The following is a 53,555-nucleotide window of genomic DNA, read 5'->3' as shown; positions in this document are numbered from 1 at the left end:
GCCAAGGCCACCGACGAGATCGCCGCCAAGGTCGCCGAGATCGCCGCCTCCACCGACAGCTCCGTCGCCTCGATCAACGGCATCACCGGCCTGATCCAGCGCCTCTCGCGCATCGGCGGCGACATCGCCGCAGCGGTGGAGGAGCAGGGCGCGGCGACCACCGAGATCGCCCGCACCACCGCGCAGAGCTCGCAGAACAGCCGCACCGTCTCGAGCCACATCGCGGGCGTCAGCGAGACCGCGGCCACGGCGAGCGCCGGCTCGGCCCAGGTCCTCGCCGCGGCGGGCGACCTCTCCCGCCAAGCCGCCGTGCTGCGGCAGACGGTGAGCGGATTCCTGGCGACCGTGCGGGCCGCCTGAGGCCGGCATCGAGGCACGGGAACCCCGACAGGGTCCCCTCTCCCGAACGGGAGAGGGGACCCGCATTTGATCCGGCACCGCCGCTGGCCGCTCCCAACCCATTGTCCGGAAGAGGCTCCTTCCCCGCCCCCTTGCGGGGAGGGGTCAGGGGTGGGGGTGGCCCAGAAGGCACCGCCCCGCTCCATCCTGAACCACCCCCACCTCCGGCTCCTCCCCGCAAGGGAGAGGAGAGCGGGCCCAGCTTATGACAATAAGCTTGACATGCGAGAACAAAACACGTACGCAGCTCCCCACGCGCTGTCCCGCAGCGCGACGGGTCCTGCAACCCGGCGCGCCGTGAGCAGGGAGCCCGAGCCGGATGACCGCCGGCAAGGACCAGGACAGCGCGGCGGTTCCCGCGTCGCCGGCCGGTCAGCCGGTGCCCCGGGCGCCTCTGCGCGACACAGGGCCGTTCTCGGCGCCAGCCCGGACGAACACGGGACAGCGCCGACAGTCCGGCCTGCAGGTCGAGGAACCGATGCCGGGCCCAATACGAGGCCGGGTGCAGGACACGTTACGTCTGCCGAGGACGAGGCTGGGATGGGGGACGCACCGCGTTGCGGGACCAACCCCGATACCAGGCCATCCGAGGTCGGGGTCGATGCAGGCGGGTATCCAAGAAACCGCGACGCTCAAATCGGATGAGACCGGGCAGCCTGCCTCTCTCATCCGCGGGACGCCGGGGAGCCGGTGTTTGCGCATATCGTTCAGGGTTCCGCGGCGTCCCGCGTCTCCCTCTCCGGCCATACCTCCGGCGTCACACGACGCGCGGAGCCGAAGACGCTTGGATCCGGCTCCGGCCACGCGCGTCGGGCGAATCACCCGCCCGCCGGCTCACTTGCCGGTGCAGAGCCCCTGCCGCGTGAGGTGCCCGTGGTCGCGCGGATCGCAATCGGTCGAGAGGAAGGAGGCCCATTCGGAGGGCGTGCCGTAGAAGGCGTTGCGGTCCACGTCGCCACGCACGCCGGGCACGCGGCCCGTCGAGGTGAACTGCCAGAGCATCCAGCGACGGTTGGAGAAGCGCTGCTCGGGCTCGGCCGCGGTGGAGCGCAGCCAGTGCGGATAGTCCGGCAGCTCGCCCTCGAGCACGTCCTTATGGAAGGTGATGTCGGTGTAGATGATCGGCCGCTTGCCCGTGTAGCGCTCCATCTCCTCCAGCATGTACTGGGTCATGGCCAGGGCCTGGGCCTTGGGCAGCTTCTTCGGGCAGGTCTGCGAGTGGCCGTTCCACTCCACGTCGAGCACCGGAGGGAGGGCGGTCGGATCGTTCGGGACGTTGCGCTTGAACCAGTCCATCTGCTCCTTGGCGGAGCGGCACCAGAACACGAAATGGTACGCCCCCCGCGGCACGCCGGCCCGGCCCGCGCCGTCCCAGTTCTCGCGGAAGCGCTCGTCCACATGGTCGCCGCCCTCGGTCGCCTTGATGAAGGCGAACTGCGTGCCCGCGCCCTTCACCGAGGCCCAGTCGATCGGGCCTTGCCACTTCGAGATGTCGATGCCCTGGATCGGGTGCTGCTTGGCGCGCGCCACGCCCGGATGGGGCTTCACGTCGCCCTTGGTCGGGTAGAAGTCGTTGCCGCCGGCGCAGGCCGCCAGCGAGGCGACGAGGGCGCCTGCCAGGATCCGCTTCGCGAGGCCGCGCAGCCGGCCGGACATGCGGACGGGGGACGGCGTCAGGGAAAGCTCGTTCCTCAGCGACATCGTTGCCCGCCACCTGCGAAATGCGCCACACAGAGGGGTATTCGATGCCCGCTGCGCGGTTAACGGACCTTTGCGAGCTTTGCGGCGGAATTCCGGAACCCGTTGCAGGACGGGCACATAAACCCTCCGCGGAGCCGCCGCGCCCGGATATCGGGCCGGCTAAGTCGCCTCCCTGCAACGCATCTTCGGACGGAACCCGTGCGTAAGACCTTGTTCACCATAGGCTACGAAGGGCTGGAGCCCCGGCAGCTCACCGACGCGCTCAAGGATGCGGGGGTGGGGCTGCTCGCCGACGTGCGGGCGGTGGCGAACTCGCGCAAGCGCGGCTTCTCGAAGGGCGCGCTGAAGGCCGGGATCGAGGAGTCGGGGCTCGCCTACGCCCATCTGCGCGCGCTCGGCACGCCGAAGGCCGGGCGCGAGGCGGCGCGCGGCCACGACGCCGCGCTGATGCGCCGGATCTATTGCGAGGAAGTGCTCGACACCGCCGACGGGGGCCTCGCCCTCGACGAACTCGCCGCCATGGCGGAAGCCGCGCCGACCTGCCTGCTCTGCTTCGAGCGCGATCCCGAGCGCTGCCACCGGCGTGTGCTCGCCGAGCGCTTGGCGGCGCGCGGCTTCACCACGGTGGACCTGTTCGGCTGAACCCGGGCCTCGAGCCGGAAGACGCCGGGGCTCCGCCCCGGCACCCCGCCAAAGGGATGATCCCTTGGGAAACCCGGATCAGGCGTTCGGCTCGAAGCCCAGGCGGAAGCGCGCTCCGGGCTCGCGGCGCCGAAGCAGGGCGACGAATCGGGCCGCGCCCGCGAGGAGGTCGGCGGATTGCGCCAGGATCTCGGTCCGGAGCGGCGCCAGGGCGGCGCGCAGCCGCGCGAGGCGGGCCCGCGGTCGGATCGCCTCGGCCCGGCGCAGGGGCAGAGCCTCGGCCTCCGGTGGGGCGACGGGCACGTAGAGCGCCTCGAAGAAGGAGAGGTCGAAGAGGGGCGCACCGCCCTCCACGGTCACCGCCAGCTCGGCGTTGAGCAGGCGCTGCTCGCTGCCATGCGCCGCCACCAGCCGGCGCACCACCGTGCGCGCCAGATCGCGGGCCTCGGCCTCGTCCTGGACCCACTGGCCCGTGCGCTCCGGGAGGAATGTCTCGTCGAGTCGGATGTTGAAGAAGACGCGGATCATGATCAGGCTCTCCCTGTTCATGCCGGCGGGACGGAGGACCGCTCCCGCCCTGCGGAGGGGATGCGCGGCGCCAGGGCGCCGCCGCGTTCACTCAGGCCGCGCGCGGCGCGGACAGGTCCGTCTCGGCGGCATCGGCATCCGCCTCGGGCGCCTCGGGCGTGCGGGGATGGAAGGCATCGGCGAGCAGGGTGAGGCGGCGGCCCATGTCACGCACCTCGTTGAGGGCGATGGACTTCTGCCCTTCCTTCACCGCCCGGGTGATGTCGCTGATCTGCGACGTGGCGATGCGCTTCAGCTCGGCGGCGAGCTGGTCCTTGGTCATCATCGGCTCGGGTTCCGGCTGTCCTCTCAGGCCGCCACCCTCGCGCGATCACCGTTACCAGACGGTTTAAGGGCGGCCCCCCCTCACGGAGGCGCCGCCCTAACGTCTTGGTCACGCTCTCTCTTTTTTCGAGGCGCGTCAGCCGGCGCGCTCGGCGAGCTGGTCCGCGACGCGTCGCAGGAGGTCCTCCAGCATGGCGCGCATCTCCGGCGATCCCTCGCGCTCGACGATGCCGTGCGCCTCGATGCAGATCTCGGCGAGGCGCTGCAGCCCGCGCTCGGCCTCCTCCGCCTCCGAGGCGGTCAGCGGCGCGTCGGGCCAGGGGCGTGGCGATCCCATGGCGACCCCCTCAGCTCGCGAGGCGGCGGCGGGCGACGGGACGAGCGGACAGGACGCTGGCCGCGTCGCCCCGCGTCTCGCGCAGGCGCTTGAGGGTGCGGTGATCGAAGGCGGCACTCACGGCGACCGTGTCCTCGCCCGAGATCGGCTGCGGCAGGCCGAGCGGCGTGACGCGGAAATGCAGCTGCACGAGGCGCAGCAGCCAGAGCGGGTTCATCTCGATGACGATGGCCTCCACCCCCGATTCGAGACCCCACTCGACGATCGCGGTCAGCAGCGCGCTCCCCACCGGGCTGAGGATGCGGCCGCGGTCGCGGTGGTTCCGGTCGACGGCGTAGCGGGTCCATTCCCAGACATGCGGGCTGCACGGCGGCTCGACCTCGCAGAGGCCCGGCAGCACCGCGGTCAGCAGGTAGGGCCGGGTGGTGGGCAGCATGCGCTGGTAGCCGACCACGCGCCCCTCGTGCAGGGCGAGCATGTGCAGAGCGTGGTCGTCGTCGAAGGTGTCGATTTCGCGTCCATCCGGCCGAGCCAAGTCCGTCCAGCGCTTTTCCTCGACGAAGACCTGATGGCGAAGGCGATAGGCCTGCTCCATGGCTTCCGAATACTGAGCAGCATTCTCCGGTGTAACGATATGGATCACGGCGATCTCCATCTGATGGATGATCGCCAATATCGACAACCTCACGGATACGGCACAGTCCGCGATCGCGTACCATGCGTGAGATTGAATGCCTGTCGTGAAACGGATTTTGCCGATGGCGCGCCGGCCGGCAGGCCGTTCGACGAGATTATAACAACCTCAGGTTATCAGACCGCGCCGCATCGCCTCGGCTACGGCATGAGCGCGGCTGCCCGCCCCGAGCTTGCGGTGGACCGAGCGCAGATGCTTCTCGGCCCCGTGCTCGGAGATCGACATCATCTCGCCGATCTCCCACTCGGACTTGCCGGCCGCAGCCCATTGCAGGGCCTCGCGCTCCCGTGGCGTCAGCTCGACCGGGTTCTGCACCGGTCCCTCACTCAGCAGCACCGAGCGGCCGAAGGCGTAGGCCGCCACGAGATGGAGCATGCCGCGCAGCTCGGGCGAGAGGTCGAGGCGCTCGGCCCCGAAGCTGAACCCCGCCACCCGTCCGTCGAGGGTGACGAGGGGCACGGTGAAGCCCTGGCGCAGGCGGAAGCTGCTCGCCTCGTCCATCACCCGCGTCGCCGCCGGGTCGCGGCGGTAGAGCGGCTCGATCTCCGACCACAGGAACGGCGTCGGGTCGGTGGTGAGCCGGCGAATCGTCGGGTCGCGCTCCAGATGGCCCGCCTTGAAGTAGTGCTCGGTCCAGCCTCGGGGGGTTGCGTCGATCAGCACATGGGCGGCCTGGCGGACGCGAGGCGTGCCGGGCATCGGGATCACACCCGCGAAGGTGCTCTCGACACCGAGGCGCGCCACGGCGCGCAGCAGGCAGGCGTTCAGCGCTTCGGCGGTGGGCGCCCGGTCGAAGGAGCGGAACAGGTCGTAGGTCAGGTCGACGAGTTTTGGCAGCATGCAGGCGCCGAATACGGAGAGGACACGCCCCGCGTTTCCCATTATTCTCGTTGCGGGCGACTCTAGATTGGGCCGGCTTAGCCCGCAACGGCCGAGGCCGTCCCGCGTGGCGTTCGGAGGAGTTTTACAGGTGGAAGACGGCCCGGACCTCGATCTCGATCTCGGGCAGACACTTCCCCGAACAGCCGATCTCTTGGACAGGATCGCCACGATCCTGAAGGTCGAGCCGTCCTTCTTCCTCGGGAAACCGGACTGCCCGGCGCCGCAGGCCGCACCGGCCCTCGCCGCGGAGCTTCGCGAGCTCATGCAGCTGTTCCATGCGATCGAGGACGCGGATACCCGGCGCGCGGCCCTCAACCTCGTCCGCCTCCTCCAGGGCCGCGACGGCGAGGCCTGATCCGCGGGCTCGCGCGCGACCAATCTGCGCAGGCCGGATGGCATGCCTTCCGTCGCGGGCGCCGAGTGCCTATATGACGTGGGATAAAATCCCACGATTTTGCGACACGGATAGATGGCGCGCTATTTCATCGACCTGCACGACGGCGCGACCTTCGTGCGCGATACGGTCGGCTTCGATCTCGCCGACGAGGCCGAGGCGCGCGAGCGGCTCGTGCGCATCATGGCGAAGATCGCACAGGGGCTCACCCCCGCCGCGGATCGGCAGGACTTCCTGGCGGTGGTGCGCGACGACCAGCGGCAGGTGATCCTGCGCGCGCACCTATCGCTCGACATCGAGCGTGTCGCGGTACCCTGAGGCTACCAACAGACCCGTGGCAGGCGCCGTTTCCAGCGCTCGCCGAGACGCAGGTCCTCGCTCTCGCGCCGCGGACGCCGCGGTGCGCGATCCGCAGCCTCTGCCGTGCGCAGGGGCAGCATCGCGGGCTGGACGCTGGCGGCCGCTGGCGCGGATGGGACCTTGGCCGCCGCCACGGGCAGCGCCTTGGCGGCCCGAGGCTGCGCCTTGGGCTCGGCTTCGAGCTTCGGCTTGGACTGGCGGACCGCGACGCGGCGGACCCGCGGCAGGGGCGCCTCGACCTCGCGGACGGGCTCCGGCTCGGGCTCGGCGACCGGCGGCGAAATCAGGCTCGGCAGGATGCGCCGCGGCTCAGGCCGCTCGGCGCAGGGCGCGGTTGCCGCCTCGAACAGGCGGGACGCCGACCGCTCGGACTTGTTCTCGAGGAGCGCGGCGCGAACGGGAAGAAAGGCGGGTGCTTGGCGCCCGCGGGCCTTGGTCTCGACGGTGAACGACCGCCGCACGCGATTGCGTGACATCGTCGGGTCAGATCTCTCGATTGGGAAGACGCGCTTGCGCGCCGCAATCTACATGGATCGCGGCGGACAGAATGTCGAGGACTTCTTGACGGATCATCTACGAAAATATGGTTTCGCGGCCGAGAAACGGCCTTTTCCGCGCATGCGGGCGCATCAATGCAAGGTCGTGTCCTTCCGCGGCGGCAGCGTCACGACCTCCGAGAAGGGAAATTCAAGCACGATCTCACCGGCCTCGTCGGTGACGACGAGACACGCGCTCATCAGCCGCGCCTGGCTCGCCCTGTCACGGGCCATGACAGACAGGGCGGTGGCACGCGCCTTCTCCCAGGCGGCGTCGGCATCGGGCAGCTCGATGCCCTCGGGATCGGTCACCCGATCCTGACCGATCTCGGTGTGGAAGTAGTAGCGCGGCATTCTCGTCACCCTGCGGATCCCGCCCGGATGTGGGGGTGGCCCCTGCACGACGCGAGGCATCGGCGGCCCCGCCTCTCAACGCAGCCTGTCGAGGAGGGGGCCGATCGTGCCGGCCCAGAGCCCGCGCATGGCCGAAGCGCGCGTGCCGGGCAACTCCTCACGCGCCACGTCGATGGCGGTGATGCGGAATCCGAGCAGGCGTGCATCGCCGCCGTTCCGCGACGAGATCGGGCTGAACAGGGCGCTGGAGCGGAAGTAGATCTCGGTCATGTCGTCGGCGTCGCGGTCGATCTCGTCGATCCGGATCGCCATCGCTCGCTTGCGGTCCTTCCCGCCGAAGCTGTGCGTCGCCTGCAGGCCGTTCGGCGTGAAGATCTCGATCTCCACGCTGCGCTTGTGCGGATTGAAGACCTCGACATGCGCGCGCAGATGGATCGGCCCGGGGCCCGCCCCGGGAAAGCGCAGGCGCAGCACCGCGACCCGCTCGCGGCTCCAGGCGCCCCCGGGCTCGAACTCGTGCCAGCCGCGGGCGAGGAGGGGTCGCAGCCGGTGCTGCGACCAGGTCTCCATCGCGGCAGCCGGCTGCGCGCTCGTTTTCGGGGCCGGCAGGCTCCGGGTTCGGGCCTGCGCGGCGAGCGCGTCCAGGAAGGGGGCGACCGCGCAGAGGGTCGCCGGCCAGAGCAGGGTCTCGAGCTCACGCTCCTGCTCCGGCATATAGGTCAGGGCGGGCCGGTCGCGCTCGGCGAGGAGCGCCTTCAGCGCGGCCTGGAACGCTTGCGGCTCGTCCCGCACCGTGACGCCGGGAAAATCGGCGAAGCGCTCGAAGCCGCGCATGGCGGCGGAGGTCGCGACGATCGGCCGGCGGTTGTAGAGGGCCTCGGCGGTCTTCAGGTTGGTGCCGCCGCCCTCGGTGATCGGAAGGATCACGCCGCCCGCGAGGTCGAGCAGCGTGGCGAGGCCGCCCTCGTCCAGCACGCCGGCATCGAGGATGCGCGAGAGGTTGAAACCGCGGTGCTCGCGCCAGTAGCCCGGCGCTTCGAGCAGGCGCATCACGCTGCCGACGACGACGATGCGCTCGTCGGGCGCCAGATAGGCGAGGCTGTTGCCGAGCATCGTCACGAAGCCGGTGGCGTTCGGCGGGTGGCCCGAGGCCACGAAGAGCGCGGTGCCGAAGCGCGCCGTCCGCCGGGCCCAGAGTTCAGTGTCGCTGCGCTGTGCCTTCGGCCAGACGCCGTTCGCGGCGAGCACGCTCGGCTTGCCGTAGCTCTGGAAGTGCAGGAGGTCGCCAGGGCTGCAGGCCACGATGCCGTCGCAGGCGCCCGCCAGTTCGTCCTCCATGGCACGCACGCGCTCGCGGATGCGCTCGCGCGCGCCCTTCGAGAGCCCGCGCGTCACCGCCTCGACGAGCTGCGTCTCGACATTGGCCGAGCCGTACACGATGCGGGCCCGGCTGCCGGGGTGCGCCGCGCGGTAGGCCTTCACGAAGGGCCAGAGCCAGGGATGCTCCAGCCAGATCACGTCCGGATCGTAGCCGTCGATCACGGCGCAGGCCGCCTCGAACCGGCCGGCATCCCGCACCAGGAAGTCGGCGGCATCGATGTCGGTGCGGCCCTCGATGCGCTCCAGGTGCCGGTGATAGGCGGCGTCCAGGGGGAAGAGGTGGTCCGCGCCGTCGACGGGGTCGCCCTCGGCCGGCACGTGGACCGCCATGTGCCGGGTCGTCCAGCCCTGCGCACGCAGCACCCGGTGGAGGGCGTTGACCCGGATCTGGCCGCCGTGGCGGGGCAGGTCGATCCGGTAGGTGGTGAGGGTCAGAAGCTTCATCGCAGGGCCTGGTCGGAGGGCCGCTCGCAGGACGGGCGCTCAGCGGGGGAGGGCGGCGAAGAGGTCGTCCTGGAAGCGGCGCATGCAGGCGCCCCAGGAGGCCGGCTCGAAACCCTCCCGGATCTCCGCCTCGCGCGCGGCGAGCGCCTCCCCATCGGTGAGGAAGTGGCGGATGCGGTCGCGCCAGCCAACATGGTCGAGGGGATCGAGGAGGTCGCTCAAGGGTCCGCCGACCTCGGGGATCGATGAGGCGTTCGAGGCGATGCAGACCTTGCCGCGAGCGAGGCTCTCGGCCACCGGCAGGCCCCAGCCCTCGTAGAGCGACGGGTAGAGCGTGAAGCGGGCGTTCCGGTAGAGCCAGTCGAGCTCGGCGTCGGCGACATCGCTCATCACCCGGTCGTAATCCGGATGGAGCGCCTCGCTCGCCTTGATGAAATGCATCAGGTCGGCGGTGTTCCAGCCGACATTGCCGACGAAGATCAGCGGCACCAGGCTCTCGCGCGCCGTCTCATGCAGCTCGCGCCAGATGTTGAACAGCATCTGGTGGTTCTTCCGCGGCTCGATCGTGCTCACGTAGAGGACGAATTCGCCGGGCACCAGGCCGAGCTTGCCCGCGGGGTCAGCCAGGCTCGCGGTCGGGATGTCAGAGCCGAGCAGCGCCCGCGCCATGACGGGCGCCTTCAGCCCGACCCGGGCGTAGTAGCTCTCCAGATCGCGCCGGGTCGATTCGGAGATGCAGAAGATCAGGTCTGCGGTCCAAGCGGCATCGACGATGAATTGCGGGAACTTCCGCTCCATGCCCGGTACGCAGTATTCGGGCATGACGATCGGAACGATGTCGTAGACCATCTGCACGACGAACATGCCGCGGCGCTTCTTCTCCGCGTAGAGACGCACCATGTAGGCGATGTCCCATTGCAGCCCGACGCTCACCACCACGTCGTCGGAGCGGAAGCGCAGCAGCACCTTCTCGTCGAGGCGGCCGTGGCTCGGCGTCGTCGCGGAGACGGTGGGTGCGGCAGGGAAGAGCGCGGCGACCTCCTCCCGGGGCACGAGCCAGAACGCGTCGTCGGCGCTGTCGTAGCTGAAGAAGGCGGCCTGCGGACAGTGGTTGAGGAAGTGCTGGACGAGTTCGCGCTCGGTGCGAACGATGCCGACCGGGTTGTGGCCCTTCCAGCGCAGGCTCGTCGAGACGTCGATCAGGATCCGTCGTTCGGGTCCCGCAGCGCTCGCCATCCGCAACCTCTCCCGACCGTTGGCCCCCGGCCGGGAGGCGGACAGGCGCCGAAGGCGGTGGCGGCGCGGCGGCTCTCTAACAGGCGGATAGCTGTGCGGCAAAGCCAGCTCGCCGGACGGTCCAGGCGGAGGCCGAACTGCAACCTGCGGCGAGAGCCGTGCCAAGCTTCGGGGAAGAGCCTTGCACGCAACTCATCACTGTCATGCCGACTCTGGCATACCAGATATTTCGCTGCAGTGCGATATATGCCGCACCGCAATCGAGACACCTCCGAGCCGCAGGACGACAGACAATGAGCCTCGTGATCGCCGCCACCTTCGTCGCCGCCGCTGCCGCCGTCCTCAACGTCACCCTGGTGATCACCCTCGCCGAGCGCTTCGGCACCGAGGGCCAGGAGGCCGGCATCATCGGCGCCGTCCCTACCGCCGCCTGAGGCCGTCCCCGAGGCCAGAGCCGCGAAGGCAATCTGCCGCATGGCACCGGCTCCGGCCTCGACCGATTGACCTCCTGTCACGGGCTGATCGCCTGTGACAGGAGGTCCGTGCCATGTCCCTGGCCCTCATCGTCATGCTTTCCGGCGCACTCGGCGCCGTCCTGATCACCCTGGCCGCCCGCCCAGCCGCGGACCGCTTCCTGCACTGGTGAGGCCGCGCGGATCCGCCACCCTGCAACCTTGCCGCACCCTCCGGGTTGGACCTTCGACTCGTCAGAGGATTTCACCATGGAAGCAGCGGTGATGATCGCCGGCGCCGCGGGCGCCGCGATGACCCTGGTCTACCTGATGCCCGGGCTCGATTCGTATTTCGATTGGGAATGACCGAGCCGCCGGCCTGACGCGGCCGGGCGGACATCAGGCCATGCGCGCCGCCGCCAGGGCGCGTCCGGCGACCGCCTGCAGGTTGCCGATCCCTTCAAGACCGATCCCATCCTCGATCGCTTCCTCCAGCGCCGCGCAATAGGCGGAGAGTTCGAGGACCCGAGCATACCCGCCATGGCGACGAGGCCGTGCGCCTCGCGGGCAAGGCGCACGCCGTCCCCGGAGACGGTTGGACCAGGGCGAGCCCAGCCCGGAGATGGATCTCGAACAGGTCGAGGGCCGCGCTCGGTCGCACCGGCCCGAGCAGGTCGGCAATCTCGCCATAGACCGACTGGTCCCAGACGGTATCCGTCCTGTCAGTGTCTCCCCGCATGTCAGCCTTCCGCTGCGCCTGAGGATCGGATCGAGTCGCCCGCGCCCTCGATGGCTCATCCCAGAACATGCACGCAGGCGATCCTTAACGGATCGTTAATCAATCTAGCCGGGATGAATGAAAATGAACCCGTCCGTCTGCAGGCTCCGGAACGTGTGAATCCGTGTCGACTATTGCCAGGATGATGCGGCAATACACCTATTACAAGCTGCAGCCATAATCTGGACGAGTGCGATGCACGGCGTCCAGTCAGCCGGGGAGCTGAGCGAGATAGGCGGTGCGACCTTGCAGTGCCATTGCGTGGCGCACGAGCCTGCGCGCCGAGCCGGGCCCGAGATCCGTCATCAGGCGATGCGAGGCGACGAGGGTGTCGAGAGGGATCGCATCGCGGAAGCGGGCGTTCAGGAGAGCCTTGAGGGTCGACCAGGGATAGTCGAGGCCGCGCAGCACCACCGACAGGGCGGCCACGTCCTCCGCGTCGAAGGTGGCCACGAGCGGGGTGATCTCCAGTCCAGCCCCTTGGGCGAGGGCGGCGAGCACGTCCTCCACACGCCTCAGTTCGAGCCAGCGCTCCAGGCGCGCGGGCGTGACGGTGGCGGCGAGCAGGTCCCCGGCGCCCGCCATCGACGCGTCGAACCGGGCGCGGCGGACGTCCGGGACCGACGCGGCGAGGAGGGCGGCGATCCGGCCGGGCAGGGCGGCAGCGAGCGCCGAATCGATGTCGACATCGCCCGCGAGCGCGGCCTCGGCCCGCTGCAGGGCCAGGGCGGCCAGCTCCACGCGGGCGGAATCGGGCAGGTCGCCGCGGGCGCCGAGACGCACCGCGACCTCCTCCGAGGCACGGGCGTGGCGCATCAGCAGCGGCAGGCTCTCGAGCGAGATGGAGGCGGACCGGTTGGCGAGCAGCACGGCGACGACGCCGGCATCCCCGAGCCGGATGAGCGCCTCGCAGAGCGGGGCGCCGAGGCCGGCGCGGCGGGCGATCGCCGCGCGGTGCAGGTCGCCGCAAGCGGTGGCCACCGCCTGGAACCAGCCGTCGCCGAAGCTGCGGCTCTGCGTCAGCACTGGCTCGGCGACGCGAATCGAGCGGTCCTGCGCCAGCAGGGCGGAGGTGCGCGGCGGCGCCCGCCGCAGCTCGGCGACGCGCACCGCGAAGGCACGGCGGGCCGGTTCGTCCACCTGGGACAGGAGCCCGGCGAGCAGGATGTCGTAATCGGCCTTGTCTTCCACGGGCAGGCGCGACCAGCGCTTGGTCAGGAGATCGGCCGAGCGGCGCACGAGCTGCGACTGCCGAGCCCGGTCGCCGCTCTCGATCGCCTCCTGGATATCGCGTACCAGCGCGTCGACACGCGGCTCCTGCACGGTTTGGCGCAGCGCGCTCATGCGCCCAGGGCCAGCGTGCCGGCCTCCTCGGCCTGCAGCGCCTTCACCAAATAGGGGTGCCACAGCCCGAAAGCGTCGTGGATCGTCCGGTCGATATCCGCGAAGGAGAACGGCTTGCGCAGGTAGGCGCAGGCTCCGAAGGTGTCGAGCTGGCGCGCGGGGATCGCCGCGTTCGAGAAGCCCATCAGCAAGATCTTAGCATGTCGGTGACGGTCGCTGACTTGGCAGGCGACCTCGAGTGCCGGCAGGTCGGGCAGCTCCGCCTCGATCATCGCCACGTCGAAGCTGCCGAGGCGCGCGGCCCGCAACGCGACGCCGCCGCGCTCGGCATCGACGATCTCGAAGCTGAAGTGGCTGTCGCGCAGGAGCCGCCGGATCAGGTTGCGGGTGGCCGCGCGGGGCTCGACCACGAGGAGACGCAGCTCCCGGCGGATCACGCCACTTGCCGCGAGCACGCGGGCGACATGGCGCTCGTTCAGCGGCTTCAGGAGGACGTCGTAGGCGCCGACGAGGCGCGCGACCGCGGGCCAGCGCGGGGCGAGCAGGTCCGAGAGCAGGACGATCATGGCGCCGCGCCCGCGGCGCTCGCGCCAGGCGAGGAGGGAGCCGGCATCGGTCCCGGGCAGGATCACGTCCACGAAGACGAGGTCGACCCCCTCGCCGGCGAGCGCCGCCGCAAGCTCCCGGCCGTTGCACGCCTCGATGATCCGGGCGCTCGGGTCGCTGGCTGCGATCGCCTCGACGAGGTCGAGCCGGGTCTCCTCGTCGGCATCCGCGACCAGGACAGTGAGGCCGGTCTCCATCGCCACAGAATTCCCGCGCCGTCGGTGCTCGATCGGCCGACGAATACCGGCGCAGGCTTAATGCGGCGTAACCCGTGCGGCGGTCCCGGTAACCAAAACCTCCGGGACCGCCACGCATCGGGCAGGGGAGGAGCGGGCCCGCGTCGCAGGGTGCCTGTTGCGCGAGTGCCGCGCCTGCTGGCACAACTTCCGCATCCGGGCGCCGGCCCCGATCGCGGGCGCCACCACGATGCAGAGGCGGTGTGACGCTGTGACGAGTTCCCTGAAGAATGCCCTGCTCGCCCTCGGCCTGACGCTCGGCCTCGGCGCCGCCCCGGCAGAGGCGCAGAACGTCTTCCGCTTCGCCTTCCAGGGGGACATCAAGTCCCTCGATCCCTACTCGCTGAAGGAGAGCTTCACGATCGGGATGCACGGCGCCGTCTACGAGTCGCTGATCACCCGCGACAAGAACCTGAAATACGCGCCCCAGCTCGCCGAATCCTGGGAGACGCCCGAGCCGACCCGCTGGCGCTTCCACCTGCGCAAGGGCGTGAAGTTCCACGACGGCTCGCCCTTCACCGCCGACGACGTGATCTTCTCGGCCAACCGCGTGCGGGCGCCGGGCTCGAACTTCCAGACGAACGTGCCCGGCGACGCCGAGTTCGTGAAGGTCGACGACTACACCGTCGACATGAAGCTGAAGACCCCGAACCCGATCGCGATCGCCCAGTTCTCGACCTGGTACATCATGTCGAAGGCCTGGGCGGAGAAGAACAACGCCGTCCAGCCCTCGCCGCCGACCGCGACCTCGCCGAGCTACGCCGCGCTCCACGAGAACGGCACCGGGCCCTTCGTCGTGGCCGAGCACCAGCCCGGCGTGCGCACGGTGTTCAAGAAGTTCCCCGGCTACTGGGGCAAGGTCGAGTCGAACATCGACGAGGCGGTCTTCACCACCATCGGCAACTCGGCGACGCGCGTGGCCGCGCTGCTCTCCGGCGAGGTCGACTGGATCGATCCGGTGCCCCTGCAGGACCAGCCGCGCGTGGAATCGAGCGGCAACGCCGTCGTCATGGCCGGCCCCGAGCTGCGCACGATCTTCCTCGGCATGGACCAGTGGCGCGACGAGCTGAAGGATTCGAGCGTCAAGGGCAAGAACCCGTTCAAGGACAAGCGCGTGCGCGAGGCCTTCTACCTCGCCATCGACGAGGACACGATCGCCAAGCGTGTGATGCGCGGCCAGGCGACGCCGTCGGCGATCCTGATCGCGCCCTCGCTCTACGACCGCTCGGCCGAGATCAAGCGCCCCGCCTACGACCCGAAGAAGGCCAAGGCGCTGCTGACGGAAGCGGGCTACCCCGACGGCTTCACGCTCACCATGGATTGCCCGAACGACCGCTACGTCAACGACGAGGCGATCTGCCAGGCGGTGGTCTCGATGCTCGCCCGCGTCGGCGTGAAGGTGAACCTCAACGCCCAACCCAAGGCCAAGTACTTCGCCAAGGTCCTGGCACCGGGCTACGACACCTCGTTCTACCTCGTCGGCTGGACGCCCTCTTCGCAGGACAGCCACAACATCCTCTACGAGATCGCCGGCTGCCGGAACGACCCGAAATCGGGCCGCGGCGGCTGGAACCTCGGCAATTACTGCAACCCGAAGATCGACGAGATCGCCGACAAGGTCGAGCAGGAGACCGACGCCAAGACGCGCGACGCCCAGATCAAGGAGGGCTTCGATACGATTTCAGCGGATTGGGGCTACATCCCGCTCCACCAGCAGGCGCTCGCCTGGGGCGTCTCGAAGAAGGTCACGCTGGTGCAGCGGCCCGACAACATGCTGATGCTTTACTGGGTGTCGAAGCAGCCCTGAGGCCGCGCGCGTGCTCGCGTTCCTGATCCGGCGGCTCGCCCAGGCCGCCGTGGTGCTGGCGGTGGTCGGGCTCATCGCCTTCGCGATGTTCCGGTTCGCGGGCGATCCCGTGAACCAGATCGTGGGGCCGGACACGCCGGTCTCCGAGCGGGCCGAGATCCGCAAGAGCCTCGGCCTCGACGATCCGGTGCTGCTGCAGTTCGGCCGCTACGCGGGCAACGTCCTGCGCGGCGATTTCGGCATCTCCTACCAGTTCCGGCAACCGGTGACGGCGCTGCTGGCCGAGCGCATGCCGGCGACGCTGGAACTGGCCTTCTGCGCCACGCTGTTCGCCCTCACGGTCGGCATCCTGATGGGGGTGTACTGCGCGCTCAGGCGGGAGACCGTCCTCGCCAAGCTGTTCCAGGCGATCTCCCTCGTCGGCGTCTCGCTGCCGACCTTCCTGATCGGCATCCTGCTGATCTTCCTGTTCTCGGTGACGCTCGGCTGGCTGCCGTCCTACGGGCGCGGCGACACGGTGCGGATCGGCGGCTGGACCACGGGCTTCCTCACCGTCTCGGGGCTCAAGGCCCTGATCCTGCCCTCGATCACGCTCGGCCTGTTCCAGATGACGCTGATCATGCGCCTCGTCCGCGCCGAGATGCTGGAGGTGCTGCGCACCGACTACATCCGCTTCGCCCGCGCCCGGGGCCTGACCACCCGGGCGATCCATTTCGGCCACGCTCTGAAGAACACCCTCGTGCCCGTCATCACCATCGCCGGGCTCCAGCTCGGCTCGGTCATCGCCTTCTCGATCATCACCGAGACGGTGTTCCAGTGGCCGGGCATGGGCCTCCTCTTCGTCCAGGCGGTGCAGAACGTCGACATCCCGATCATGTCCGCCTACCTGCTGCTCGTCGCGGCGATCTTCGTGACCATCAACCTCGTGGTCGACCTGCTCTACACCGTGGTCGACCCGCGCTTGCGCACCAGCGTAGGGCGCACGGCATGAGCGCGCGGATGGACGATGCCGCCGAGGCGCCGGACGCGCAGAGGGCCACCCCGTCGCGGCTGGCGCGCTTCCTCGGCTCGGATCTCTGGCTGAGCTTCCGCCGCTCGAAGCTCGCGATGGGCGCCTTCGCGGTGACCCTGCTGATGTTCGGCCTCGCCTTCGCCGCGCCGTGGATCTCGCCGCAGAACCCCTACGACCCGGCCCAGCTCGAGCTGCTCAACTCGAACCTGCCGCCGCTGTGGAACCCGGACGGCCAGTCGCCCTTCCTGCTCGGCACCGACGACCAGGGCCGCGACGTGCTCTCGGCGGTGCTCTACGGGCTTCGCCTCTCGCTGATCGTGGGCATGCTCGGCGTCGTGGTCTCCGGCTTCCTCGGCATCGGGCTCGGGCTGGTGGCCGGCTATTTCGGCGGCGCGCTCGACACGCTGATCATGCGGGTCGCCGACGTGCAGCTCACCTTCCCGGCGATCCTGATCGCCCTGGTGGTCGACGGCGTCGCCAAGGCCTCCTTCGGCAGCGCGCTCGACACCAACGCCACGATCCTCCTCATCGTGGTCTCGATCGGGCTCTCGTTCTGGGTGCAGTACGCCCGCACCGTGCGCTCCTCGGTGATGGTGGAGCGCGGCAAGGACTACGTGCAGGCGGCGCGCCTCATCGGGCTCTCCTCGCCCGTCATCATGGTCCGCCACGTCCTGCCGAACGTGACCGGGCCGGTCTTCGTCATCGCCACCATCAACCTCGCGCTCGCGATCATCACCGAGGCGACCCTGTCCTTCCTGGGCACGGGGCTCCCTGAGACCATGCCCTCGCTCGGCACCCTGATCCGCACCGGCAACCGCTTCCTGTTCTCGGGCGAGTGGTGGGTGGTGGCCTTCCCCGGCATCGCGCTCGCGGGACTGGTGCTCGCGATCAACCTGCTCGGCGACTGGCTGCGCGACGCGCTGAACCCGAAGCTGCAATGACAGATCCAGTCCTCTCCGTGCGCGACCTGCGCGTCGCCTTCGAGACGCGCCGCGGCACGCTCACCGCCATCGACGGGGTCTCCCTGGAGATCGGCCGCGGCGAGATCCTCGGCGTGGTCGGCGAATCCGGAGCCGGCAAGTCGGTGACGGGCTCGGCCGTGATCGGGCTGATCGACCCGCCCGGCCGCATCGTCGGCGGCGAGATCCGCCTCGGCTCCGAGCGCATCGACGACCTGCCGCCGGAGAAGATGCGCCGCGTCCGGGGCCGCCGCATCGGCATGATCTTCCAGGACCCGCTCACCTCCCTCGACCCGCTCTACCGGGTCGGCGAGCAGATCGTGGAGACGATCCGCACCCATACCGACCTGTCGGCCAGGGCCGCGCGGGCGCGGGCGATCGACCTCCTCACCGAGGTCGGCATCCCGGCGCCCGAGCGGCGCATCGACGGCTACCCGCACGAATTCTCCGGCGGCATGCGCCAGCGCGTGGTGATCGCGCTGGCGCTCGCGGCCGAGCCGGAGCTGATCATCGCCGACGAGCCGACCACGGCGCTCGACGTCTCGGTCCAGGCGCAGGTGATCACCCTCCTGAAGCGCCTCTGCCGCGAGCACGGCACCGCCGTGATGCTGGTGACCCACGACATGGGCGTGATCGCCGAGGCCGCCGACCGGGTGGCGGTGATGTATTCCGGCCGGATCGCCGAGATCGGCCCGGTCGCCGAGGTGGTGCGCGCGCCGCGCCACCCCTATGCCCGCGGCCTGATGTGCGCGATCCCGACGCTCTCCGACACCGCCGAGCGCCTGACCCAGATCCCGGGCGCCATGCCGCGGCTCACCGCGATCCCGCCGGGCTGCGCCTTCCATCCGCGCTGCCCGAGCGTGTTCGGGCGCTGCCAGGTCGAGCGGCCGGAGCCGATCCCCGTCGGCGGCGCCCGCGTGGCCTGCCACCTCTACGACGCGCGCGGAGAGGCCGCATGAGCGCCGCCGGCACCGACGCCATTCCGAAGAGCGCCTATGTCGAGGTCGAGGGCCTCCGCCGCGTCTTCGACGTGTCGAAGCCCTGGCTCAACCGGGTGATCGAGCGCGAGCCCCGCCAGAGCCTGAAGGCGGTGGACGGGGTCGCCTTCGCGATCCCGCGCGGAGAGACCTTCGCGCTGGTGGGCGAATCGGGCTCGGGCAAGTCCACCGTGGCGCGCATGGTGGTGGGCCTGCTGCCGCCCTCCGCGGGCGAGGTGCGCATCTCGGGCGTCTCGATGACGGATCCGCGCCAGGAGGCGGCCCGGCGGCGCCTGCGCGCCCGGATCCAGATGATCTTCCAGGATCCCTACGCCTCGATGAACCCGCGCTGGCGGGTGGGCTCGATCATCGCGGAGCCGATCCGGGCCTTCAACCTGATCCAGGGCGAGGCGGCGATCCGCGCCCGCGTCGGCGAATTGCTGCGCCTCGTCGGCCTGCACCCGGACGATGCCCGCAAATACCCGCATGAATTCTCCGGCGGCCAGCGCCAGCGCATCGCCATCGCCCGGGCGCTGGCGAGCCAGGCCGAGTTCCTCGTCGGCGACGAGCCGACCTCGGCGCTGGACGTCTCGGTCCAGGCCCAGATCCTCAACCTGATGCGCGACCTGCAGGACCGCTTCGGGCTGACCTACCTGTTCATCAGCCACAACCTCGCCGTGGTGCGCCACATGGCGACGCGGATCGGCGTGATGTATCTCGGCCGCCTCGTGGAAGTGGGCCCGAAGGCCGGGATCTTCGCGAGCCCCCGCCACCCCTATACCCGCATGCTGCTCGATGCGGTGCCGGACCTCGCCCATATCGGCCGCGCCCGCACCCCCGTCTCGGGCGAGATCCCGAACCCGATCGACCCGCCGCCGGGCTGCACCTTCAACCCGCGCTGCCCGCACGCGAACGATCGCTGCCGCAGCGAGGTGCCGCGCCTGATCGACGGCGTGGCCTGCCACGCGGTGGAGGAGGGGCGCCTGCCGGCCTGAGCCAAGTTCGGATCCGCCCTCCGGAAGGGATCGCGCGGATCGAATAGCAGGCGTGAAAAAAGGGCCGCCCGCGAAGGCGACCCGAGTCCTGGGAGGAAACGCACAGAGCGTACGGCACGCGGGGTGCCGCACCGGGTGAACCGGGCGGCCCGGCCTCCGTTCCCCGAAAGTTTGACGTCGAAGCTTCGGGGCCCGCTCCCCGCTGCATCCATCCGCCGATGGCAGGCCGTCCCGTGCCGCCGCGGCGAGCGAAGATCCGCTTTCCGGCCGGCCGATCGCAACCGATGGCGGGAATCCGCGTTGACGCCACATTGGAGTTCTTCTAATTAAGAACTGCACGGCGCCGCCCCGGGATGGTTCGGGGATGGCGGGACAACGACAAGCTTCACGGAGAGTTCGAGATGGCCGGTACCACCAGCGCTGCCTGCGAGAGCTGCCGCTTCTTCGACGACCACAAGCTCAACGGCGCCGCCGCGGCGGGCGACGAGGGCCTCTGCCGCTTCAACCCGCCGGTGAGCCAGCCGGCTCCCGAGTCGAAGGGCCTCTGGCCGGTCGTCGCCTCCAAGGATTGGTGCGGCCACTTCACGGCCCAGATGACCGCGGCCGAGTAAGCGGCGCAGCAGGACGAGGTCCGGAAGAGGGCCGGCGCGGACGCGCCGGCCCTCTTTCGTGCGGTCGATTGCGTGGCCGCGGCGGCGCGGGTGTGAGCCGGTCCTTCAGCGCAGCAGGTAGTTCTCGGGCTCCACCGGCTCCGGCAGCGGCTCACCGAGGGCGTCGCAGACGATGCGCTCGACGGTGCGCAGCATCGCGTCGAGGGGCAAATCGTTCGGCTCCAGGCCGAAGGGCTCCTCCAGCTCGTCGCCGAGCGCGTCGAGGCCGAAGAAGGTGTAGGCGACGAGTGCCACCGCCGGGGGGGTCGCCCAGCCGAGGGAGCCGGACAGGCCGATCGGCAGGAACAGGCAGTAGAGCCAGGCGGTGCGGTAGAGGAGCAGCGTGTAGGCGAAGGGGAGCGGCGTCGACTGGATGCGCTCGCAGGTGGTGTGGATCGCCGACAGGTCCGCGATCTTCCGCTCCAGGAGGGCGAAGGTCACGTCGCTGAGCCGGCCCGCCCGCATCGCCCCGGCGAGATCCGCGGTCAGGGCGGCGAGCACGCCGTCGGTCGGGCTGAAGGGCCGCGGCGCCTCGCCCGGGGGCTGCCAGGGTCCGATCGCCGCCGCCTCGTCGCCGCCGCGCAGCCGGGCGTGCAGGCCGTTGGCGAAGCCCGCCACCCGGCGCAGGGATCGCCGGCGCAGGGCGGCGTCCTGCTCCTCGGGCAGAAGGGCGCCGAGCGTGCGGGCGAGACCCCGCGCCTCGACGACGAGCGCACCCCAGGCCTTGCGGCCCTCCCACCAGCGCTCGTAGCAGGAATTGTTGCGGAAGCTCAGGAAGATCGACAGCGCGAGCCCGATCAGCGTGAAGGGTCCGATCCCCGCCGAGACGGGAAAGGCATGCGGCCAGCGCTGCTCTGCGGCGACCACGAGGCAGGCGAAGGCGGCGAGCCCCGCCACCGTCGGCGCCACCTGCGGCAGGATCGAGCCGCGTAAGGTGAACAGGATCGCGAGGAGGTTCGTGCGGGGGCGGACGATCATGCGGGCGGGATGCGGCGGATATCGGCGCACCGCCATAGCGGATGAAGCCCGCGCCGTCAGGCTCACGATGCCGTGGCCGTCATGATGCGGTCAATATCGGAGAGGATTGCGGGGCCGAGAGACAGCCGAGGCGCCGGGCGCGAGTCCGGCGCATGGGAGTGAAGGCATGACGTTTCGACTGATCGCGGCCGGTGCGCGGGTACGGTCCGTTGCCGCCCGCATGGCCCTGCCGCTGGCCGCCCTCGCGGGGCTCGCCGGCGCGGCGCAGGCCGCGACGCCGGCCGATCCGAGCGGCACCTACCTGACCGAGGACGGGCGCGCCCGCATCCGCCTCGAGAAGTGCGGCCCCGCCGAGAAGAACCTCTGCGGCTACGTGGTCTGGCTGAAGGTGCCGCTGAACGACAAGAACCAGCCCCGGGTCGACTTCAAGAACCCGGATCCGAAGAAGCAGGCCCGGGCTTCCCTCGGCCACCAGCTCATCCTCGGCCTCAAGCCGAACGCCGATGCCCGCTACGAGGGCAAGATCTACAATTCCGAGGACGGCAAGTCCTACGACGTGACGGTCTGGACCGAGGAGCCGGGCGAGCTGACCGTGCGCGGCTGCCTGATCGCCTTCCTCTGCAAGTCGCAGACCTGGAACAAGGTCACCGACGTGCTGCCGGGCCAGCTCACCGCCGCCACCAACACGCCCGGCGGTCCGCGCTCGGATGCGGAATGGCTGCCGCAGAAGCCCGCCGCCACCGGCTCGACCGCGCCGACCGCCGCGGCGCCGAAGCCCGCCGCCGCCCCGGCCAAGCCCGCCGCGCCGAAGCCGGCGGCCCAGTAAGGGAACCCGGACGATCCCGAAGGGACGCGCCCCTTCGGGATCCCGTGACGCTCAGTCCACCAGCGCCGCGTAGGTCATTACCCGCAGCTCCTTGCGGATCGGCAGGGCGGAGGAGGGGATGAGCTGCGTCAGCAGCACGACCGAGAGATCCTCGGCGGGGTCGATCCAGAAGGCGGTGGAGGCGAGCCCGCCCCAGGCCACCTCGCCCGGCGACCCGATGATCTGGGCGCGCGTCGGGTCGAGCATCACCGAGAAGCCGAGGCCGAAGCCGATCCCGTCATAGGAGGTCTCGGCGAAGCGCGGCGTGCCCATCGCCGCGAGGTCCCCGCGCAGGTGGTTGGCGAGCATCAGCGCCACCGTCTTGCGCCCGAGAAGCCGCACCCCGTCGAGCGCGCCCCCGTTCAGGATGAAGCGGCAGAAGCGCTGGTAGTCGCGCGCCGTCGAAACGAGGCCGCCGCCGCCGGACGCGATGGCGGGCGGGCGCGCGAAGGCGGTCTCGGCCGAGTCGTCGTAGAGCTTCAGCCGTCGCTCGGCATCGTAGACGTAGCAGGCGGCGAAGCGGTCCAGGTTCTCGGGACGCACGTGGAAGTCGGTATCCACCATGCCGAGCGGCCGGATCACCCGCTCGCGGAGATAATCGGCGAAGTCCATGCCGGAGACCGCCTCGACCAGGCGCCCGAGCACGTCGGTGGCGACGCTGTAGTTCCAGGCCGTGCCGGGCTGGGCGAGGAGCGGCAGGCCGGCCACCGTGCGCGTCAGCTCGGCAAGCGTCGAATCGGGCCGGAGATAGTCGGCGCCCTTGAGCCGGTAGAGCGCGTCGACGAGCGTCGCCTCCATGAAGCCGTAGGTAAGCCCCGCCGTGTGGGTGAGCAGGTCGCGCCAGGTGATGGCGCGCCGCGCCGGCTCGGTCTCGATCTTCGCCCGGTTGCCCCCGGTCGCCACCCGCATCTCGGCGAATTCCGGCAGGACGTGCGCGATCGGGTCGTCGAGCTGGAAGCGGCCCTCCTCGTAGAGCTGCATCACCGCCACCGAGGTCAGCGGCTTCGTCATCGAGTAGATCCGGGTCACGGTCTCGGGCGTGAAGGGCTTGCCGCGCGCGAGGTCGGCGAGGCCGTGGGCGCGGGAGAAGGCCGTGCGCCCGCGCCGCGCCACCGTCACAGAGAGGCCGGCGAGCCGCCCCGTCTCCACGAGCCGCCGCATCCAGCCATCGATGCGCTCCAGCCGCTCCGGGCAGAAGCCCAAGCTCGCCGCATCCGCGTGATCCTGCATCCCGTCCATCCCCATGTCGTGGCCCGCCCCGCCTATAGCGGAGGCGCGCCTCCGCGCCGAGGGCGCCGCGGCCGCAGGCGTTTGCCGCCCTCCGGCACGCGTGCTAGAGCATTTTCCGCGGAAGCGGTTGCCGGTTCCGCGCAAGAAAATGCGGCACAATCAATCAGATAGAGCATTTCCTGTGATCCTTGGATCACAGGAAATGCTTTAGCCCGGACCGATCCCGGGCGCGCGCTCCGTTCGGAGCGCGCGCCCGGGCCCCTTCGCCTGGAGTCCCGCGCGGTGAGCATCGCCCTGTTCCTCGATTTCGACGGTACCCTCGTCGAGATCGCGCCGCGGCCGGACGCGGTGCAGGTCGATCCCGACCTCGTGCCCGTTCTGGAGCGGCTGCGCACGCGGCTCGGCGGGGCGCTCGCCATCGTCACCGGGCGCCCGGTCGGCGTCATCGACGACTTCCTGGCGCCCGCCCGCTTCGACGTGGCCGGCCTGCACGGGGTCGAGCGGCGCCTGGACGGGGTGCACGCCGGCGGCCGCCCCGAGGACCATCCGGACCTGCGCGCCGAGGTGCCCCGACTCCAGCACCGCGTCGCCGATCTCGACGCCGTGCTGATCGAGGACAAGGGCGCCTCTGTCGCCGTGCACTGGCGCCTGGCCTCGCCCGAGGACGCCGCCCGGGCCGAGGAGGCCGTGAAGGCCTCCGCCGCCGCCCTCGGGCAGGCCTACCGGCTCCAGCTCGGCAAGGCGGTCGGCGAGATCGTGCCGGCCTCGGCCACCAAGGGACACGCCATCCGCGCCTTCCTGGAGGAGGCACCCTATGCCGGCCTCCGCCCCGTCTTCCTCGGCGACGACCGCACCGACGAGATCGCCTTCGCGAGCGTGAATGCCGATGGCGGCGTCTCGGTCCGGGTGGGGCCGGGCGATACGGCGGCGCCCCGCCGCCTCGCCGACCCGGAGGCCGTGCGCGCGCTCCTGCGTGCCTGGGCGGACGGCGCGCCGATCGAGCCGGACGCCCTGCCGCCGGCCTGACCCCGATCGACCAACGCGGCCTTGACGGGAGCCGCGCCGGCCCCAGACCTTCCCTCGAGTGATGAAGGAGGGCGTGCCCGCATGTTCGAGTTCCCGGTTCTCGTCGGCGATATCGGTGGCACCAATGCCCGCTTCGCCCTGGTGACGGAGCGGGGCGCCCAGCCCCGGACCCTGTCGCACGAGCCGACCGGCGGCCATCCGGACCCGTCGAGCGCGATCCGCACGGCCCTCGCCAAGGGCGCGCACGCGGTCGGCGCGCCGCCGCCCCGCTCGGCCGTGCTCGCCATCGCGGGCCGGGTCGACGGCCCCGAGATCCAGCTCACCAACGCGCCCTGGCTGGTGGCGCCCGCGCGGATCGCCGCCGATTTCGGCCTGTCCAGCGCCGTGGTGGTGAACGACTACGTGCCGGTGGCGGCGGGCGCCGCCGGGATCCGGCCCACGGACCTGACCCCGGTCGGCCCGCATATCGACCCGGCGCCGGAGCCGCCGGCGGGCGCCCGCGTGGTGCTCGGCCCCGGCACAGGCTTCGGAGCGGCCGCCGTCATCCCCTACGGCGACCATTCCGCCATCGTCTCGACGGAGGCCGGCCATACCGATCTCGGGCCGGTCGGCCGCGACGAGGAGACGATCTGGCGCGTGCTGGAGCGCTCGGAGGGGCGCATCACCGTCGAGACGCTGCTGTCCGGCCCCGGGCTGGCGCGGCTGCATGTAGCCCTGCGCCACCTCCGCACGGGGGAGGTGGCCGAGCGGATCGACCCGGCCGCGGTCACGGAAGCGGGCCTGAACGCCAGCGACCCCCACGCGGCCGAGGCGCTCGCCCTGTTCGGGCGCCTGCTCGGCCGAGTCTGCGGCAACCTTGCGCTGACCTTCCTGGCGACCGGCGGCGTCTATATCGGCGGCGGCATCGCCCCGCGGATCCTCAAGGTGCTGCAGGAGGGCGATTTCCGCACCGCCTTCGAGGACAAGGATCCCTTCGCCGACATGATGAAGGCGATCCCGACCAGCGTGATCACCGTGGAGGACCCGGCCTTCAACGGCCTCGCGGCGCTCGCCGGCGAGGGCGAGCGCTTCGTCTATCACGCCTCCGCCTGGCGGGCGGAGGGGCCTACTGGGTGAGGCGGAGCGTACCGATGCTCGCCGCGATCTGATTGAAGGCGTTGATCAGGCTGTTCGCGTCGTTCGCCACGAAGAACTGGTTCGAGGCGGAGGCGCAGGCGCTGAGCAGGCTCAGCCCCTGCTGGTCGATCGGGTCGTTCTGAATGCTGAACCCGATCGTATAGATCGAGACGCCGGCAGCCTTCGCGTTGGTGCAACCCAGGAGCGTGAGCGCATCGAGGGCGGCGCGGGCATTGGTCCCGTTGGAGACGTTCTGGTTCGTGGTCGGCAACCGTGAGTTCGGGTCCGTGTTGTCGGCCGAGTTCTTGAGGTAGCCCATCGCGAAGTACTGCGACTTGTTCGGGTTGCTCTGGCTCGAATCGAGGACGGGCCAGGAATTCTCACCGTCGGTCATCAGGATGATGATCTTGTTGACGGCATTGGTGCTGGAACTCGTGCTGGCGCCGTAGGCCGAGGGCGGCGTGCTGTTCGGATCGCTCGCGAAGACGCTGAGCGGCGACAGGGTCCGCCACCCCCACATGAAGCCTTCGTGGATGTTCGTCGAGCCGAGCGGCGCCATGCTGGTGATCAGGGATTTCAGCGTGCTGACGCCGGTGGCGGTGCTCGTGGTGGTCAGCGTGATGAGCGGCTTCGTCGTGCAGCCGAAGTTCGGACCGTTCGGCATGCTGGTGCCGCCACCCGCATAGGGGCTCGCATCGCGGGGCGAGACGTACTTGCAGGCGCGACTCTCGAGATTGGCGTAGGTGTCGGACTTCGCGGCGCAGCCACCTGCATTGTGATAGTCGTCGATGTAGCTGTTGTACGACGCGATCCGGTTCGAATAATCGTACCAGAAAGCGTAGGACATACCGTCCCCGGCCTCGTCCGGCGCGAAGAGCGGCACGTAATAGGAATCCGGATTCGTGACCACGGGGGCCATGTCCTGCACGTTGAGCGGGTAGGGCAGGGTCTCGAAGCAGCCCGCCCAGTCCCAGCCGGAATAGGCGAGCTTGAGCTTGTTGAAGATGCCGAAGCGATTGGTGAAGCCTGCCGCCGTCGCGCCGGCGACGTTGCTCCAGTGATAGCGCGACTTGGCCGCGAGATCGACGAAGGACGCAGATGCGTACTTGGCCGGCGGCAGCGCGACCGCGCCCGCGAACGGCACGATCGAGATCCTGGTCCCCGTCGCGAAGGAATCGCTCTTGGAGACGTAATCGACGAAGTTCGACGCGGCCGTCTTCAGGGCCTGCATTTTCGTCTGCGTTCCGTCCGAGATGTCCATCGAACCGGTATTGTCGAGGACGAGGGCGATCTCGAACGTCTTCGGCAGGGGCGTGGCGCAGCGGGCGACCGCGTGCGGACGGATGGTGGTGACGCCGGTGAACTTTCCGACCAGGGCGGTCGAGGGGATGTGCGTGGTGAGCGTGATCTGGCGTGGATTGGTTGTGACGCCGAGGGGATCGATCGTCACCGACGCGCCCATGTAGCCGGTCATCATGGCATTGGCCTGCGTCTGCAGCGCGGCCGTGGTGGTCGTGCCGGGCGTCTGGCACAAGGCGAGGGCCGTCGCGTCGGTGGCCGCCCGCAACTTGGTCTCGAGGCGCGTGGCCATGCCGTAATCGATCGCCGCCCCGGTGAGCCCGAGGATCGGGAGGCTCAGGAAGGCGAACAGGATCACGACGTTGCCGGACCGTGCGCCGGGAAAGGCGGCCCAGGCGGTGCGCAGGCGGCGGACGCCGGGAAACGACCGGCCGCGACCGGCCGCGCGGCAGAGGAGGGGGCTCAGCATGGCTTGGCGTTCTTCGTGTCGGGATCCGGCAGGATCACCTCGTTGTAGGTGTTGGGCGCGACCTTCGCGCCGCCACGGGTCGGCCAGGGAAAGCTGGCCTTGAGGGTCACCGTGCCGGTGGTGTTGCCGAACAGCTTGACCAGGGCGCTGCCGATCATCGGCCGGTAGTCCATGCTGACCTCGGTCAGCACGTAGCGCATGCCCAATCCCTGGAATCCCGCCGGAACGGTGAGGTCGGTCGGGATGCCGACCGTGCGCTTGACCGCGTTCGCGTTGGCGACGCTGGAGCAGACCTTGGGGATGAGCGTGGCGCCGGTCAGGTTCACGCCCATGGCGCTGACCACGATCTTCACGGTGCTGGGATCCAGCGGGCGCATCACCAACGCCGACGAGGCGAGGATGTCGGTCACCAGCGCCGGACTGATCGGGTTCTGCGTGTCGCCCTGCGCAGTCATGTCGGAAACCGTGCGCGCGAGCAGCGTGAGCTTGCGCCAGGAATCGATGGCATGCGCGTATTCCGACAGCCCGACGAAGATCGTGAGCAGGATCGGCAGCACCATCGCGAACTCGACCGCCGCGATGCCGCCCCGCGCCGCGCGGAAGCGGCGGCAGGCGAGGAGGGCGCGCATCCGGCCGGACCCGCGCGGCGCGCGGCTCGACATCAGGTGCCGCATGCCGAAGCTCCGCCGCCGGTCTCGTAGGGCTCCGTGCGGAAGACCGCCGTGGACATCAGGAGATGGGTCCCGGAGGAGAACGTCCGGAAGTTGACGCTGAGCAGGCCGAGGAAGGTGGGGAACTCCACGGCCGCGGTCACGGTCACGATCGCGCCCGGCTTCGGGCAGGTGTAGTTGCTGCCGAAGCCCGTGTTCCAGGTGCCCGTCGCCGAATTGAACGGCGTGCCGGCGGTCGAGCCGGCGAAGCTGTTCGACGTCGTGACGTCGATCCGCAGATCGGTGCAGCTGAACAGGGTCAGGACCCGCGCGCTGCTGGGGCCGCAGATCGCGTCCCGCAAGGCATTCTGCACGCTCGGCGCATTGCTCTGCGCCGCGCGGGCGATCTGGAACTGGCCCGTCAGCAGGGTGCGCACGCCGTTCTGCAGGGTGCGGTCGAAGTTCTGCCCGGCCCAGATCAGGAAGGCGACCTGGATGATCGCGGTGCAGAGCCCGAGGAAGGGCACCGCCACGAGGGCGAATTCGACTGCGGCGGCCCCATCGCGGTCGGACAGGAAGGCGGCGCCCGCGGAACGCCAGGGGCGCGGGCGTCTCGCGATTGACGGGCCCATGGGCTGCCTCACGACGATACAGCCCCGTGTCTAGGCGTCTGCGTCTTAAAAATTCGTAGGATCGATCGCAGACTCACGCCCTCATCCACGGGGTGGGACGGTGGCTCGACCCGGCGTTGTCCACATCAAGACCAGTCCGGGGGCCGTTCGTCTTCAGTCGAAGCCCAGGCGATGGCGGCGGCTTCAGCAGCGCGGGGCGGGCTTCGTCTTGGCCGGGCTGCGGGACATCGGCGGAACGACCGGATCCGGGCCGCCCCGCTGCGGCGAGAGGCGGTTGCACCGCGGTCGGGGGCGGCTCTAAGGTCCGCTCCCTCTTCCAGCGCCCACCGAGCGGCATCCATCCCGACGCGGTGCGCCAGAGCCGCGAGCCGCCTCATGCCCCTGCCGGAACCGGACGCCGTCACCCATCTCGGCGCGGTCGCCCTCTCGGCCGCGATCCATCGGCGCGAGGTCTCCTGCACCGCGGTGATGGGCGCCTATCTCGACCGGATCGAGACGGTGAATCCGGGCGTGAACGCGATCGTCGCCCTGCAGCCGCGCGAGGCGCTGATGGCGCAGGCCGCCGAGCGCGACGCCGAACTCGCCCGCGGGGAGAGCCGCGGCCCCCTGCACGGCTTTCCGCTCGCGGTGAAGGACCTCGACCCCGTCCGCGGCCTGCCCTTCACGCAGGGCTCGCCGATCTTCCGCGACCGCGTGGCCGAGACCGACTCGATCATGGTGGAGCGCCTGCGGGCCAGCGGCGCGGTCTTCATCGGCAAGACCAACACGCCGGAATTCGGCCTCGGCTCGCACAGCTTCAACCCGGTCTACGGCGCCACCGGCAATGCCTACGACCCGGCGCGCAGCGGGGGCGGCTCCAGCGGCGGGGCCGCCGTGGCGGTGGCGCTCCGGATGCAGCCGGTGGCCGATGGCGGCGACCATGCCGGCTCGCTGCGCAACCCGCCGGCCTTCAACAACCTGTTCGGCCTGCGCACCAGCTACGGCCGCATCCCCACCGAGGCCGCCGACCAGTTCAGCCCAGGCCTCTCGGTGCCCGGCGCCATCGGCCGCTCGCCCGCCGATATCGGCCTGATGCTCTCGGTCCAGGCCGGCTACGACCCGCGCGTGCCCTATTCCAACCGCGAGGACCCGGCCGCCTTCGCCGCGCCCCTGGAGCGCGATTTCCGCGGCACCCGCATCGCCTGGCTCGGCGACCTGAACGGGCACCTGCCCTTCGAGCCCGGCGTGCTCGACCTCGGCCGCGCCGCGCTCGGCACCTTCTCCGAGATCGGCTGCGTCGTGGAGGAGGCCTGCCCCCGTTTCGACTTCGAGGCCCTGTGGCGGGACTGGCTGGTGCTGCGCGCCTGGATGACGGCCGCCAGCCTGCGCCCCCTCTATGACGATCCCGCCCGGCGCGCCCTGCTGAAGCCGGAGGCGGCCTGGGAGGTGGAGCGCGGACTTGCACTGAGCGCAGATCAGGTCACCGCTGCCCAGGAGGGCCGGACCCGCTGGTACCGCACCCTGCTCGCCTTCATGGCGGAATACCCGTTCCTCGTGGCGCCGAGCGCGCAGGTCTTCCCGTTCCCGATCGGGTGGCGCTTCCCCGAGACGGTCGGGGGCCGGCCGATGGACACCTACCATCGCTGGATGGAGACGGTGATCCCGGTGACCATGTCGGGCCTGCCGGCCCTCTCGGTCCCGGCCGGCTTCGGCGCCGCGGGCCTGCCCACCGGCATCCAGATCGTGGCCGCAAACCACGGCGAGCGCGCCTGCCTCGAACTCGGCGCCGCCTACGACGCGGCGAGCGGCTGGGTCGCGCGCCGTCCGCCGCCGGAACCGGCGACGACGTTTTCGTGACCATCCGGTCATCAGGGCGTTGACCGGCCGTCCGCACTCCGCTATCACGCCGGCCACTTTCAGGCAGGTTCCGCGCGGTGCGGGCCGCCTTCGAGACGGTTCCGGATCACGCGTCGATGCGCACGGCCCTTATTGTAACGGTAGCGCCACTGACGGGGCGGCCCTAGTCGGGGTCGCGATCCGGCCGGTGGCGCATGCGGGGTCCCGATCGGGGCCCTTTTTTGTTGCCTGCGCCCGGCCACACTGAGTTCAACCGACGCGAGACACGAGAACGAGGAGGAAGACGATGGGCGGCGAGGTCATGACCGGGGCCGAGATGGTCATCCGGGCTTTCCAGGATCAGGGTGTCGACACGCTGTTCGGCTATCCGGGCGGTGCAGTGCTTCCGATCTATGACGCGCTCTTCCACCAGAATGCCGTGAAGCACATCCTCGTGCGCCACGAGCAGGGCGCGGTCCATGCGGCCGAGGGCTATGCCCGCTCGTCCGGCAAGGTCGGCTGCGTCCTCGTCACCTCGGGCCCCGGTGCCACCAACATCGTCACCGGCCTGACCGACGCGATGCTGGATTCGATCCCGCTCGTCTGCATCACCGGCCAGGTCCCGACGCATCTGATCGGCACCGACGCCTTCCAGGAATGCGACACGGTCGGCATCACCCGCCACTGCACGAAGCACAACTACCTGGTCAAATCGATCGACGACCTGCCGCGCATCCTGCACGAGGCGTTCTACGTCGCGAAGAACGGCCGCCCCGGCCCGGTCGTTGTCGACCTGCCGAAGGACGTGCAGTTCGCCACCGGCCTCTACGAGAAGCCCTCGACCGCGGGGCACAAGACCTACAAGCCGGCCGTCGAGGGCGATCCGGAGCGGATCCGCGCGGCCGTCGAGCTGATGGCCACCGCCCGGCGGCCGGTCTTCTACACCGGCGGCGGCGTCATCAATTCCGGCCCCGAGGCCGCGCGCCTGCTGCGCGAGCTGGTCGCGGAGACGGGCTTCCCGATCACCTCGACGCTGATGGGCCTCGGCGCCTATCCGGCCTCCGACGACAAGTTCCTCGGCATGCTCGGCATGCACGGGACCTACGAGGCCAACCTCGCGATGCACGAGTGCGACGTGATGATCTGCGTCGGTGCCCGCTTCGACGACCGCATCACCGGCCGCCTCGACGCCTTCTCGCCCTACTCGAAGAAGATCCACATCGACGTCGACGCCTCCTCGATCAACAAGGTCGTCAAGGCCGATGTCGGCATCGTCGGCGACTGCGCCTCGGTGCTGGAGGACATGCTGGCGGCCTGGCGCAGCCTGAAGTCCCGGCCGGACGCGGCGACCCTGGAGCCGTGGTTCGCCAAGATCGCGACCTGGCGGGCGCGCGAGTGCCTCGCCTACTGGCCGTCGGGCACGATCATCAAGCCGCAATACGCGGTGCAGCGCCTCTACGAGGCCTGCAAGGACCGCGAGACCTACGTCACCACCGAGGTCGGCCAGCACCAGATGTGGGCGGCCCAGTACTTCAAGTTCGAGGAGCCGAACCGCTGGATGACCTCCGGCGGCCTCGGCACCATGGGCTACGGCCTGCCCGCCGCCATCGGCGCGCAGCTCGCGCATCCGAACGGGCTCGTCATCGACATCGCGGGCGAAGCCTCGATCCTGATGAACATGCAGGAGATGTCGACGGCGGTTCAGTACCGGCTGCCGGTGAAGATCTTCATCCTCAACAACGAGTACATGGGCATGGTGCGCCAGTGGCAGGAGCTGCTGCACGGCTCGCGCTACTCGCAGAGCTACTCGGAGAGCCTGCCGGACTTCGTGAAGCTGGCGGAGGCCTACGGCGCCAAGGGCATCCGCTGCGACAAGCCGGCCGAGCTCGACGGGGCGATCGCCGAGATGCTGGCCTATGACGGGCCGGTGATCTTCGACTGCATCGTCGACAAGACCGAGAACTGCTTCCCGATGATCCCGTCGGGCAAGGCCCACAACGAGATGCTGCTGTCCGACTACCTGGGCGAGACCGGGGTCGAGCTGGGCGAGGTCATCTCGGACGAGGGCAAGATGCTGGTCTGACCGGCATCGCGGGGGCTCAGCCGTGCCGTCCCGCCCCGGGCTCGCGGATGCTGCCGCTGCGCAGCATCCGGTAGCCCAGGCGCAGGGCCGCGGCGAGCCGCGGCCCCATTCCGCGCACGGGCGCCTCGGGCAGCTCGTGGTGCACGGGGTCGAGCTGCGGCGTCGCCGCGGCCCGCGCGGCGGGGTCCAGGCTCTCGCGCTTGCGCAGCGTGACGTAGAATTCGAGCGCGTAGCGCGGGGTCGGGACGATCTCGGCGATCTCGAAGGGGATCAGGCCGAGGGCGATCAGGTCGCGGAACACCGCGAGGAAGCTCACCGGCGTGTAGACCGTGCAATGCACGTCGAAATAGAAGCCGGAATCGGCGACGCCGCGAGCATGGACCAGGGCGCTGTCGAGCTGGCTGTCGAACATCGGCTCCGGCGTCCGGCCGCGGCCGGACCACACGGCGGGGACGTCGACGGCGGCGGCCCGCGCCACGTGCTCGAAGACCTGGGCGGGGGAGCCGATCGTCGCCCGCGTCAGATGGGAGGCGACGAGATCGCCGGCAGTGGAGGGGGTGCGGTAGAAGTCGAAGGTGAAGCGCTTGTCGGGCACCACGAGGAAGAGCACCCCGCCGTCGCGCAGGATGCCGGCGATCTCGGCGAGCCAGCCGACCGGGTCGGCGATGTGCTCCAAGACGTGGCTCGCCACGACGTAGTCGACGGGCGCGCGAGATCCCAGGGCCTCGGGCAGGGTCTGGTTCTCGAGGACGAGGTCGACGTCCACGATGGTGCTCGCTTGCGCGCCGACCACCGTGTCGTGCTCCGCGTATTTGCGGCGCAGGTCCTCGGTGGAGCGGTGGTCGGCGTAGAGGACCTCGCCGTCCTCGCGCAGGATCAGCGGCTTGTTCAGGGGGCCCAGCTCGACGCCGATGCGTCCGCGCGGGGTCACGGCATGGAGGGCACGCTGTCGGGGAGTCATGGGCGGCGCCGATATCACGCGGCCCCGGGGCGGTCCAGGCGAGCGGCCCGGGACCGGGGCGGGGCAAGGGTTTTGAGGAAAGCCGGTCCGGCCAGGACCGCCAAGGTATAAGCGGGAGACGATCGAGGCCATGAACGCGATGAACACCCATTACCCCGAGCCGGTCCGGGTCGAGGCGGTCAACCGCCACACTCTCGCGGTGATCGTGGACAACGAGCCGGGCGTGCTGGCGCGCATCTCGGGGATGTTCTCGGGGCGGGGCTACAACATCGAGAGCCTCACCGTCTCCGAGACCGAGGAGGCGCGGCACCTCTCGCGCATCACCATCGTGACGACGGGCACGAACGCCGTGATCGAGCAGATCAAGGCGCAGCTCGACCGGCTGGTCCCGGTGCATCGCGTCGTGGACCTCACGCTCCAGGGCAATGCCATCGAGCGCGAGATCTGCCTCGTGAAGGTGGCCGGCCAGGGCGAGCACCGCAGCGAGGCCCTGCGGCTCGCCGCGGCCTTCGGCGCCAAGTCCCTCGATGCCACCCTCAGCTCCTTCGTCTTCGAGCTGACCGGCACCACCGAGGAGATCGACCGCTTCGTGCGCCTGATGTCGGTGATCGGCCTCGTCGAGATCTGCCGCACCGGCATCGCGGCGATGGGCCGGGGCGCCGAGCCGTTGTAGGATCGGCGGCGGCGCCCCACAGGCGCCGCCCGAATCCGGGAGACCGGCCGCGATGGAAGCCAAAGTCGTTCGCTGGGGCGAGGATCTCGCCGTGAGGCTCACCGCCGCGGAAGCCGAGGAGCTCGGCATCCGCGCGGGGGAGACGGTGGAGGTGACGCGGCCGCCGGTCGAGCCGCGGCAATGGGAAGGCCGCCGCCTCGTCAATGGGCTGCCCGTCTATACGATGGCGGAGATGGTCGCGGAGATGCGGCGCCTCGGCCCCGATTTCGAGCCGCCCACCGTCGCATGGGGGCCCGACCGCGGTTCCGAGATCATCGATGACGACTACGACCCCTACTGACTGGCAACCTCGGCCGGGGGAATTGCTGCTCGTCGATCTGGAACCGGTGCGCGGCACCGAGCAGCGGGGCATACGCCCGGCGCGCGTGGTCTCGGATCCGGACATGAACGTGCTGACGCGCCGGGTCATCATCTGCCCGATCACGCGCAACACGAACCCGTGGCCGACGAAGGTGTTCCTGCCGGCCGGCCTCGTCATCGAGGGTGCGGTCCTGGTCGATCAGGTCCGCTCGGTCGATCGGACGACCCGGATCCTCAGGAGCCTCGGAACCGTCCCGGACGACATCCTGCGCGAAGTCCGGGGCAGGCTTCGGACGCTTCTCGGGCTGACGTAGAGCCGTTCCCGACCGCGCTGCGATCGAGAACCAACCCGCACGACATCCAAGCCGAGGAACCGCCGTGACCACCTCAACCCTCTACTACGCCCCCGGCGCCTGCTCGCTGGCCTCGCACATCGCCCTGGAAGAGACGGGCGCGCCCTACGAGACGGCGCGCCTGAACCTCCAGGCCGGCGATCAGCGCTCGGGCGCCTATCTCGCGGTGAACGAGCGCGGCCGGGTGCCGGCCCTCGTCACCGGGGACTGGGTGCTTACCGAGAACAGCGCGATCCTGCGCCATGTCGCCCGCGCCCATCCCGAGGCCGGGCTCTGGCCGCAGGACCTGCGCGACCAGGCGGTGGCGGACGAGTGGCTGTGCTGGCTCTCCACCAGCCACCATCCGACCTACGCCCATATCCGCCGGCCCGAGCGCTACACGGCCGACGAGAGCGCCTTCCCCGGGATCCAGGCCAAGGGCCTCGACGCCTTCGGCGACCTCTGCACCATGACGGAGGTGCGCCTCTCGAACGGCGGCTGGGCGGTGGGCGGCCGCTACAGCGTGGTCGATCCCTACCTGCTGCTGTTCTGGACCTGGGGCCGCGGCCCGGCCTGCAAGTTCGACATGGCCCAGCGCTTCCCCGCCTGGACCGAGCATGCCCGCGCCATGGCCGCGCGCCCGGCCGTGCAGGCGGTCTTCGCCCGCGAGGGGCTCGACCTGCCGCGCTGATCACTGCGACGGTCCGCACGTCCCTTCGCGCGGACCGTCGTGCGCCCTCTTGCTGGCCGCACCGAATCGTTTTATCGGCACGTACCGTACGGTACGGTACTGATCGCGGGACGATGCGACCGAACTCCGCAGCCCAGCAGGACACGGCTCCCGAGGCACCCTCTCTCCGCCAGCAGGCGGTGCTGGACGCCGTGCTGGCGCTGATGGTCGAGGAGGGCGACCAGCTCACCATGGACGCCGTGGCGCGCCGGGCGAGCTGCTCGAAGGAGTCGCTCTACAAGTGGTTCGGCGACCGCGACGGGCTGCTCACCGCCACCGTGCAATGGCAGGCCTCGCGGGTCCATGCCGGGCGCTACGCGGTGCAGGCCCTCGACGTGGCGACGCTGCGCGAGAGCCTGCAGGACTTCGCGGCCACCTGGCTGGAGGTGATCTCAAGCGGCACCTCGGTGGCCCTCAACCGCATCGCCATCGGCCACGCCGCCTCGCGCAAGAGCAATCTCGGCGGCATCGTCCTGGCGAATGGCCGCTTCGCGATCGGGGAGCGGGTGAAGCCCGTGCTCGAGGCCGGACGCGCGGCGGGGATCCTCGATTTCGAGGACGGCGAGACGGCCTTCCGGACCTTCTTCGGTCTGGTCGGCCGCGACATCCAGATCCGGCTCCTGCTCGGCGATCGCCTCGATCTCGATGCCGATGAGATCCGGCGCGACGCGGGCCGCGCCGTCGACCAGTTCCTGGCCCTGTACGGCCGGGATTGAGACCCAGAACACCAACGACGAGAAAGGACGATTCCCATGCGTGTCTATTACGATCGCGACGCCGACCTGAACCTGATCAAGGGCAAGAAGGTCGTCATCGTCGGCTACGGCTCCCAGGGCCATGCCCACGCGCTCAACCTGCGCGATTCCGGCGTGAAGGACGTCGTCATCGCGCTGCGCGAGGGCTCGGCCACCGCCAAGAAGGCCGAGGCCGAGGGCTTCAAGGTGATGTCGGTCGCCGACGCCGCCAAGTGGGGCGACGTGGTGATGATGCTCACCCCCGACGAGCTGCAGGGCGACATCTACAAGGAGTCGCTCGCGGGTAACATGAAGGAGGGCGCCGCGCTCCTGTTCGCGCACGGCCTCAACGTGCACTTCAACCTGATCGAGCCGCGCAAGGACCTCGACGTCCTCATGGTCGCCCCGAAGGGGCCCGGCCACACCGTGCGCGGCGAGTACCTGAAGGGCGGCGGCGTGCCGACCCTGATCGCCATCGCGCAGGACGCCTCGGGCAACGCCCATGACCTCGGCCTGTCCTACGCCTCGGCCAATGGCGGCGGCCGCGCCGGCATCATCGAAACGACCTTCAAGGAGGAGTGCGAGACCGACCTGTTCGGCGAGCAGGCCGTGCTCTGCGGCGGCCTCGTCGAGTTGATCAAGGCCGGCTTCGAGACGCTGGTCGAGGCGGGCTACGCCCCCGAGATGGCCTATTTCGAGTGCCTGCACGAGGTGAAGCTGATCGTCGACCTCATCTACGAGGGCGGCATCGCCAACATGAACTACTCGATCTCGAACACCGCCGAGTACGGCGAGTACGTCACCGGCCCGCGCATCGTGACGCCGGAGACCAAGGCTGAGATGAAGCGCGTCCTCAACGACATCCAGTCGGGCATCTTCACCCGCAACTGGATGCTGGAGAACAAGGTCGGCCAGACCTCGTTCAAGGCCACCCGCGCCAAGCTCGCCGCCCACCCGATCGAGGAGGTCGGCGCCAAGCTCCGCGGCATGATGCCGTGGATCTCGGAGAAGGCCCTGGTCGACAAGACCAAGAACTGATCCCTTTCAGGGAGGGGAGGCCGGGCTTCGCTCGGCCTCCATCGAGGCGACGAGGCCGGTTTCGCCAGGCGGAGCCGGCCTTTCTCGTTCGGCGAGCTTGGCCTAGAACCTCGCCCAAGGGCCCATGGAACGAGGCCCCCCGGAGGAAATGCTGATGCAATCGCTCTACTCGGAGGCGCACCGCGCGCTGCAGGAGGAGTTCGGCACGGTCAAGCTCGCGAACCGCCTCGACACCGACTGGGTGCACGAGACGATTCAGCCGGAGGAGGCCGCCTTCATCGGCAGCCGCGACATGTTCTTCCTCTCCACCGTCGATCCGGACGGGATGCCGACCGTGTCCTACAAGGGCGGCGGCACCGGCTTCGTGAAGGTGGTGGACGAGACGACCCTGGTCTTCCCCGGCTTCGACGGCAACGGCATGTTCTACTCGATGGGCAACATCGAGGGTCAGGCCAAGGTCGGGCTGCTGTTCATCGATTTCGAGACGCCGCACCGCATCCGCGTCCAGGGCCTCGCCAGCCTCCTGCGCGACGATCCGCTGATGGCCGCGTACACCGAGGCCAAGTATCTCGTCCGCGTCGCGGTGACGAAGATCTGGATCAACTGCCCGCGCTACATCCACAAGTATCAGAAGCTCGGGCAGAACAAGTACGTCCCGCAGGAAGGCCGCGAGACGCCGCTCGCCGCCTGGAAGCGCCTCGATCTCGCCGGCGACGTGATCAGCGATGCGGACAAGGCCCGGGTCGCCAAGGAGGGCCGCCTGGAGGTGTCCGAGTACGAGGCGCTCGTCGCCCGCGGCGAGGCCTGAAGGCAGGAGGCGCGATCCTCTCGCGCCCCAGGATGGGCGACGGGGCGCGGGAAGCCGCGCCCCGTGCGATGCGGGCTCAGCCCTCGATGATGCGCTCGTCGAGCTTGCGGTCCACGGTCTCGACGGTGCGGTCGATCTCGGCATCGGGCTCACCGAGCTGGTGCGAGATCAGCTTCACCAAGAGGTCGACGCGCTCGATGAAGGGCGCCCCGTTCGCCACCGCGCGCGCCGCCGAGGAGGGCTTCAGCAGGCTCTCGGCCGCCTTGGCGTATTTCTCGAACGGGACCTGATCGGCCGGATCGGCGCCGAGCTTCCGGGCGAGGGCGTCGACATGGTCGTAGATGGCGCGGGACTGCGCCAGGTCGGTGTGCACGGCATCGCGGATCGAGCGCGGCTCGGTCGGCGTGATGCAGCGGTAGTTGCCGGTGAGCAGCATCGACCACTTCGCGAGCGGCACGAAGAGCGAGTCGAACACCTTGAGCTTCACGGGCACGTCCTGGCCGTCGAGACGCACGGCGTCGATATCGGCCTCCAGCTCCCGCAGCAGGCGGTTATGCGCCTCGTCCGCGAAGGTCGCCGCCTTGAAGTTCGTCGGCAGGCCGACATGGAGCACGTTCGCGCCCTCCTCGGGCGGCCGGAAGGCCTGCGGATCGGGCGAGCAGAGCGAGACCAGCCCGGGCTCGAAACGGTCCCAGACGCCGGCATTGGTGTAGGCGTCCTCAAGGTCCATGGCAGCGAGCGCCGGGATGCGCTTCAGATAGGGCAGGGGCGGCATGTTCATGATCGAGAGGCTGGGCAGCTTCGCCTCGGCGATCTTGATCATCAGCACGCGGATCGTGTGGTTGGTGTATTGCGGCTCCTGCATGGCGAGGCCGACGAGGTCGTAGCGGGAGACGTCCACGTCCTCCGGCGGCATCGCGTCGAGCTTGCCCGGCAGGTCGCGCGAATGGATCGCCCGGTGCTCGGGCTCGTCGCGCAGCTTGATCCGGACTTCCGTGCCCTCGCGGTTGATCAGGTCGGCCGTCTTCTTCCGGCAGACCAGGGTCACGTTGTGCCCGGCCATCAGAAGCTTCGTCCCGAGCAGGGAGCCGTAGGAAGCGCCCAGGATCAGGATGTTGCGTGCCATGCTGTCTCTCCCTTGATCGGTCTTGGTCTTGTTATCGATCGCCGCCGCGCGTTCGCGTGTCCCGCACGCATCGCCGGCGAGGTCGCCCTGTCAGGGCGTGGCCGTCCCCGCGCAAGCAGTTACAGCCTCGCCATGATGTATACCAAACACCCCTTAGCTTGGTTTGGGCCGCACCTGAAGAGCGCCGGAACCGTCGGCGCTCGCGGCGGGCGGGAAAAACCGCGGCCAGCCCTCCGGCTCGGCTCAGGCGCGCCCGTCAGGCCTGCGCGTAGCGCGCCTTGAGGAGCGCATAGACGAGGCGGGCGGTCTGGACCTCGCCGCCCTCCGGCCGGCCGGGCTTGGTCGAGGGGTTCCAGCCGTAGAGGTCGAAATGGGCGTGGGCCTTCGTCTTCGGGGCGAAGCGGCGCAGGAACAGGGCCGCGGTGATCGCGCCCGCGAAGGGGCCGCCGGAGACGTTGTTGAGGTCGGCGACCTTCGAATCGAGCAGGCTCGCATAGGGCGCGTGCAGCGGCATGCGCCAGACCGGGTCGATCGCCGCCGCACCCGAGGCGGCGATCTCGGCGGCGAGCCCCTCGTCCTCGGTGAAGACGGCCGGCAGGTCGGGCCCGAGGGCGACGCGGGCGGCGCCCGTCAGCGTCGCGAAGTCGAGGATCAGGTCCGGGCCCTCGGCATCGGCGAGCGCCAGCGCGTCGGCGAGGATCAGGCGGCCCTCCGCATCGGTGTTGCCGATCTCGACGGTGAGCCCGGCGCGGCTCCGGAGCACGTCGCCGGGGCGGAAGGCGTCGCCGGAGACCGCGTTCTCGACCGCCGGGATCAGCAGGCACAGGCGGATCGGCAGGCCCGCGCCCATGATCATGTCGGCGGCGGCGAGCGCCGCGGCGGCCCCGCCCATATCCTTCTTCATCAGGAGCATGGCGGCGGAGGGCTTGATGTCGAGGCCGCCCGTGTCGAAGGCGACGCCCTTGCCGACAAGGGTGACGCGCGGCGCGCCCTCGCGGCCCCAGGTCAGGTCGATCAGTCGCGGCGGGCGGGACGAGCCGGCGCCGACCGCGTGGACGAGCGGGAACTCGGCCGCCAGGGCCTCGCCCGCGACCACCGTCACCGCGGCGCCGTGCCGCTCGGCCACGGCGCGTACCGCCGCCTCGATCTCGGCGGGGCCGAGGTCGTTGGCGGGCGTGTTGACGAGGTCGCGCCCCATCGCCACCGCGGCGGCGATCCGCGCGAGCTCGGCCGCGTCGACGCCCTCCGACGCCACCAGGCGGGCGGCCTCGGAGGCGGGGGCGCGGTAGCGGCGGAAGGCGTAGGCGCCGAGCGCCCAGGCCAGCGCCGCCTCGGCGGGCTCGGGTGCGCCCTCGATGCGGTAGGCGCCCGGCGGCAGCAGGCCCGGCAGCTTGCCGGCGAGCAGGCGGTCGTAGGCGGGAGCGTCGGTCTCGCCGAGGCCGAACAGCACGCGGGCGAGTTGCCCCTCCGCGCCCGGCAGCAGGGCGAGGCGACCCGGCTTCGGCGCGAAGCCGGTGGCCGCCGCGAAGGCGCGCTGCGCCGGCTCCAGCCCGGCCTCGACCTCGGGCCAGCGGGCGGCGGGGACCAGGGTCACGGGAACGGCAGCGGTGCCGTCGGCGAGGAAGATGTCGGGTTCGGGCATGGGCGCAGAGCTTAACGGGTGATTAGGGTTAACGGTCTACCACCGTGCCAGCGAGGGCGTGAAGCGTCCGGTCCATTCCGGTCCTCTGCGGCCCATTGCGTACGGGAGCGTTCTATGACCACGGCCCATCGGCCTGCCCGGATGCGCGGCCTGCTCGCGGGCGCGATCGTCGCCCTCGGGGTGGCCGGCTGCCAGTCGTCGCGCGGGCCCGAGACCACCGGCTCGATCGGGAGCGCGGGCCCGGCCATCGAGCGGCAGCAGGTCGACGGCCTCGCCGCCCGCTACGCCGAGAACCCGAACGACCTCGCGGCCGCCATGCGCTACGCCCAGGCGCTCCGCGCCAGCGACCAGAAGACCCAGGCGACGGCGGTGCTGCAGCAGGCTGCGCTCCGCAACCCGCGCAATCAGGCGGTGCTCGGCGCCTACGGCAAGTCCCTCGTCGAGGTCGGCCGCTTCCAGGAAGCGCAGGAGGTGCTGCAGAACGCGCACACTCCCTCGCAGCCGGATTGGCGCATCCTCTCGGCGCAGGGCTCGGCCGCCGACCAGATGGGCGACCACGCCCGGGCGCAGGGCTTCTACGAGGCCGCCCTCAAGATCCGCCCGAACGAGCCCTCCATCCTATCGAATCTCGGCCTGTCCTACATGCTCGCCCGCCAGCTCGACCCGGCCGAGACGGTGCTGCGCCGCGCCGCCGAGCAGCCCGGGGCGGATGCACGAGTGCGGGCCAACCTCGCCATGGCGCTGGGGCTGAAGGGCCGCTTCCCCGAGGCGGAGGCGGTACTGCGCAAGGACATGAGCCCGGCCGAGGCCGAGGCGAACATCGCCTCGCTGCGCGCCCTCGTCGCCCAGCCCAACCGCTGGAAGGCCATCGAGGCCGCCGACAAGGCCGCGGCGAAGCCGGGCAAGGCAGCGGGCGCGCCCCTGTCGCCGACCCCGCGGGGCTGAGCCCTCAGCGCGGGCGCATCAACGCCCGCAGCGCGCCGCGCACCGTGCGCACGTCCTGCTCGGTCATCGCCATGCGGTGGAGCATGTCGCGCATGTTGCGGGCGATGATCTCGCGCTTCTCCGGCGGATAGAACCCGGCCCCGTCCAGCGCCTCCTCAAGGCTCCCGAACAGCGAGATCAGGGCCTCGCGGGTCGCGGGCGGCGAGAGCATCTCGCCGGAGAAGGGGATCTTGCCCCGGCCGCTGGCGCGCCGCCACTCGTAGGCGACGAGCAACACGCTCTGGGCGAGGTTGAGCGAGGGGAAGTCCGGCGAGACCGGGAAGGTGACGATGGCGTCGGCCAGCGAGACCTCGTCGTTCGACAGGCCGACCCGCTCGCGCCCGAACATCACGCCGACCCGCTGCCCCTCGCGCGCGGTGACCTGCGCCATCGCCTCGTCGGGCGCGAACACGCGCTTCATCTGGCCGCGCTCGCGGGCGGTGGTGGCGAGCACGTGGTTCAGGTCGGCGATGGCCTCCGCGACGCTGGCATAGATCGTCGCCGCGTCGAGCACGTGCGTGGCGCCCGAGGCCGCCTCGCGCACGCCCTTCTTCGGCCAGCCGTTCTTCGGGTTGACGAGGCGCAGCTCCGACAGGCCGAAATTCGCCATGGCGCGGGCCGTCATGCCGATATTCTCGGCGAGCTGCGGCTCGACCAGGATGATGGCGGGAGCGATTCCGGGCGCGATCTCGAGGCTCTTCATGGCGCTTCCCGTACTGCACCGCGGCGCGCTCCCCAAGCGCCCTCGCGCCAGGGATGCAACGGCACGCACGGCGGCCTATGGAGGGCCGGGCTCGGCCGTATCCGCCGGGCATCGGGGACCGACATGGCGCGCTGGCTCTTCAAATCCGAACCCTCGACCTGGTCGTGGGACCAGCAGGTCGCGGCGGGCGCGGAGGGCACGTTCTGGAACGGCGTGCGCAACCACCTCGCCAAGCAGCAGATGATGGCGATGCAGGTCGGCGAGCAGGGCTTCTTCTACCACTCGAACGAGGGCAAGGCCGTCGTCGGGATCGTCGAGGTCATCAGGCCCTATTATCCCGACCACACCGACGCGAGCGGGCGCTTCGGCATGGTGGACGTGCGCGCCGTCGAGGCCCTGCGCATGCCGGTCACCCTCGACGCGATCAAGGCCGAGTCGGCGCTCAAGGACATGGTCCTCGTCAACAACTCGCGCCTCTCGGTGCAGCCGGTGAGCGAGGCCGAGTGGGCGCTCGTGCGCAGGATGGGCGGCCTCGGCTGATAAAGCCCCGGGCTCTGCCCGGACCCGCGAGAGGGATGATCCCTCTCGACACCCGGATCAGGCCGCGCGCCGCGTCCGCGCCGGCCGCTCCGGCGGCGCCTCGGGCGCCACGGAGACGGCGGAGAGCGTGTCCATCACGCGGCTCGCGGGCAGGGTCACGATCACCTCGGTGCCCTCGCGCGGCTTCGACTTCAGGGTGAAGTTGCCGCCGTGGAGGTCGACGAGCCCCTTCACGATGGGCAGGCCGAGGCCGGAGCCCTGCTCGGCATCCTTGATCGCCATCGAGCCGCGCCCGAAGGACGACATCACCGTGCCGATCTCCTCCTCGGGGATGCCGGGGCCGTTGTCCTTCACCGCGACGTACTGCCCTCCCGAGCTCGTCCAGCCGACCTTGATGGTGATCTCGCCGCCCGGAGGCGTGAACTTCACCGCGTTCGAGAGGACGTTGAGCACGATCTGGCGGATGGCGCGCTCGTCCGCCCAGATCCGCGGCAGCGAATCGTCCACGAAGTCGCGGAAGGTCTGGTTCTTGGCCTTGGCGCGCAGGCCCATCATGTGCCGGCACTCCTCGACCACGTGGGCGAGCTGCACCGCCTCCTCGTTCAGCTCGTAGCGCCCGGCCTCGATGCGCGAGAGGTCGAGGATCTCGTTGATGAGGTTGAGGAGGTGCATCCCGCTGTCGTGGATGTCGGTCGAGTATTCCCGGTAGCTCGGGGCCGCGTGCGCGCCGAAGACCTCGTTCTTCATCACCTCGGAGAAGCCGAGGATGGCGTTGAGCGGCGTGCGCAGCTCGTGGCTCATCGTGGCGAGGAAGCGGGATTTCGCGAGGTTCGCCTCCTCGGCGCGCCGCCGCGCCTCGTCGGAATTGGCCTTGGCCTGCTCCAGCTCGCCGAAGATCGCGTCCTTCTCGGCCCGCGATTCGAGGGCGCCCACCGTCGAGGTGTAGAGGCGGCGCGCGAGGCCCAGGAAGAAGATCTGGGCGCCGCAGGCCATGGCGACGAGGATGATCGCGTCCATCTCCCGCGAGAAGGCCAGCAGCGAGAGCGCGGCGAGCATGAGGGGGGCGAGCGCCGCCACCGCCGCGGCGGGCACGGTCGCCGCGATCATGGTGGCGACCGCCGAGGCGATGACGAGCCCGAACAGGGAGAAGGTCCAGCCGCCCGTGGTGCCGAGCCAGACCATGGCCGACCACGCCGCGCCTTGCAGCGCCTCGCCGACGACGAAGCGGCTGCGCCAGCGCGGCAGCGCGATGGTCTCCGGATCCGCCCGGAGGAAGCGCAGGCTCAAGACCGTGTTCAGGGCGATCATCGCGAAGACGCCGAGCACCCAGAGGCCCGGCACCAGCGGCGGCATCCAGAAGCTCGCCGCCGCCGCGAGCACAACGGCGAAGAGCCCGAGCGGGATGCCCGCGCCCGTCCGGTACTGGGCGTAGAGGCGCAGCAGCTCGTAGTCGAAGGCGCGCTCCAGGCCCGTGTTCGAGGTCAGCCGCTCGCGGGCCGAGCGCATATCCCGGGCGATCTCGCGCCGCCGCGCCACCTCCTCCGTTGAGGGACCGCGCCCGCGCTGCACCATCTCGACGGTCAGGTCGGACATCGAACTCTTGGTCAAGCGCACACTGGAGAGGAAGGCCGCTGCGACGGCGGCGCTCCTCCGCGAGAATGGGTCCGATATGTTAAGATCGGCCTGCCGGGACGCGTCGCATTCTCGTGAAAGCGCTCATCGTCGCCCCATGGGGGTGTGCGGCAGCGCACGCCGCCGGCCGCGCAGCGCGGTTAACGGCTCGACGGTTGGGGCAGGGAGAGGCCGATGTTCAAACTCACCGTCAACGGCGCAACCCACGAGGTCGATGCCGACCCCGACATGCCGCTCCTCTGGGTGCTGCGCGACCGTCTCGACAAGACCGGCACCAAGTACGGCTGCGGCATCGCCCAGTGCGGCGCCTGCACGATCCATCTCGACGGCCAGCCCGTCCGCTCCTGCCAGACCCGGATCGGCGACGTGGGCGAGGGCAAGATCACCACCATCGAGGGCGTCTCGGGCCGCGTGGCCGAGGCCGTGCAGGGCGCGTGGCGCAAGCTCGACGTGGTGCAATGCGGCTACTGCCAGTCCGGCCAGATCATGTCCGCGATCGGCCTGCTCTCGACGAACCCGAAGCCCAGCGACGCCGACATCGACGGCGCCATGGACGGCAACATCTGCCGCTGCGGAACCTACCAGCGCATCCGCGCGGCGATCCACGAAGCCGCGCGCTCCCTCGCCTGATCCCGCACGTCCTGACCGGAGCAACGCCATGCTGAAGATCCGTCAGCCGACGACCGAGCCGCGCGCCTCCCGCCGCGCCTTCCTCGCAGGGGGCGCCGCAGCGGCCGGCGCCCTGATGATCGGCTTCCGCCTCGACCTGCGCGGCGCCCGCGCGGAGGGGGCGCCCGACCTGTCCGCCGTCAAGGCGAACCCGAACGCCTTCGTGCGCATCGCCGCCGACGACACCGTGACGGTGATCGTCAAGCACCTCGACATGGGCCAGGGCAACACGACCGGCCTCGCCACCATCCTCGCCGACGAGCTCGACGCCGACTGGTCGAAGGTCCGCACGGAGTTCGCGCCGGCGGACGCCGCCCTCTACAACAACCTGCTGATGGGCCCCGTGCAAGGCACCGGCGGCTCGACGGCCATCGCCAATTCCTGGATGCAGCTGCGCAAGGCTGGCGCCGCCGCCCGCGAGATGCTGGTGGCCGCCGCCGCCCTCGACTGGAAGGTGCCGGCCCTGCAGATCACCGTCGAGAACGGCGTGGTGCGCCACGCCGCCTCCAACCGTGAGGCCAGCTTCGGCAAGCTCGCGGCCGCGGCCGCCGCCATGCCGGTGCCGCAGGAGCCGCGGCTGAAGGATCTGAGCCAGTGGCGGCTGATCGGCCAGACGGTGCCGCGCCTCGATTCGGTGGCCAAGACCAGCGGCAGCGCGGTCTACGCCCTCGACATCCGCCGCCCGAACCAGGTGACGGCGGTCGTCGCCCACCCGCCGCGCTTCGGAGCGACGGTGAAGGGCTTCGACGACAAGGCGGCCCGCAAGGTCGCGGGCGTGATCGACGTGGTCGCGATCCCCACCGGCGTCGCGGTGATCGCCCGCGACACCTGGGCCGCGATGAAGGGGCGCGAGGCGCTCTCCGTGACCTGGGACGAGAGCCTCGCCGAATCCCGCTCGTCGGACGCGATCCTCGCCGAGTACCGCGAGACGGCCAAGCGGCCCGGCCTCGTGGCCTCGCAGCGCGGCGACGCGGAGGCCGGCATCAAGGGCGCGGCCAAGGTGCTGGAGGCGGAGTTCAGCTTCCCCTACCTCGCCCACGCGGCGATGGAGCCCCTCAACGCCACGATCGAGCGGGCGGCGGATGGCGGCTACGACATCTATGCCGGCCTGCAGTTCCAGACCGTCGAGCAGGCCACCGCCGCCGCCGTGCTCGGCACCACCCCCGACAAGGTCCGGCTGCACACCACCTGGGCCGGCGGCTCCTTCGGGCGGCGCGCCACGCCCTCGGCGGACTACATCGCCGAGGCCGCCGCCATCCTGAAGGCCTGGGGCGCCAAGGCCCCCGTGCACCTCGTCTGGACCCGCGAGGACGACATGGCGGGCGGCTATTACCGGCCGACCGTCTACCACAAGATCCGCGCCGGCCTCGACGCCAAGGGCTCGGTGACGGGCTGGCAGCACGTCATGGTCGGCAAGTCGATCATGATCGGCTCGCCCTTCGAGGCGATGCTCGTGAAGAACGGCGTCGACGGCACCACCGTCGAGGGCGCCTCGGACACGCCCTACGCGCTGCCCGCCTACCGGTTCGATGTCCACAACGCCCGCGAGGGCGTGCCGGTGCTGTGGTGGCGCTCGGTCGGCCACACCCACACGGCCCAGGCCATGGAGGTGTTCGTCGACGAGCTGGCCCATGCCGCGAACGTCGATCCCGTCGCCTACCGCCTCGCCCTGCTCACCAACGCGCCGCGTCTCTCCGGCGTCCTCAAGCTCGCCGCCGAGAAGGCGGGCTGGGGCAAGGGGGCGTCCGGGAAGGGCAGGGCGATGGGCGTCGCCGCCCACGAATCCTTCGGCTCCTACGTGGCGATGGTGGCCGACGTGACCGCGGGCTCCGGCTCCGTGAAGGTGAACCGGATCGTCGCGGCGGTCGATGTCGGCATCGCGGTGAACCCGGACATCGTGCGCGCGCAGGTCGAGGGCGCGGTCGGCTTCGCGCTCTCCTCGGTGCTGCGCAACCGCGTGACGCTGAAGGACGGCGTGGTGCAGGAGACGAACTTCGACGCCTACGAGCCGACCCGGCTCACCGAGATGCCGGTGGTCGAGGTCCACATCATGCCGAGCCGGGCGGCGCCCACCGGCATCGGCGAGCCGGGCGTGCCGGTGCTGGCGCCGTCGATCTCGAACGCGGTCTTCGCGGCGACCGGCCAGCGCCTGCGCTCGCTGCCCCTCGACCTCTCCGGGCTGAAGGGCGTGTGACATTGCGCACAGCGCATGGATCGGAGCCGGCTTAGATAACGGCTCAGCCTCCCAAGGCTTTCGAGACCCAAGCGACTTCCCCACGGCGCGGCCCACGGCCGCGCCGTTTCTTTTGGGTCTGGCTCGTACCGCCCGGATCTCCCATCTCCCGGGACGATGACCGCGCCCGCGCAAGAGACCTTCGAATCCACCGCCGCGCGTCTGCGCGCCTGCCGCATCTGCCGCGACACCCCGCTCTACGGGCCGCCCCTGCCGCAGGAGCCGCGGCCGATCGTGCAGGGCTCCGCGACGGCCCGTCTCTGCATCGCGAGCCAGGCGCCCGGCACCCGCGCCCACCGCTCCGGCAAGCCGTTCTCCGACCCGTCGGGCGTGCGCCTGCGGGCCTGGCTCGGCCTCGACGAGGCGGCCTTCTACGACGCCGCGCGCGTCGCCATCGTGCCGATGGGCTCCTGCTTCCCCGGCCTCGACGCGAAGGGCGGCGACCGGCCGCCGCGGCGGGAATGCGCCGAGCGCTGGCGCGACGACCTCTTCGCCGGACTGCCCGACCTGGAACTGATCCTGGTGATCGGCCAGTACGCGCAAGGGTGGCATCTCGGCCGGCTCGAAGGCGGCCTCACCGGCACGGTCCGCAACTGGCGGGCGATCCTCGGCGAGACGCGGCGCCCGCGGATCCTGCCCCTGCCGCACCCGTCCTGGCGCAACAACGGCTGGCTGAAGCGCGAGCCCTGGTTCGAGGCCGAGCTGCTGCCCGTGCTCAAGGCCGAGGTGGCACGGGTGATGGGGTGATACCGCGTCCGGTTGATCGGACCGGACGCGGTCTCGGCAAGCCCGCGCGGCGCCTGAGCGAAAGCGACATCCGCCATCCCGAAGGGATCACCCGGATGTCGTATGAGATCCGGGGACATCCGGCATTGACTGGGACGGCGCCCCGCGCGATCCCTCGCCCGCCTCCGGAGCCCGCATGACCGCGATCACAGACCCGCGCGACCGCCTGATCGTCGCCCTCGACCTCGCCGACGTGGACGCGGCCCGCGCCCTGGTGGACCGGATCGGCGACGCGGCGACCTTCTACAAGATCGGCTACCAGCTCGGCTACAATGGCGGCCTCGCCTTCGCCCGCGAGCTGGCGGGGCGCGGCCTCAAGACCTTCCTCGACCTGAAGCTCCACGACATCGGCAACACGGTGGAGGAGGGCGTGCGCGCGGTGAGTGACCTCGGCGCCAGCTTCCTCACGGTGCATGCCTATCCGCAGACCATGCGCGCGGCAGTGCGCGGGAGGGGCGGCAGCCTCAAGATCCTGGCGGTCACCGTGCTCACCTCCTACGACGACGCGGATGCGGCCGAGGCCGGCTACGCGCTCCCGGTCAGCGAGCTCGTCGCAAAGCGCGCGGAGCAGGCCCGCGACATCGGCATCGACGGCATCGTCTGCAGCGCGCTGGAAGCGGGCCCGGTGCGCGCCGCGATCGGGCCGGAGCGGCTGATCGTGACCCCCGGCATCCGCCCGGCCGGCGCCGATCTCGGCGACCAGAAGCGGGTGTTGACGCCGGGGCAGGCCCGCGCGGCCGGGATCGACCACGTGGTCGTCGGCCGCCCGATCACTGCCGCCGCCGATCCGCGCGCGGTGGCGCAGGCAATCGTGGCGGAGATGGGAGAGGCGTGATGGCCAAGGGCTACTGGATCGTGCGGGTCGATGTGCTCGACCCCGAGGCCTATAAGGCCTACGCGGCAGCGAACGGCGCGGCCCTCGCCAAGTACGGCGCCCGCTTCCTGGTGCGCGGCGGCGGCTTCGAGGCGGTGGCGGGCCAGGCCCGCGCCCGCAACGTCGTGCTCGAATTCCCGAGCTACGAGATCGCCCTCGAATGCTGGCACTCCGAACTCTACCAGGAAGCCCGCGCCAAGCAGAAGGGCGCGGTCGAGTCCGAGATCATCGTGATCGAGGGCTATGACGGCCCGCAGCCCTACATCTCCGAGCCGTCCCCGCCCGCCAATACGCCGGCGTCGGAATAGCGGAGCCCCGCTTCCGGGTATGCGCAGGACCCGCGACGCGCCCCCTCTCCCGAACGGAAGAGGGGACCCGCGCCTCATCCGGGGCCGTCGCTCTCCGATCCGACCCAGCCTCCCACAAAGGGTGAGGTACGCCTCAACCCCGCGCGGGCTCCCTGACCGGGCGCAGGCTGCGCAGCAGGAAGGCCACCATCTGGTCGAGGCTCGGCTCGATCTCCGGGTGGACCTGGCTCACAAGGAGCGGGTGGGTGTGGCGCGTGATCGCCGCCTGGATGCAGCGCCCTGCGATCGCCGGATCCTCCGCCTCGAACTCGCCGGTCCGCACGCCGTCGCGCACGATGCGCTCGAACACCGCGCCGATCCGGTCCACGTGCTGGCGGCAGACCTCCCAGCTCTCGCCCATCGCCGCCTCGATCATTTCGTGGATGCGCGGATAGCCGGCCCAGCGCCCGGTGGTATCGCGGTGCAGGGCCGCGACCGCCTCGCGCAGGCGCGCCTCCGCCGTCCGCCCCGGCGCGTCGGCGATGCCGGCGATCAGCGCCTCGATCTCGCCGGTGACGCGCTCCACCACCGCCTCGTTGATCGCCTTCTTCGACTCGAAGAAGCGGTACACGTTGGCCGGGCTCATCTTCAGGGTCTTGGCGATGTCGGCGACCGTGGTCTTCTGGTAGCCGATCTCGCGGAACGAGCGCTCGGCCACCGCGAGGATGCGGCAGCGCGTGGTGGGCGCGCTCTCCTCGGCGGTCTCGGGGATCACAGTCTGGTAGGCCGAAGACATCATGCTCGAAGGTTGGCGGGGTCGCGCTTCTGTCATGCGACGCCGGCGACGGATTTTGGTTCCTGATTAGGCATCGCCTCCCCGTCCGTCAAAGACGTCCGGGAGGCTCCGGCAAATCCCGCCCCCGAGACACATCCCCCGAGGCAATGCGCCGCCGTGCCGGAACCGGGCCCGACCGCACCGATTGCCCAGGCGATTGCTCGATCCGCCAACGGGAACATCGATGAAGCTCACGGACAGACGCGCCCTGGTCACCGGCGCCGATTCGGGGATCGGCCGGGCCGCCGCCATCCTCCTTGCCCGCGCGGGCGCCGACGTGGTGGTCGCCTACCACACCGACCGGGACGGTATCGCCGAAACGGCCCGCCTCGTGGAGGCGGAGGGGCGGAAGCCCGTGGTGGCGCAGGTCGATGTCGGCGACCCGGCCTCGGTGCGCGCCCTCTACGAGACGGCGGCCCGGGAACTCGGCACCCTCGACATCCTCGTCGCCAATGCCGGCCAGGCGATGAGCGGCATGCCGGTGGCCGACATGGAGGACGAACGGCTGGAGACGATCCTGCGGGTCAACCTGATGGGCCCGCTCTTCACGGCGCGGCCCTTCATCCGCCTGCGCCGGGAGGCGGGCGGGCGCGGCAAGATCGTGTTCGTCTCCTCCGTCGCCCAGCACCTGCCGACGCCCGAGAGCGCGCCCTACGGCATGTCGAAGGCCGGGCTCGGCTCGCTCTGCCGCAGCCTGTCGCGGGAACTCGCCGAGGACCGGATCAACGTGAACAACGTGGCGCCCGGCCTCATCGAGACGCCGATGACCGCCGACCGCTTCGAGGATCCGGACAAGCTCGACAAGTCCCTGGCGCGCATCCCGTGGCACCGGGCCGGCCAGCCCGAGGACATCGCCCACGCCATCCTCTATCTCGTCTCCGACGAGGCCGACTACGTCACGGGCCACACCCTGGTGGTCGATGGCGGGCTGACCATGCAATGGGGCGGCGCCTGAGCGAGACTTGCTACGGAACAGGCCAGATCTGTCGGCCACGGACTCGAACCCGATCCGGCCCGAACGGACTTGTGGGCCAGTCGAGCGGGCCCGCGCCGAGCATCGGGCCGGGCGATCTACTCGGCAGGCTTCGCCGCCATCATACTTTCGACCGAAGCCGCGTGGGCGGACAGGGCTCTTCAATCGTCCCTTAACGCTGCGATGATCGAATGCAGATCATGCTTCGATCCTATCTCAGCAAGCGCGCGCCCGCGCAGCCCGCCGCGCCCGAGCAGGAGGCGCCGGCTCCCGAGGATGCGGCTGCCGCGGCGTCGGCGGACGAGGCCGCGCGCGGCCCCGGGCCGGGCAGCGCGTCCGTCCTCGACGCGATCGAGACGGATGTGCTTGCCGCGATCGGCTCCGTCGGCGGCTCGATCGCCTCGGCCCGCGGCGAGGTCGGCGCGGTCCAGGCAGGGCTCGCCGAGATGCGCGCCAGGATGGACGGGCTCGCCGGCGCGGCGCGCGAGGCCGCCTCGGCCAGCGCCGCGCTGTCCGACCGGACTCGCGCCCTGTCCGAGACCTCGGGCCGGATCGCCGGAGCGATGCGGCAGGCCGAGAGCCATCTCGACCAGGCCGACAGCCGCGGTGGCGAGGCGCGGGCGCAGATCGAGGCCCTGGCGCTTGCCGGCTCCGAGATTGCGGGCATCATCGACGCCATCGCCGCGGTGGCGCGGCAGACCAACCTGCTGGCGCTCAACGCCACCATCGAGGCGGCCCGGGCGGGGGATGCCGGGCGCGGCTTCGCCGTGGTCGCCGCCGAGGTGAAGGCCCTGTCGGTAGAGACGGCCCGGGCCGCCGAGGAGGTGCGCGCGCGGGTCACGCGGCTGCGCGATGGGGCGGCCGCCTCCGCGACCGCGGTGACGGCACTCGCCGAGGCCATCGACGCGGCGCGTCCCTCCTTCGGCACGGTCCAGGCGATCTCGGGCGAGCAGGCGGGCATCGTCGCACACGTTGTCGGCGAGGCCGCGCGGACGGGCAGCCTCGTCGCCGATGTCGACGGCGCGGCGCAGGCCATCGCCGAGGCCGGGATCGCCCTGGAGGCGCGCGCCGTCGCCACCGAGGCCTCGGCGCGGGAGGCGGCCGATCAGGCCGCGGGGCTCGGGCGCCGCTTCGTCGCGGTGATCCGCCAGAGCGAGATCGGTGATCGGCGCCGTCACGACCGCTTCCCGGTGGAGCTCGCCGTGCGCCTCGGCGACGGACGGCGCAGCCGCAGCGTCGATCTCAGCGCGGGCGGCGTGCTGGTCGAGGCGCCGGAGGGCGCGGCCGTGTCCGCGGGGAGCGCGCTCGGCCTCGACATCGACGGGATCGGCCCGGTGCGGGCGCTGGTGCGGGCGGTGAGCCCGATGGGCCTGCACTGCGCCTTCGAGGACCTGACCGCGACCGCGCGCTCCGGCCTCGACGCGCGCCTCGCCGCCGTCCAGGCCGAGTATGCCCCCCTCGCGGCGAAGGCGCAGGGCCTATCGGGGCGGATCGCCGGACTGATGGAGGAGGCGCTCTCCGCCGGCCGGCTGACCGAGGCGGACCTGTTCGATACGGATTACCGGCCGCTGCCGGGCAGCGACCCGCGCCAGTTCATGACGCGCGCCGTGAAGCCGCTCGTCGGGATGCTGCAGGATCTGCTCGACCGGGAACTCGCTCTCGACAACCGGATGCTGTTCTGCATCGTCGCCGACCGCAACGGCTTCGTGCCGGTGCATAACGGCGCGGTCTCGCAAGCCCAGCGGCCGGGCGACGCGGCCTGGAACGCGGCCAACGCGCGCAACCTGCGCATCTTCGACGACCGAACCGGCATCACCGCCGCGCGCTCGCAGCGGCCGGCGACCGTGCAGGTCTATCGCCGCGAACTCGGCGACCGGGTCGTGATGGTGCGGGAGGTGGATGCGCCGATTCGCGCGGCCGGCCGCCACTGGGGCGCCTGCCGCACGGCCTACCGCTTCTGAGGAACCTCAGGAACCGAACTGCGAGCCGAGCTGCTCCAGATACTCGGCGAGGTCGAGCCCGCCGACGCGCTTGCCGTAATCGAAGCGCTGGCCCTGCCGGATGTCGATGCTGGCGCTGCGGGTCGTCAGGGTGAACGGACGCACGCAGACCCAGGCACCGTCGCTGCGGTGCTCGAAGTAACCGAGAATGTCGTGCTTGCCCATGGCCGTCCCCGGAGCAGAATCCGCCGGGACAACGGCGCTGCCGAGATTTGGTTCACCTCTATTCGTACGCCGCAGCGCACCATACGGCCAAGCCGATGCTGGGTTTCTGACGGCCTTCGCATGCGGCGCGCCGAGGATGTGCGACCACCGAGGCACCCAGACCCGGCCGCCTCGGCGCGCGGCATCCGCGCCCTTCGGTTGCCTTTCCGCGCCGTCCGGTGTAAGCGCGCCCCGCGCCCTTCAGACACCCTTGGAGGCACGGGCGCGCTGGGGAACGGTC

56 protein-coding genes (1 of these 56 cut by a window edge) are annotated in these 53,555 nt (G+C 70.6%); 32 read left to right on the top strand and 24 right to left on the bottom strand.

The features are described from left to right. Window positions 1–360: the 3' portion of a methyl-accepting chemotaxis protein gene (locus MTDSW087_RS02925; protein WP_144759954.1), read on the top strand. 1,695 nt of this gene lie to the left of the window's left edge; the window shows 360 of its 2,055 coding nt (coding positions 1,696–2,055); its start codon lies beyond the left edge, outside the window; its stop codon occupies window positions 358–360. 873 nt (window positions 361–1,233) lie between these two features. Here MTDSW087_RS02925 and MTDSW087_RS02920 read toward each other — a convergent pair. Next, window positions 1,234–2,055 carry a glycoside hydrolase family 25 protein gene (locus MTDSW087_RS02920; RefSeq protein ID WP_144760235.1) on the bottom strand — a complete coding sequence of 274 codons (822 nt, stop codon included), beginning with the start codon at window positions 2,053–2,055 and terminating at the stop codon, window positions 1,234–1,236. Window positions 2,056–2,298: 243 nt separating this feature from the next. Here MTDSW087_RS02920 and MTDSW087_RS02915 point away from each other — a divergent pair, with 243 nt between their 5' ends. Continuing rightward, entirely contained in the window at window positions 2,299–2,742 is a 444-nt protein-coding gene (locus tag MTDSW087_RS02915) for a DUF488 domain-containing protein (RefSeq protein ID WP_144759951.1), read from the top strand. Between the two features lie 78 nt (window positions 2,743–2,820). Here the strand turns inward: MTDSW087_RS02915 and MTDSW087_RS02910 are convergent, their stop codons facing one another. The 5 genes from MTDSW087_RS02910 to MTDSW087_RS02890 form a co-directional block, all read right to left on the bottom strand. Further along, window positions 2,821–3,270 (bottom strand): DUF6894 family protein, encoded by a 450-nt coding sequence (locus MTDSW087_RS02910; protein WP_144759948.1) that lies wholly within the window; start codon window positions 3,268–3,270, stop codon window positions 2,821–2,823. A gap of 91 nt (window positions 3,271–3,361) precedes the next feature. After that, a complete protein-coding gene (locus MTDSW087_RS02905; protein WP_144759946.1) occupies window positions 3,362–3,595 on the bottom strand; it encodes a hypothetical protein in 234 nt (77 codons plus the stop codon). A gap of 135 nt (window positions 3,596–3,730) precedes the next feature. Continuing rightward, window positions 3,731–3,931: a hypothetical protein gene (locus MTDSW087_RS02900; RefSeq protein ID WP_144759943.1), complete on the bottom strand. Its 201-nt coding sequence runs from the start codon at window positions 3,929–3,931 to the stop codon at window positions 3,731–3,733. A gap of 10 nt (window positions 3,932–3,941) precedes the next feature. Continuing rightward, complete coding sequence (locus tag MTDSW087_RS02895; RefSeq protein WP_144760232.1) at window positions 3,942–4,574, bottom strand: acyl-homoserine-lactone synthase; 633 nt, start codon at window positions 4,572–4,574, stop codon at window positions 3,942–3,944. Window positions 4,575–4,733: 159 nt separating this feature from the next. Then, window positions 4,734–5,465, bottom strand: a complete 732-nt coding sequence (locus tag MTDSW087_RS02890) for an autoinducer binding domain-containing protein (protein ID WP_144759940.1) — start codon at window positions 5,463–5,465, stop codon at window positions 4,734–4,736. 130 nt (window positions 5,466–5,595) lie between these two features. Here MTDSW087_RS02890 and MTDSW087_RS02885 point away from each other — a divergent pair, with 130 nt between their 5' ends. Continuing rightward, the gene (locus MTDSW087_RS02885; protein WP_144759937.1) at window positions 5,596–5,862 is read left to right on the top strand and encodes a hypothetical protein; all 267 of its coding nucleotides are present in this window, start codon (window positions 5,596–5,598) and stop codon (window positions 5,860–5,862) included. Window positions 5,863–5,976: 114 nt separating this feature from the next. Beyond that, window positions 5,977–6,219 (top strand): DUF6894 family protein, encoded by a 243-nt coding sequence (locus tag MTDSW087_RS02880; protein ID WP_144759934.1) that lies wholly within the window; start codon window positions 5,977–5,979, stop codon window positions 6,217–6,219. 2 nt (window positions 6,220–6,221) lie between these two features. Here MTDSW087_RS02880 and MTDSW087_RS02875 read toward each other — a convergent pair whose 3' ends face one another. The 4 genes from MTDSW087_RS02875 to MTDSW087_RS02860 form a co-directional block, all read right to left on the bottom strand. Continuing rightward, entirely contained in the window at window positions 6,222–6,737 is a 516-nt protein-coding gene (locus MTDSW087_RS02875) for a DNA-binding protein (protein ID WP_144759931.1), read from the bottom strand. A gap of 153 nt (window positions 6,738–6,890) precedes the next feature. Then, window positions 6,891–7,151, bottom strand: coding sequence for a DUF6894 family protein (locus MTDSW087_RS02870; RefSeq protein WP_144759928.1), 261 nt, complete (start codon window positions 7,149–7,151; stop codon window positions 6,891–6,893). A 75-nt stretch (window positions 7,152–7,226) separates the two neighbouring features. Beyond that, a complete protein-coding gene (locus MTDSW087_RS02865; RefSeq protein WP_144759925.1) occupies window positions 7,227–8,975 on the bottom strand; it encodes a hypothetical protein in 1,749 nt (582 codons plus the stop codon). Window positions 8,976–9,014: 39 nt separating this feature from the next. Beyond that, on the bottom strand, window positions 9,015–10,211 hold the full coding sequence (locus MTDSW087_RS02860; protein WP_144759922.1) for a glycosyltransferase family 4 protein: 1,197 nt from the start codon (window positions 10,209–10,211) through the stop codon (window positions 9,015–9,017). Window positions 10,212–10,504: 293 nt separating this feature from the next. Between MTDSW087_RS02860 and MTDSW087_RS29920 the strand changes: the two genes are divergently transcribed. Next, window positions 10,505–10,645: a hypothetical protein gene (locus MTDSW087_RS29920; protein WP_186383714.1), complete on the top strand. Its 141-nt coding sequence runs from the start codon at window positions 10,505–10,507 to the stop codon at window positions 10,643–10,645. 1,006 nt (window positions 10,646–11,651) lie between these two features. Here the strand turns inward: MTDSW087_RS29920 and MTDSW087_RS02855 are convergent. Both MTDSW087_RS02855 and MTDSW087_RS02850 read right to left on the bottom strand, forming a co-directional pair. Beyond that, window positions 11,652–12,785 carry a DUF2336 domain-containing protein gene (locus tag MTDSW087_RS02855; RefSeq protein ID WP_144759920.1) on the bottom strand — a complete coding sequence of 378 codons (1,134 nt, stop codon included), beginning with the start codon at window positions 12,783–12,785 and terminating at the stop codon, window positions 11,652–11,654. Continuing rightward, window positions 12,782–13,588, bottom strand: coding sequence for a response regulator (locus tag MTDSW087_RS02850; protein WP_144759916.1), 807 nt, complete (start codon window positions 13,586–13,588; stop codon window positions 12,782–12,784). The genes MTDSW087_RS02855 and MTDSW087_RS02850 overlap by 4 nt, the downstream gene beginning before the upstream one ends. A gap of 229 nt (window positions 13,589–13,817) precedes the next feature. Here MTDSW087_RS02850 and MTDSW087_RS02845 point away from each other — a divergent pair, with 229 nt between their 5' ends. From MTDSW087_RS02845 to MTDSW087_RS02820, 6 genes are all read left to right on the top strand, one after another. Further along, window positions 13,818–15,434 carry an ABC transporter substrate-binding protein gene (locus tag MTDSW087_RS02845; RefSeq protein WP_144760229.1) on the top strand — a complete coding sequence of 539 codons (1,617 nt, stop codon included), beginning with the start codon at window positions 13,818–13,820 and terminating at the stop codon, window positions 15,432–15,434. Between the two features lie 10 nt (window positions 15,435–15,444). After that, complete coding sequence (locus tag MTDSW087_RS02840; RefSeq protein ID WP_144759913.1) at window positions 15,445–16,425, top strand: ABC transporter permease; 981 nt, start codon at window positions 15,445–15,447, stop codon at window positions 16,423–16,425. 8 nt (window positions 16,426–16,433) lie between these two features. After that, the gene (locus MTDSW087_RS02835; protein WP_238179485.1) at window positions 16,434–17,387 is read left to right on the top strand and encodes an ABC transporter permease; all 954 of its coding nucleotides are present in this window, start codon (window positions 16,434–16,436) and stop codon (window positions 17,385–17,387) included. Next, entirely contained in the window at window positions 17,384–18,364 is a 981-nt protein-coding gene (locus MTDSW087_RS02830; protein ID WP_144759907.1) for an ABC transporter ATP-binding protein, read from the top strand. Before MTDSW087_RS02835 ends, MTDSW087_RS02830 begins: the two co-directional genes overlap by 4 nt. Then, the gene (locus MTDSW087_RS02825; protein ID WP_144759904.1) at window positions 18,361–19,377 is read left to right on the top strand and encodes an ABC transporter ATP-binding protein; all 1,017 of its coding nucleotides are present in this window, start codon (window positions 18,361–18,363) and stop codon (window positions 19,375–19,377) included. The genes MTDSW087_RS02830 and MTDSW087_RS02825 overlap by 4 nt, the downstream gene beginning before the upstream one ends. Window positions 19,378–19,778: 401 nt before the next feature. Continuing rightward, window positions 19,779–19,988 (top strand): hypothetical protein, encoded by a 210-nt coding sequence (locus tag MTDSW087_RS02820; protein ID WP_144759901.1) that lies wholly within the window; start codon window positions 19,779–19,781, stop codon window positions 19,986–19,988. A 105-nt stretch (window positions 19,989–20,093) separates the two neighbouring features. Here the strand turns inward: MTDSW087_RS02820 and MTDSW087_RS02815 are convergent, their stop codons facing one another. Continuing rightward, on the bottom strand, window positions 20,094–21,005 hold the full coding sequence (locus tag MTDSW087_RS02815; protein WP_144759898.1) for a bestrophin family protein: 912 nt from the start codon (window positions 21,003–21,005) through the stop codon (window positions 20,094–20,096). A 166-nt stretch (window positions 21,006–21,171) separates the two neighbouring features. Between MTDSW087_RS02815 and MTDSW087_RS02810 the strand changes: the two genes are divergently transcribed. Next, entirely contained in the window at window positions 21,172–21,831 is a 660-nt protein-coding gene (locus MTDSW087_RS02810; protein WP_144759895.1) for a DUF2147 domain-containing protein, read from the top strand. A gap of 51 nt (window positions 21,832–21,882) precedes the next feature. On the opposite strand, the gene MTDSW087_RS02805 is transcribed toward MTDSW087_RS02810, so the two are convergent. Beyond that, window positions 21,883–23,100, bottom strand: coding sequence for a serine hydrolase domain-containing protein (locus tag MTDSW087_RS02805; protein WP_144759892.1), 1,218 nt, complete (start codon window positions 23,098–23,100; stop codon window positions 21,883–21,885). Between the two features lie 282 nt (window positions 23,101–23,382). Between MTDSW087_RS02805 and otsB the strand changes: the two genes are divergently transcribed. Together otsB and MTDSW087_RS02795 are read left to right on the top strand one after the other, a co-directional pair. Next, window positions 23,383–24,126: a trehalose-phosphatase gene (gene otsB, locus MTDSW087_RS02800; RefSeq protein ID WP_144759889.1), complete on the top strand. Its 744-nt coding sequence runs from the start codon at window positions 23,383–23,385 to the stop codon at window positions 24,124–24,126. Between the two features lie 81 nt (window positions 24,127–24,207). Beyond that, on the top strand, window positions 24,208–25,242 hold the full coding sequence (locus MTDSW087_RS02795) for a glucokinase (protein ID WP_144759887.1): 1,035 nt from the start codon (window positions 24,208–24,210) through the stop codon (window positions 25,240–25,242). Here MTDSW087_RS02795 and MTDSW087_RS02790 read toward each other — a convergent pair. The 3 genes from MTDSW087_RS02790 to MTDSW087_RS02780 are packed head-to-tail and all read right to left on the bottom strand — an operon-like array spanning window position 25,232 to window position 28,292. Continuing rightward, window positions 25,232–27,010 carry a TadE/TadG family type IV pilus assembly protein gene (locus tag MTDSW087_RS02790; protein ID WP_144759884.1) on the bottom strand — a complete coding sequence of 593 codons (1,779 nt, stop codon included), beginning with the start codon at window positions 27,008–27,010 and terminating at the stop codon, window positions 25,232–25,234. The two genes, MTDSW087_RS02795 and MTDSW087_RS02790, sit on opposite strands and share 11 nt — an antisense overlap. Further along, entirely contained in the window at window positions 27,004–27,684 is a 681-nt protein-coding gene (locus tag MTDSW087_RS02785) for a TadE/TadG family type IV pilus assembly protein (protein ID WP_238179743.1), read from the bottom strand. The genes MTDSW087_RS02790 and MTDSW087_RS02785 overlap by 7 nt, the downstream gene beginning before the upstream one ends. Then, window positions 27,672–28,292 carry a TadE/TadG family type IV pilus assembly protein gene (locus MTDSW087_RS02780; RefSeq protein WP_144759881.1) on the bottom strand — a complete coding sequence of 207 codons (621 nt, stop codon included), beginning with the start codon at window positions 28,290–28,292 and terminating at the stop codon, window positions 27,672–27,674. The genes MTDSW087_RS02785 and MTDSW087_RS02780 overlap by 13 nt, the downstream gene beginning before the upstream one ends. Before the next feature lie 375 nt (window positions 28,293–28,667). Between MTDSW087_RS02780 and MTDSW087_RS02775 the strand changes: the two genes are divergently transcribed. Together MTDSW087_RS02775 and MTDSW087_RS02770 are read left to right on the top strand one after the other, a co-directional pair. Further along, a complete protein-coding gene (locus tag MTDSW087_RS02775) occupies window positions 28,668–30,128 on the top strand; it encodes an amidase (protein WP_144759878.1) in 1,461 nt (486 codons plus the stop codon). 286 nt (window positions 30,129–30,414) lie between these two features. Continuing rightward, window positions 30,415–32,190, top strand: coding sequence for an acetolactate synthase 3 large subunit (locus MTDSW087_RS02770; protein ID WP_144759875.1), 1,776 nt, complete (start codon window positions 30,415–30,417; stop codon window positions 32,188–32,190). A 16-nt stretch (window positions 32,191–32,206) separates the two neighbouring features. Here the strand turns inward: MTDSW087_RS02770 and MTDSW087_RS02765 are convergent, their stop codons facing one another. Beyond that, the gene (locus MTDSW087_RS02765) at window positions 32,207–33,151 is read right to left on the bottom strand and encodes a methyltransferase domain-containing protein (protein WP_186383713.1); all 945 of its coding nucleotides are present in this window, start codon (window positions 33,149–33,151) and stop codon (window positions 32,207–32,209) included. Between the two features lie 130 nt (window positions 33,152–33,281). On the opposite strand from MTDSW087_RS02765, the gene ilvN reads away from it, so the two are divergent. The 7 genes from ilvN to MTDSW087_RS02730 all read left to right on the top strand — a co-directional run bounded on the left by ilvN (window position 33,282) and on the right by MTDSW087_RS02730 (window position 37,826). Then, window positions 33,282–33,824: an acetolactate synthase small subunit gene (ilvN, locus tag MTDSW087_RS02760; RefSeq protein WP_144759869.1), complete on the top strand. Its 543-nt coding sequence runs from the start codon at window positions 33,282–33,284 to the stop codon at window positions 33,822–33,824. A gap of 52 nt (window positions 33,825–33,876) precedes the next feature. Then, the gene (locus MTDSW087_RS02755) at window positions 33,877–34,164 is read left to right on the top strand and encodes an AbrB/MazE/SpoVT family DNA-binding domain-containing protein (protein WP_144759866.1); all 288 of its coding nucleotides are present in this window, start codon (window positions 33,877–33,879) and stop codon (window positions 34,162–34,164) included. Continuing rightward, a complete protein-coding gene (locus MTDSW087_RS02750) occupies window positions 34,142–34,498 on the top strand; it encodes a type II toxin-antitoxin system PemK/MazF family toxin (protein ID WP_144759863.1) in 357 nt (118 codons plus the stop codon). Before MTDSW087_RS02755 ends, MTDSW087_RS02750 begins: the two co-directional genes overlap by 23 nt. Window positions 34,499–34,562: 64 nt before the next feature. Further along, window positions 34,563–35,207 (top strand): glutathione S-transferase family protein, encoded by a 645-nt coding sequence (locus MTDSW087_RS02745; protein WP_144759860.1) that lies wholly within the window; start codon window positions 34,563–34,565, stop codon window positions 35,205–35,207. A gap of 113 nt (window positions 35,208–35,320) precedes the next feature. After that, window positions 35,321–35,962 (top strand): TetR/AcrR family transcriptional regulator, encoded by a 642-nt coding sequence (locus MTDSW087_RS02740; RefSeq protein WP_144759858.1) that lies wholly within the window; start codon window positions 35,321–35,323, stop codon window positions 35,960–35,962. A gap of 36 nt (window positions 35,963–35,998) precedes the next feature. Then, on the top strand, window positions 35,999–37,018 hold the full coding sequence (gene ilvC, locus MTDSW087_RS02735) for a ketol-acid reductoisomerase (RefSeq protein WP_144759855.1): 1,020 nt from the start codon (window positions 35,999–36,001) through the stop codon (window positions 37,016–37,018). Window positions 37,019–37,172: 154 nt separating this feature from the next. Beyond that, window positions 37,173–37,826, top strand: coding sequence for a pyridoxamine 5'-phosphate oxidase family protein (locus MTDSW087_RS02730; RefSeq protein ID WP_144759852.1), 654 nt, complete (start codon window positions 37,173–37,175; stop codon window positions 37,824–37,826). Between the two features lie 76 nt (window positions 37,827–37,902). On the opposite strand, the gene MTDSW087_RS02725 is transcribed toward MTDSW087_RS02730, so the two are convergent. Both MTDSW087_RS02725 and MTDSW087_RS02720 read right to left on the bottom strand, forming a co-directional pair. Continuing rightward, on the bottom strand, window positions 37,903–38,952 hold the full coding sequence (locus MTDSW087_RS02725) for a ketopantoate reductase family protein (protein ID WP_144759849.1): 1,050 nt from the start codon (window positions 38,950–38,952) through the stop codon (window positions 37,903–37,905). 256 nt (window positions 38,953–39,208) lie between these two features. Then, window positions 39,209–40,594 carry a leucyl aminopeptidase family protein gene (locus tag MTDSW087_RS02720; protein WP_144759847.1) on the bottom strand — a complete coding sequence of 462 codons (1,386 nt, stop codon included), beginning with the start codon at window positions 40,592–40,594 and terminating at the stop codon, window positions 39,209–39,211. A gap of 114 nt (window positions 40,595–40,708) precedes the next feature. Here MTDSW087_RS02720 and MTDSW087_RS02715 point away from each other — a divergent pair, with 114 nt between their 5' ends. Then, window positions 40,709–41,539 (top strand): tetratricopeptide repeat protein, encoded by an 831-nt coding sequence (locus MTDSW087_RS02715; RefSeq protein WP_144759844.1) that lies wholly within the window; start codon window positions 40,709–40,711, stop codon window positions 41,537–41,539. Between the two features lie 4 nt (window positions 41,540–41,543). On the opposite strand, the gene MTDSW087_RS02710 is transcribed toward MTDSW087_RS02715, so the two are convergent. Continuing rightward, a complete protein-coding gene (locus MTDSW087_RS02710) occupies window positions 41,544–42,281 on the bottom strand; it encodes an RNA methyltransferase (RefSeq protein ID WP_144759841.1) in 738 nt (245 codons plus the stop codon). Between the two features lie 123 nt (window positions 42,282–42,404). Here MTDSW087_RS02710 and MTDSW087_RS02705 point away from each other — a divergent pair, with 123 nt between their 5' ends. Continuing rightward, window positions 42,405–42,821, top strand: a complete 417-nt coding sequence (locus MTDSW087_RS02705; protein ID WP_144759838.1) for an EVE domain-containing protein — start codon at window positions 42,405–42,407, stop codon at window positions 42,819–42,821. Window positions 42,822–42,878: 57 nt separating this feature from the next. On the opposite strand, the gene MTDSW087_RS02700 is transcribed toward MTDSW087_RS02705, so the two are convergent. Then, window positions 42,879–44,414, bottom strand: a complete 1,536-nt coding sequence (locus MTDSW087_RS02700) for a sensor histidine kinase (RefSeq protein ID WP_144759835.1) — start codon at window positions 44,412–44,414, stop codon at window positions 42,879–42,881. A 213-nt stretch (window positions 44,415–44,627) separates the two neighbouring features. Here MTDSW087_RS02700 and MTDSW087_RS02695 point away from each other — a divergent pair, with 213 nt between their 5' ends. The 5 genes from MTDSW087_RS02695 to MTDSW087_RS02675 all read left to right on the top strand — a co-directional run bounded on the left by MTDSW087_RS02695 (window position 44,628) and on the right by MTDSW087_RS02675 (window position 49,323). Next, window positions 44,628–45,083 (top strand): (2Fe-2S)-binding protein, encoded by a 456-nt coding sequence (locus MTDSW087_RS02695; RefSeq protein ID WP_144759832.1) that lies wholly within the window; start codon window positions 44,628–44,630, stop codon window positions 45,081–45,083. Between the two features lie 28 nt (window positions 45,084–45,111). Beyond that, window positions 45,112–47,316, top strand: coding sequence for a xanthine dehydrogenase family protein molybdopterin-binding subunit (locus tag MTDSW087_RS02690; RefSeq protein ID WP_144759829.1), 2,205 nt, complete (start codon window positions 45,112–45,114; stop codon window positions 47,314–47,316). A gap of 156 nt (window positions 47,317–47,472) precedes the next feature. Further along, window positions 47,473–48,102, top strand: coding sequence for a uracil-DNA glycosylase family protein (locus MTDSW087_RS02685; RefSeq protein WP_144759826.1), 630 nt, complete (start codon window positions 47,473–47,475; stop codon window positions 48,100–48,102). Between the two features lie 175 nt (window positions 48,103–48,277). Next, the gene (gene pyrF / locus MTDSW087_RS02680) at window positions 48,278–48,976 is read left to right on the top strand and encodes an orotidine-5'-phosphate decarboxylase (protein WP_144759823.1); all 699 of its coding nucleotides are present in this window, start codon (window positions 48,278–48,280) and stop codon (window positions 48,974–48,976) included. Continuing rightward, a complete protein-coding gene (locus tag MTDSW087_RS02675; protein WP_142583293.1) occupies window positions 48,976–49,323 on the top strand; it encodes a DUF1330 domain-containing protein in 348 nt (115 codons plus the stop codon). Before pyrF ends, MTDSW087_RS02675 begins: the two co-directional genes overlap by 1 nt. A 133-nt stretch (window positions 49,324–49,456) precedes the next feature. Here MTDSW087_RS02675 and MTDSW087_RS02670 read toward each other — a convergent pair whose 3' ends face one another. After that, complete coding sequence (locus tag MTDSW087_RS02670; protein WP_144760223.1) at window positions 49,457–50,098, bottom strand: TetR/AcrR family transcriptional regulator; 642 nt, start codon at window positions 50,096–50,098, stop codon at window positions 49,457–49,459. A gap of 223 nt (window positions 50,099–50,321) precedes the next feature. On the opposite strand from MTDSW087_RS02670, the gene MTDSW087_RS02665 reads away from it, so the two are divergent. Together MTDSW087_RS02665 and MTDSW087_RS02660 are read left to right on the top strand one after the other, a co-directional pair. Next, entirely contained in the window at window positions 50,322–51,092 is a 771-nt protein-coding gene (locus MTDSW087_RS02665) for an SDR family NAD(P)-dependent oxidoreductase (RefSeq protein WP_144759820.1), read from the top strand. Between the two features lie 218 nt (window positions 51,093–51,310). Next, window positions 51,311–53,071 (top strand): methyl-accepting chemotaxis protein, encoded by a 1,761-nt coding sequence (locus tag MTDSW087_RS02660; protein ID WP_144759817.1) that lies wholly within the window; start codon window positions 51,311–51,313, stop codon window positions 53,069–53,071. A 6-nt stretch (window positions 53,072–53,077) separates the two neighbouring features. On the opposite strand, the gene MTDSW087_RS02655 is transcribed toward MTDSW087_RS02660, so the two are convergent. Continuing rightward, a complete protein-coding gene (locus MTDSW087_RS02655; RefSeq protein WP_144759814.1) occupies window positions 53,078–53,275 on the bottom strand; it encodes a hypothetical protein in 198 nt (65 codons plus the stop codon). Window positions 53,276–53,555 lie beyond the last annotated feature (280 nt).

Origin of the sequence: Methylobacterium dankookense (assembly GCF_902141855.1) — a bacterium.
Classification (GTDB): domain Bacteria; phylum Pseudomonadota; class Alphaproteobacteria; order Rhizobiales; family Beijerinckiaceae; genus Methylobacterium; species Methylobacterium dankookense.
The sequence above is the reverse complement of the archived record's forward strand: the minus strand, read 5'-3'. Positions and strand labels throughout refer to the sequence as shown.

What these genes read in the sequence shown, in the direction of transcription:
- MTDSW087_RS02705 (WP_144759838.1), top strand. Translation starts at nt 42,405, where the DNA reads ATGGCGCGCTGGCTCTTCAAATCCGAACCCTCGACCTGGTCGTGGGAC.
- MTDSW087_RS02835 (WP_238179485.1), top strand. Translation starts at nt 16,434, where the DNA reads ATGGACGATGCCGCCGAGGCGCCGGACGCGCAGAGGGCCACCCCGTCG.
- MTDSW087_RS02785 (WP_238179743.1), bottom strand. Translation starts at nt 27,684, where the DNA reads ATGCGGCACCTGATGTCGAGCCGCGCGCCGCGCGGGTCCGGCCGGATG.
- MTDSW087_RS29920 (WP_186383714.1), top strand. Translation starts at nt 10,505, where the DNA reads ATGAGCCTCGTGATCGCCGCCACCTTCGTCGCCGCCGCTGCCGCCGTC.
- MTDSW087_RS02765 (WP_186383713.1), bottom strand. Translation starts at nt 33,151, where the DNA reads ATGACTCCCCGACAGCGTGCCCTCCATGCCGTGACCCCGCGCGGACGC.
- MTDSW087_RS02815 (WP_144759898.1), bottom strand. Translation starts at nt 21,005, where the DNA reads ATGATCGTCCGCCCCCGCACGAACCTCCTCGCGATCCTGTTCACCTTA.
- ilvC (WP_144759855.1), top strand. Translation starts at nt 35,999, where the DNA reads ATGCGTGTCTATTACGATCGCGACGCCGACCTGAACCTGATCAAGGGC.
- MTDSW087_RS02695 (WP_144759832.1), top strand. Translation starts at nt 44,628, where the DNA reads ATGTTCAAACTCACCGTCAACGGCGCAACCCACGAGGTCGATGCCGAC.
- MTDSW087_RS02850 (WP_144759916.1), bottom strand. Translation starts at nt 13,588, where the DNA reads ATGGAGACCGGCCTCACTGTCCTGGTCGCGGATGCCGACGAGGAGACC.
- MTDSW087_RS02730 (WP_144759852.1), top strand. Translation starts at nt 37,173, where the DNA reads ATGCAATCGCTCTACTCGGAGGCGCACCGCGCGCTGCAGGAGGAGTTC.
- ilvN (WP_144759869.1), top strand. Translation starts at nt 33,282, where the DNA reads ATGAACGCGATGAACACCCATTACCCCGAGCCGGTCCGGGTCGAGGCG.
- MTDSW087_RS02920 (WP_144760235.1), bottom strand. Translation starts at nt 2,055, where the DNA reads ATGTCCGGCCGGCTGCGCGGCCTCGCGAAGCGGATCCTGGCAGGCGCC.
- MTDSW087_RS02890 (WP_144759940.1), bottom strand. Translation starts at nt 5,465, where the DNA reads ATGCTGCCAAAACTCGTCGACCTGACCTACGACCTGTTCCGCTCCTTC.
- MTDSW087_RS02775 (WP_144759878.1), top strand. Translation starts at nt 28,668, where the DNA reads ATGCCCCTGCCGGAACCGGACGCCGTCACCCATCTCGGCGCGGTCGCC.
- MTDSW087_RS02670 (WP_144760223.1), bottom strand. Translation starts at nt 50,098, where the DNA reads ATGTCTTCGGCCTACCAGACTGTGATCCCCGAGACCGCCGAGGAGAGC.
- MTDSW087_RS02655 (WP_144759814.1), bottom strand. Translation starts at nt 53,275, where the DNA reads ATGGGCAAGCACGACATTCTCGGTTACTTCGAGCACCGCAGCGACGGT.
- MTDSW087_RS02830 (WP_144759907.1), top strand. Translation starts at nt 17,384, where the DNA reads ATGACAGATCCAGTCCTCTCCGTGCGCGACCTGCGCGTCGCCTTCGAG.
- MTDSW087_RS02755 (WP_144759866.1), top strand. Translation starts at nt 33,877, where the DNA reads ATGGAAGCCAAAGTCGTTCGCTGGGGCGAGGATCTCGCCGTGAGGCTC.
- MTDSW087_RS02790 (WP_144759884.1), bottom strand. Translation starts at nt 27,010, where the DNA reads ATGCTGAGCCCCCTCCTCTGCCGCGCGGCCGGTCGCGGCCGGTCGTTT.
- MTDSW087_RS02810 (WP_144759895.1), top strand. Translation starts at nt 21,172, where the DNA reads ATGACGTTTCGACTGATCGCGGCCGGTGCGCGGGTACGGTCCGTTGCC.
- MTDSW087_RS02795 (WP_144759887.1), top strand. Translation starts at nt 24,208, where the DNA reads ATGTTCGAGTTCCCGGTTCTCGTCGGCGATATCGGTGGCACCAATGCC.
- MTDSW087_RS02825 (WP_144759904.1), top strand. Translation starts at nt 18,361, where the DNA reads ATGAGCGCCGCCGGCACCGACGCCATTCCGAAGAGCGCCTATGTCGAG.
- MTDSW087_RS02860 (WP_144759922.1), bottom strand. Translation starts at nt 10,211, where the DNA reads ATGGCGAGCGCTGCGGGACCCGAACGACGGATCCTGATCGACGTCTCG.
- MTDSW087_RS02870 (WP_144759928.1), bottom strand. Translation starts at nt 7,151, where the DNA reads ATGCCGCGCTACTACTTCCACACCGAGATCGGTCAGGATCGGGTGACC.
- MTDSW087_RS02855 (WP_144759920.1), bottom strand. Translation starts at nt 12,785, where the DNA reads ATGAGCGCGCTGCGCCAAACCGTGCAGGAGCCGCGTGTCGACGCGCTG.
- MTDSW087_RS02845 (WP_144760229.1), top strand. Translation starts at nt 13,818, where the DNA reads ATGCAGAGGCGGTGTGACGCTGTGACGAGTTCCCTGAAGAATGCCCTG.
- MTDSW087_RS02675 (WP_142583293.1), top strand. Translation starts at nt 48,976, where the DNA reads ATGGCCAAGGGCTACTGGATCGTGCGGGTCGATGTGCTCGACCCCGAG.
- MTDSW087_RS02880 (WP_144759934.1), top strand. Translation starts at nt 5,977, where the DNA reads ATGGCGCGCTATTTCATCGACCTGCACGACGGCGCGACCTTCGTGCGC.
- MTDSW087_RS02700 (WP_144759835.1), bottom strand. Translation starts at nt 44,414, where the DNA reads ATGTCCGACCTGACCGTCGAGATGGTGCAGCGCGGGCGCGGTCCCTCA.
- MTDSW087_RS02725 (WP_144759849.1), bottom strand. Translation starts at nt 38,952, where the DNA reads ATGGCACGCAACATCCTGATCCTGGGCGCTTCCTACGGCTCCCTGCTC.
- MTDSW087_RS02905 (WP_144759946.1), bottom strand. Translation starts at nt 3,595, where the DNA reads ATGATGACCAAGGACCAGCTCGCCGCCGAGCTGAAGCGCATCGCCACG.
- MTDSW087_RS02690 (WP_144759829.1), top strand. Translation starts at nt 45,112, where the DNA reads ATGCTGAAGATCCGTCAGCCGACGACCGAGCCGCGCGCCTCCCGCCGC.
- MTDSW087_RS02740 (WP_144759858.1), top strand. Translation starts at nt 35,321, where the DNA reads ATGCGACCGAACTCCGCAGCCCAGCAGGACACGGCTCCCGAGGCACCC.
- MTDSW087_RS02805 (WP_144759892.1), bottom strand. Translation starts at nt 23,100, where the DNA reads ATGCAGGATCACGCGGATGCGGCGAGCTTGGGCTTCTGCCCGGAGCGG.
- pyrF (WP_144759823.1), top strand. Translation starts at nt 48,278, where the DNA reads ATGACCGCGATCACAGACCCGCGCGACCGCCTGATCGTCGCCCTCGAC.
- MTDSW087_RS02900 (WP_144759943.1), bottom strand. Translation starts at nt 3,931, where the DNA reads ATGGGATCGCCACGCCCCTGGCCCGACGCGCCGCTGACCGCCTCGGAG.
- MTDSW087_RS02715 (WP_144759844.1), top strand. Translation starts at nt 40,709, where the DNA reads ATGACCACGGCCCATCGGCCTGCCCGGATGCGCGGCCTGCTCGCGGGC.
- MTDSW087_RS02685 (WP_144759826.1), top strand. Translation starts at nt 47,473, where the DNA reads ATGACCGCGCCCGCGCAAGAGACCTTCGAATCCACCGCCGCGCGTCTG.
- MTDSW087_RS02660 (WP_144759817.1), top strand. Translation starts at nt 51,311, where the DNA reads ATGCTTCGATCCTATCTCAGCAAGCGCGCGCCCGCGCAGCCCGCCGCG.
- MTDSW087_RS02720 (WP_144759847.1), bottom strand. Translation starts at nt 40,594, where the DNA reads ATGCCCGAACCCGACATCTTCCTCGCCGACGGCACCGCTGCCGTTCCC.
- MTDSW087_RS02750 (WP_144759863.1), top strand. Translation starts at nt 34,142, where the DNA reads ATGACGACTACGACCCCTACTGACTGGCAACCTCGGCCGGGGGAATTG.
- MTDSW087_RS02770 (WP_144759875.1), top strand. Translation starts at nt 30,415, where the DNA reads ATGGGCGGCGAGGTCATGACCGGGGCCGAGATGGTCATCCGGGCTTTC.
- MTDSW087_RS02865 (WP_144759925.1), bottom strand. Translation starts at nt 8,975, where the DNA reads ATGAAGCTTCTGACCCTCACCACCTACCGGATCGACCTGCCCCGCCAC.
- MTDSW087_RS02875 (WP_144759931.1), bottom strand. Translation starts at nt 6,737, where the DNA reads ATGTCACGCAATCGCGTGCGGCGGTCGTTCACCGTCGAGACCAAGGCC.
- MTDSW087_RS02820 (WP_144759901.1), top strand. Translation starts at nt 19,779, where the DNA reads ATGGCCGGTACCACCAGCGCTGCCTGCGAGAGCTGCCGCTTCTTCGAC.
- MTDSW087_RS02910 (WP_144759948.1), bottom strand. Translation starts at nt 3,270, where the DNA reads ATGATCCGCGTCTTCTTCAACATCCGACTCGACGAGACATTCCTCCCG.
- MTDSW087_RS02665 (WP_144759820.1), top strand. Translation starts at nt 50,322, where the DNA reads ATGAAGCTCACGGACAGACGCGCCCTGGTCACCGGCGCCGATTCGGGG.
- MTDSW087_RS02710 (WP_144759841.1), bottom strand. Translation starts at nt 42,281, where the DNA reads ATGAAGAGCCTCGAGATCGCGCCCGGAATCGCTCCCGCCATCATCCTG.
- MTDSW087_RS02780 (WP_144759881.1), bottom strand. Translation starts at nt 28,292, where the DNA reads ATGGGCCCGTCAATCGCGAGACGCCCGCGCCCCTGGCGTTCCGCGGGC.